At 71.5% G+C, this 56,818-nt stretch carries 47 protein-coding genes and 4 pseudogenes (2 of these 51 cut by a window edge); 22 read left to right on the forward strand and 29 right to left on the reverse strand.

Annotation, left to right across the window (positions count from 1 at the left end; all coding sequences use genetic code 11):
- Window positions 1-1,294, forward strand: partial view of a S8 family serine peptidase gene (locus tag KWI83_RS09015; RefSeq protein ID WP_218513768.1) — the 3' portion only. It extends 503 nt beyond the left edge of the window; only the last 1,294 of its 1,797 coding nucleotides appear in the window; its start codon lies off the left edge, out of view; its stop codon occupies window positions 1,292-1,294.
- Window positions 1,295-1,434: 140 nt separating this feature from the next.
- Here the strand turns inward: KWI83_RS09015 and KWI83_RS09020 are convergent, their stop codons facing one another.
- Window positions 1,435-2,082, reverse strand: coding sequence for a ScbR family autoregulator-binding transcription factor (locus KWI83_RS09020; RefSeq protein WP_218513769.1), 648 nt, complete (start codon window positions 2,080-2,082; stop codon window positions 1,435-1,437).
- Window positions 2,083-2,273: 191 nt separating this feature from the next.
- Here KWI83_RS09020 and KWI83_RS09025 point away from each other — a divergent pair, with 191 nt between their 5' ends.
- From KWI83_RS09025 to KWI83_RS09035, 3 genes are all read left to right on the forward strand, one after another.
- Window positions 2,274-3,176 carry a ScbA/BarX family gamma-butyrolactone biosynthesis protein gene (locus KWI83_RS09025; RefSeq protein WP_218513770.1) on the forward strand — a complete coding sequence of 301 codons (903 nt, stop codon included), beginning with the start codon at window positions 2,274-2,276 and terminating at the stop codon, window positions 3,174-3,176.
- 67 nt (window positions 3,177-3,243) lie between these two features.
- Window positions 3,244-3,900, forward strand: coding sequence for a ScbR family autoregulator-binding transcription factor (locus KWI83_RS09030; protein ID WP_218513771.1), 657 nt, complete (start codon window positions 3,244-3,246; stop codon window positions 3,898-3,900).
- 24 nt (window positions 3,901-3,924) lie between these two features.
- A complete protein-coding gene (locus KWI83_RS09035) occupies window positions 3,925-5,160 on the forward strand; it encodes a damage-control phosphatase ARMT1 family protein (RefSeq protein ID WP_218513772.1) in 1,236 nt (411 codons plus the stop codon).
- A 108-nt stretch (window positions 5,161-5,268) separates the two neighbouring features.
- Here KWI83_RS09035 and KWI83_RS09040 read toward each other — a convergent pair whose 3' ends face one another.
- Window positions 5,269-6,507, reverse strand: a complete 1,239-nt coding sequence (locus tag KWI83_RS09040; protein WP_218513773.1) for an endonuclease/exonuclease/phosphatase family protein — start codon at window positions 6,505-6,507, stop codon at window positions 5,269-5,271.
- Window positions 6,508-6,719: 212 nt separating this feature from the next.
- Between KWI83_RS09040 and cyc2 the strand changes: the two genes are divergently transcribed.
- Window positions 6,720-8,888 carry a germacradienol/geosmin synthase Cyc2 gene (cyc2, locus tag KWI83_RS09045; RefSeq protein ID WP_218513774.1) on the forward strand — a complete coding sequence of 723 codons (2,169 nt, stop codon included), beginning with the start codon at window positions 6,720-6,722 and terminating at the stop codon, window positions 8,886-8,888.
- On the opposite strand, the gene KWI83_RS09050 is transcribed toward cyc2, so the two are convergent.
- On the reverse strand, window positions 8,881-10,413 hold the full coding sequence (locus KWI83_RS09050) for a hypothetical protein (RefSeq protein ID WP_218513775.1): 1,533 nt from the start codon (window positions 10,411-10,413) through the stop codon (window positions 8,881-8,883). The genes cyc2 and KWI83_RS09050 overlap by 8 nt on opposite strands.
- A 162-nt stretch (window positions 10,414-10,575) precedes the next feature.
- Here KWI83_RS09050 and KWI83_RS09055 point away from each other — a divergent pair, with 162 nt between their 5' ends.
- Window positions 10,576-11,181, forward strand: coding sequence for a PDZ domain-containing protein (locus tag KWI83_RS09055; protein ID WP_218513776.1), 606 nt, complete (start codon window positions 10,576-10,578; stop codon window positions 11,179-11,181).
- Here KWI83_RS09055 and KWI83_RS09060 read toward each other — a convergent pair.
- Complete coding sequence (locus tag KWI83_RS09060) at window positions 11,174-11,929, reverse strand: metallophosphoesterase (RefSeq protein ID WP_218513777.1); 756 nt, start codon at window positions 11,927-11,929, stop codon at window positions 11,174-11,176. The genes KWI83_RS09055 and KWI83_RS09060 overlap by 8 nt on opposite strands.
- A 258-nt stretch (window positions 11,930-12,187) precedes the next feature.
- Between KWI83_RS09060 and KWI83_RS09065 the strand changes: the two genes are divergently transcribed.
- Together KWI83_RS09065 and KWI83_RS09070 are read left to right on the forward strand one after the other, a co-directional pair.
- Complete coding sequence (locus KWI83_RS09065) at window positions 12,188-13,315, forward strand: aminopeptidase P family protein (protein ID WP_218513778.1); 1,128 nt, start codon at window positions 12,188-12,190, stop codon at window positions 13,313-13,315.
- 47 nt (window positions 13,316-13,362) lie between these two features.
- Window positions 13,363-14,298, forward strand: a complete 936-nt coding sequence (locus KWI83_RS09070) for a phosphotransferase family protein (protein ID WP_218513779.1) — start codon at window positions 13,363-13,365, stop codon at window positions 14,296-14,298.
- A gap of 497 nt (window positions 14,299-14,795) precedes the next feature.
- Here KWI83_RS09070 and treZ read toward each other — a convergent pair whose 3' ends face one another.
- A complete protein-coding gene (gene treZ / locus KWI83_RS09075; protein WP_218513780.1) occupies window positions 14,796-16,541 on the reverse strand; it encodes a malto-oligosyltrehalose trehalohydrolase in 1,746 nt (581 codons plus the stop codon).
- Between the two features lie 173 nt (window positions 16,542-16,714).
- On the opposite strand from treZ, the gene KWI83_RS09080 reads away from it, so the two are divergent.
- From KWI83_RS09080 to KWI83_RS09090, 3 genes and pseudogenes are all read left to right on the forward strand, one after another.
- Window positions 16,715-17,266: a DUF1707 and FHA domain-containing protein gene (locus KWI83_RS09080; RefSeq protein WP_218513781.1), complete on the forward strand. Its 552-nt coding sequence runs from the start codon at window positions 16,715-16,717 to the stop codon at window positions 17,264-17,266.
- Window positions 17,267-17,439: 173 nt separating this feature from the next.
- Window positions 17,440-17,768: pseudogene (locus KWI83_RS09085) on the forward strand (M14 family zinc carboxypeptidase); the annotation flags it as partial.
- A gap of 145 nt (window positions 17,769-17,913) precedes the next feature.
- Window positions 17,914-18,333 carry an SSI family serine proteinase inhibitor gene (locus tag KWI83_RS09090; RefSeq protein ID WP_218513782.1) on the forward strand — a complete coding sequence of 140 codons (420 nt, stop codon included), beginning with the start codon at window positions 17,914-17,916 and terminating at the stop codon, window positions 18,331-18,333.
- A 119-nt stretch (window positions 18,334-18,452) separates the two neighbouring features.
- Here KWI83_RS09090 and KWI83_RS09095 read toward each other — a convergent pair whose 3' ends face one another.
- The 3 genes from KWI83_RS09095 to glgX all read right to left on the reverse strand — a co-directional run bounded on the left by KWI83_RS09095 (window position 18,453) and on the right by glgX (window position 24,805).
- On the reverse strand, window positions 18,453-19,706 hold the full coding sequence (locus tag KWI83_RS09095) for a M14 family zinc carboxypeptidase (protein WP_218513783.1): 1,254 nt from the start codon (window positions 19,704-19,706) through the stop codon (window positions 18,453-18,455).
- 435 nt (window positions 19,707-20,141) lie between these two features.
- Entirely contained in the window at window positions 20,142-22,493 is a 2,352-nt protein-coding gene (gene treY / locus KWI83_RS09100; protein ID WP_218513784.1) for a malto-oligosyltrehalose synthase, read from the reverse strand.
- Between the two features lie 203 nt (window positions 22,494-22,696).
- The gene (gene glgX / locus KWI83_RS09105) at window positions 22,697-24,805 is read right to left on the reverse strand and encodes a glycogen debranching protein GlgX (RefSeq protein ID WP_218513785.1); all 2,109 of its coding nucleotides are present in this window, start codon (window positions 24,803-24,805) and stop codon (window positions 22,697-22,699) included.
- 182 nt (window positions 24,806-24,987) lie between these two features.
- On the opposite strand from glgX, the gene KWI83_RS09110 reads away from it, so the two are divergent.
- The 4 genes from KWI83_RS09110 (at window position 24,988) to KWI83_RS09125 (ending at window position 29,469) form a co-directional block, all read left to right on the forward strand.
- Window positions 24,988-25,809 (forward strand): Tat pathway signal sequence domain protein, encoded by an 822-nt coding sequence (locus tag KWI83_RS09110; protein WP_218513786.1) that lies wholly within the window; start codon window positions 24,988-24,990, stop codon window positions 25,807-25,809.
- A gap of 131 nt (window positions 25,810-25,940) precedes the next feature.
- Window positions 25,941-27,251 carry a copper amine oxidase gene (locus KWI83_RS09115; protein WP_218513897.1) on the forward strand — a complete coding sequence of 437 codons (1,311 nt, stop codon included), beginning with the start codon at window positions 25,941-25,943 and terminating at the stop codon, window positions 27,249-27,251.
- Window positions 27,252-27,362: 111 nt separating this feature from the next.
- Entirely contained in the window at window positions 27,363-28,601 is a 1,239-nt protein-coding gene (locus KWI83_RS09120) for an SAV2148 family HEPN domain-containing protein (protein ID WP_218513898.1), read from the forward strand.
- A gap of 145 nt (window positions 28,602-28,746) precedes the next feature.
- The gene (locus KWI83_RS09125) at window positions 28,747-29,469 is read left to right on the forward strand and encodes a 3'-5' exonuclease (protein ID WP_218513787.1); all 723 of its coding nucleotides are present in this window, start codon (window positions 28,747-28,749) and stop codon (window positions 29,467-29,469) included.
- A 27-nt stretch (window positions 29,470-29,496) separates the two neighbouring features.
- On the opposite strand, the gene KWI83_RS09130 is transcribed toward KWI83_RS09125, so the two are convergent.
- On the reverse strand, window positions 29,497-30,360 hold the full coding sequence (locus tag KWI83_RS09130; protein WP_218513788.1) for a phosphotransferase enzyme family protein: 864 nt from the start codon (window positions 30,358-30,360) through the stop codon (window positions 29,497-29,499).
- A gap of 263 nt (window positions 30,361-30,623) precedes the next feature.
- On the opposite strand from KWI83_RS09130, the gene KWI83_RS09135 reads away from it, so the two are divergent.
- Entirely contained in the window at window positions 30,624-30,803 is a 180-nt protein-coding gene (locus KWI83_RS09135) for a hypothetical protein (protein ID WP_218513904.1), read from the forward strand.
- Here KWI83_RS09135 and KWI83_RS09140 read toward each other — a convergent pair.
- A pseudogene (locus KWI83_RS09140) lies at window positions 30,754-30,998 on the reverse strand (transposase); the annotation flags it as partial. The gene KWI83_RS09135 and the pseudogene KWI83_RS09140 sit on opposite strands and share 50 nt — an antisense overlap.
- Window positions 30,999-31,073: 75 nt before the next feature.
- On the opposite strand from KWI83_RS09140, the pseudogene mgt reads away from it, so the two are divergent.
- Window positions 31,074-32,358 (forward strand): annotated as a pseudogene (mgt, locus tag KWI83_RS09145) (macrolide-inactivating glycosyltransferase).
- Between the two features lie 107 nt (window positions 32,359-32,465).
- Here mgt and KWI83_RS09150 read toward each other — a convergent pair.
- Window positions 32,466-34,718: an MMPL family transporter gene (locus KWI83_RS09150; RefSeq protein ID WP_218513790.1), complete on the reverse strand. Its 2,253-nt coding sequence runs from the start codon at window positions 34,716-34,718 to the stop codon at window positions 32,466-32,468.
- 318 nt (window positions 34,719-35,036) lie between these two features.
- Between KWI83_RS09150 and KWI83_RS09155 the strand changes: the two genes are divergently transcribed.
- Window positions 35,037-35,591 (forward strand): DUF1697 domain-containing protein, encoded by a 555-nt coding sequence (locus tag KWI83_RS09155; RefSeq protein WP_218513791.1) that lies wholly within the window; start codon window positions 35,037-35,039, stop codon window positions 35,589-35,591.
- 42 nt (window positions 35,592-35,633) lie between these two features.
- Here the strand turns inward: KWI83_RS09155 and KWI83_RS09160 are convergent.
- Window positions 35,634-36,481 (reverse strand): annotated as a pseudogene (locus KWI83_RS09160) (aldo/keto reductase).
- A 102-nt stretch (window positions 36,482-36,583) separates the two neighbouring features.
- On the opposite strand from KWI83_RS09160, the gene KWI83_RS09165 reads away from it, so the two are divergent.
- On the forward strand, window positions 36,584-37,819 hold the full coding sequence (locus KWI83_RS09165) for a SpoIIE family protein phosphatase (RefSeq protein ID WP_218513792.1): 1,236 nt from the start codon (window positions 36,584-36,586) through the stop codon (window positions 37,817-37,819).
- Between the two features lie 79 nt (window positions 37,820-37,898).
- Here KWI83_RS09165 and KWI83_RS09170 read toward each other — a convergent pair whose 3' ends face one another.
- From KWI83_RS09170 to KWI83_RS09240, 15 genes are all read right to left on the reverse strand, one after another.
- Entirely contained in the window at window positions 37,899-38,639 is a 741-nt protein-coding gene (locus tag KWI83_RS09170) for a sirohydrochlorin chelatase (RefSeq protein WP_218513793.1), read from the reverse strand.
- 5 nt (window positions 38,640-38,644) lie between these two features.
- Window positions 38,645-39,556, reverse strand: a complete 912-nt coding sequence (locus KWI83_RS09175; protein ID WP_218513794.1) for an ABC transporter permease — start codon at window positions 39,554-39,556, stop codon at window positions 38,645-38,647.
- A complete protein-coding gene (locus tag KWI83_RS09180) occupies window positions 39,543-40,331 on the reverse strand; it encodes an ABC transporter ATP-binding protein (protein WP_218513795.1) in 789 nt (262 codons plus the stop codon). The genes KWI83_RS09175 and KWI83_RS09180 overlap by 14 nt, the downstream gene beginning before the upstream one ends.
- Window positions 40,332-40,368: 37 nt before the next feature.
- On the reverse strand, window positions 40,369-41,469 hold the full coding sequence (locus tag KWI83_RS09185; protein WP_218513796.1) for an aliphatic sulfonate ABC transporter substrate-binding protein: 1,101 nt from the start codon (window positions 41,467-41,469) through the stop codon (window positions 40,369-40,371).
- Between the two features lie 209 nt (window positions 41,470-41,678).
- Complete coding sequence (locus tag KWI83_RS09195; protein WP_218513798.1) at window positions 41,679-43,013, reverse strand: sulfate adenylyltransferase subunit 1; 1,335 nt, start codon at window positions 43,011-43,013, stop codon at window positions 41,679-41,681.
- A 2-nt stretch (window positions 43,014-43,015) separates the two neighbouring features.
- The gene (cysD, locus tag KWI83_RS09200) at window positions 43,016-43,951 is read right to left on the reverse strand and encodes a sulfate adenylyltransferase subunit CysD (RefSeq protein ID WP_218513799.1); all 936 of its coding nucleotides are present in this window, start codon (window positions 43,949-43,951) and stop codon (window positions 43,016-43,018) included.
- Window positions 43,948-44,520: an adenylyl-sulfate kinase gene (cysC, locus tag KWI83_RS09205; RefSeq protein ID WP_218513800.1), complete on the reverse strand. Its 573-nt coding sequence runs from the start codon at window positions 44,518-44,520 to the stop codon at window positions 43,948-43,950. The genes cysD and cysC overlap by 4 nt, the downstream gene beginning before the upstream one ends.
- Entirely contained in the window at window positions 44,517-45,227 is a 711-nt protein-coding gene (locus KWI83_RS09210) for a phosphoadenylyl-sulfate reductase (RefSeq protein ID WP_218513801.1), read from the reverse strand. Before KWI83_RS09210 ends, cysC begins: the two co-directional genes overlap by 4 nt.
- On the reverse strand, window positions 45,224-45,403 hold the full coding sequence (locus KWI83_RS09215) for a hypothetical protein (protein ID WP_218513802.1): 180 nt from the start codon (window positions 45,401-45,403) through the stop codon (window positions 45,224-45,226). The genes KWI83_RS09210 and KWI83_RS09215 overlap by 4 nt, the downstream gene beginning before the upstream one ends.
- 28 nt (window positions 45,404-45,431) lie before the next feature.
- A complete protein-coding gene (locus KWI83_RS09220; protein WP_218513803.1) occupies window positions 45,432-47,129 on the reverse strand; it encodes a nitrite/sulfite reductase in 1,698 nt (565 codons plus the stop codon).
- A 125-nt stretch (window positions 47,130-47,254) separates the two neighbouring features.
- On the reverse strand, window positions 47,255-47,338 hold the full coding sequence (locus KWI83_RS40220) for a putative leader peptide (protein WP_309486338.1): 84 nt from the start codon (window positions 47,336-47,338) through the stop codon (window positions 47,255-47,257).
- Window positions 47,339-47,464: 126 nt separating this feature from the next.
- The gene (locus tag KWI83_RS09225) at window positions 47,465-48,037 is read right to left on the reverse strand and encodes a GNAT family N-acetyltransferase (protein ID WP_218513804.1); all 573 of its coding nucleotides are present in this window, start codon (window positions 48,035-48,037) and stop codon (window positions 47,465-47,467) included.
- Between the two features lie 17 nt (window positions 48,038-48,054).
- Window positions 48,055-49,266 carry a hypothetical protein gene (locus tag KWI83_RS09230; protein ID WP_218513805.1) on the reverse strand — a complete coding sequence of 404 codons (1,212 nt, stop codon included), beginning with the start codon at window positions 49,264-49,266 and terminating at the stop codon, window positions 48,055-48,057.
- 176 nt (window positions 49,267-49,442) lie between these two features.
- The gene (locus KWI83_RS09235; RefSeq protein ID WP_218513806.1) at window positions 49,443-50,732 is read right to left on the reverse strand and encodes a GAF domain-containing protein; all 1,290 of its coding nucleotides are present in this window, start codon (window positions 50,730-50,732) and stop codon (window positions 49,443-49,445) included.
- Between the two features lie 366 nt (window positions 50,733-51,098).
- A complete protein-coding gene (locus KWI83_RS09240; RefSeq protein WP_218513807.1) occupies window positions 51,099-52,733 on the reverse strand; it encodes an acyl-CoA dehydrogenase family protein in 1,635 nt (544 codons plus the stop codon).
- Window positions 52,734-52,843: 110 nt separating this feature from the next.
- Between KWI83_RS09240 and KWI83_RS09245 the strand changes: the two genes are divergently transcribed.
- The gene (locus tag KWI83_RS09245) at window positions 52,844-53,998 is read left to right on the forward strand and encodes a YihY/virulence factor BrkB family protein (RefSeq protein ID WP_218513808.1); all 1,155 of its coding nucleotides are present in this window, start codon (window positions 52,844-52,846) and stop codon (window positions 53,996-53,998) included.
- Window positions 53,999-54,183: 185 nt separating this feature from the next.
- Here KWI83_RS09245 and KWI83_RS39895 read toward each other — a convergent pair whose 3' ends face one another.
- Window positions 54,184-54,408, reverse strand: a complete 225-nt coding sequence (locus tag KWI83_RS39895; RefSeq protein ID WP_218513809.1) for a hypothetical protein — start codon at window positions 54,406-54,408, stop codon at window positions 54,184-54,186.
- Between the two features lie 242 nt (window positions 54,409-54,650).
- The gene (locus KWI83_RS09255) at window positions 54,651-55,046 is read right to left on the reverse strand and encodes a RidA family protein (RefSeq protein ID WP_218513810.1); all 396 of its coding nucleotides are present in this window, start codon (window positions 55,044-55,046) and stop codon (window positions 54,651-54,653) included.
- A gap of 135 nt (window positions 55,047-55,181) precedes the next feature.
- Between KWI83_RS09255 and KWI83_RS09260 the strand changes: the two genes are divergently transcribed.
- Together KWI83_RS09260 and KWI83_RS09265 are read left to right on the forward strand one after the other, a co-directional pair.
- Window positions 55,182-56,156 (forward strand): YafY family protein, encoded by a 975-nt coding sequence (locus KWI83_RS09260; RefSeq protein ID WP_218513811.1) that lies wholly within the window; start codon window positions 55,182-55,184, stop codon window positions 56,154-56,156.
- A 178-nt stretch (window positions 56,157-56,334) separates the two neighbouring features.
- Window positions 56,335-56,818: the 5' portion of a helix-turn-helix domain-containing protein gene (locus KWI83_RS09265; RefSeq protein WP_218513812.1), read on the forward strand. 200 nt of this gene lie beyond the right edge of the window; only the first 484 of its 684 coding nucleotides appear in the window; the start codon lies at window positions 56,335-56,337; the stop codon falls past the right edge of the window.

Genomic DNA, 56,818 nt, shown 5'->3' on the forward strand with positions numbered 1-56,818 from the left:
CACCGGCAGCGGTGTGACGGTCGCCGTCATCGACACCGGCTACGTCGCCCACTCCGACCTCGCCGCGAACATCGTCGGCGGCTACGACTTCATCTCCGACACTTTCGTCTCGGTCGACGGCAACGGCCGCGACAGCAACCCGGCCGACCCGGGCGACTGGTACAACGCCAACGAATGCGGCCCCGGCATCCCGGCCAGCAACTCCTCCTGGCACGGCACCCACGTCGCCGGCACCATCGCCGCGGTCACCAACAACAGCAAGGGCATGGTCGGCATCGCGTACGGCGCCAAGATCTCCCCGGTGCGGGTGCTCGGCAAGTGCGGCGGCTACGACTCCGACATCATCGACGCCATCACCTGGGCGTCCGGCGGCACCGTCTCCGGCGTGCCCGCCAACTCCAACGTCGCCAAGGTCATCAACATGAGCCTCGGCGGCGCCGGCGCCTGCACCAGCGCCACGCAGAGCGCCATCAACGCGGCCGTGAACCGGGGCACGACGATCGTCGTGGCCGCGGGCAACGACAACGACAACGTGGCGAACCACTCGCCGGGCAACTGCAACAACGTCATCTCGGTCGCCGCGACCAACCGCTCCGGCGCCAAGGCCTCGTACTCCAACTACGGCTCGCTGATCGACATCTCCGCCCCCGGCGGCCAGACCAGCACCGGCATCGCCAACGGCATCTACTCCACGGTGAACTCCGGCACCCGGACGCCGTCCACGGAGTCGTACGCCTTCTACCAGGGCACCAGCATGGCCGCCCCGCACATCGCGGGTCTCGCCGCGCTGATGAAGTCGGCCAAGTCCTCGCTGACCCCGGCCCAGATCGAGTCGGCGATCAAGGCCAACGCCCGTGCGCTGCCCGGCTCCTGCTCCGGCGGCTGCGGCGCGGGCCTGGCCGACGCCGCGAAGACGGTCCAGGCCGTGGCGGGCGGTACGTCCACCGGTACGACCTTCTCCAGCACCTCGGCCGTGTCCATCCCGGACGCCGGGTCGGCCGTCGAGTCGCCGATCACCGTCAGCGGCCTCACCGGCAACGCGCCCTCGGACCTGCAGGTCGCGGTGGACATCACCCACACCTGGCGCGGTGACCTCGTCATCGACCTGGTCGCACCGGACGGCTCGACGTACCGCCTGAAGTCCTCCAGCGGCTCGGACTCCGCGAACGACGTCAGGACCACCTACACGGTGAACGCGTCCGGCGAGACCGCCAACGGCACCTGGAAGCTGCGGGTGCAGGATGTCGCCGCGCAGGACACGGGCAGGATCAACAGCTGGAGCCTGACGTTCTGACATAGCTGACAGGCGTTCAGAGGACACGCCTCACGAGCGGGCGGGCCGACCGGTGCGGATGGGTGCCGGTCGGCCCGCCCCTTTGTCGTGCGCGGACGCGTTGGAGCCGTCGTCGGTTCAGTGAAACGCCCGGCGAATCGCTACGCCACACGGCTCTCCAGCGACGCCAGCACCCGCGCCCCCCGGTCGGCCCGGCTGTCCAGTCCGAGCAGTAACCCGGGCACCGCGATGCTCGGCAGCATGTGGGACCACAGCACCGACAGCCGTCGCCCGAGATCGTCCCGCCCGGTCAGGGCCCGTGACATCAGCTGTATGCCGGTGAACGCACCGACCAGCAGCTCCACCGTCTCCCGCGGATCCACGGTCGGCAGCAACTCCCCCTGGGCACGCGCCTTTTCCAGCAGCGGCGTCAGATGGTCGGTCCACTGCCGGAACGGCCCGGTGTGATCCACCCCCGGCGGCGCGCACTGGTCCACCGCCAGCCGCACACTGCCCCGGAGCAGGGCGTTGTTCAGCAGCCGCTGGCCGACGACGAAGGTGATGTCGATGACCTCCTGCAACTTGCACGGCTGGGAGGGAATCGCCCCGAAGGGCACCTGCTCGTCGAGGACCGCCTGGGCGAGGGACTCCTTGGAAGGGAAGTGGAAGTACAGCGCGCCTTTGGTGACTTCGGCGCGTTCCAGCACCATGGCGATGGTGGTGGAGGTGTAACCGTGTTCGTCGAAGACCGCGCCGGCGGCTTCCAGGATCGCCCTGCGTGTCCTGATGGCGCGCTCCTGTTTCGCCATGAGAGACCCCCTCCGGCGCCCAGTTGGCCGGTTCATGCCGTTGGCGCCACGATCGTGCCGGAACTGCCCTGATCATAGGGTGTTACAGAGCGATCGGATTGAAAACAAACCGGTCGCCTCGTACTCTGACGCCCACCCGCAGCGGATGTCCCACCGTCCGCGGAGTTCTTCGGGGGACCGTAGGGAGAAACATGCCACCATCGCGGCAACGTGCCGAAACCCCGACCCTGACGGCGACTGTTCCCCGGCAGCTCGTGCATCGCGCGGCCGTTGCCGAAACCTTTCTCACCGCCTGGAGGCGGACGGAAACCGACCGCTTCGCCGTTTCCGCCCAATGGCCCCGGGCTCACGGGTTACACGTGTCGCCCGACCGCTCGGCGTACGAGCCGCTCCTCGTCGTGGAAACCGTGCGCCAGAGCGGCACTCTCATCGCGCACACCGAGTACGACGTGCCCCTGGGGCACCACTTCGTGCTCCAGGAGTTCGACGTCGACACGATTCCTGAGCACTTGGCCGTCGGCCCGGTACCGGCCGAGCCGGTCGTCGACGTCCACTTCGTCGAGGTGCGCCACCGGGCCGGCCGCCCCGCCGGTGCCCGTTACACCGCCGAAGTGCTGCTCGACGGCGCCCTCGTGGCGACCGCCCGGGTCGCCTTCACCTGCGTCGCCGAGTCCGTCTACCGCAGACTGCGCGGCGGCCGCACCCCGGCCACCGTGTCCGCACCGCCGGCGCCGCCCGGCCTGCCACCCGAGGCCGTGGGCCGTGCGCTGCCGGCGGACGTCGTCCTGGCGCCGGCCGACCGTAAGGACCGTTGGCGCCTGAGAGTTGATACCGCACATCCCGTTTTCTTTGACCACCCACTCGATCACGCCCCCGGCATGCTCCTGCTGGAGTGCGCCCGCCAGGCGGCCCGGGCCCGGGCGCCCGAGGCAGGTACGCCCGCCTCCTTCCGATCGGTCTTCCATCGCTACGCCGAGCTGGACGAACCCGTATGGATCGAGGCCTCGGACGAGGGCGGCACGGAGATGCGGATCCTGGCCACGCAGGGGGAGTCGGCGGTCTTCGAGTGCATGGTCGGCCTGGCGAAGGAGTGAGATATCGTGTGCGTGGGGTAAGAAACAAACGGCATAACCCGTTTTCATTCCCAGGAGAGTTCAGCCGATGGCGAGGCAGTTACGAGCCGAGCAGACCCGCGCCACGATCATCAGGGCCGCCGCCGACCTGTTCGACCGTCACGGCTACGAGTCGACCAGCCTGAGCGACATCGTCGAGCACGCCCAAGTCACCAAGGGCGCCCTGTACTTCCACTTCGCGGCCAAGGAGGACCTGGCGCACGCCATCATGGAGATCCAGTCCCATGCCTCCCGCCGACTGGCCCGTGAGGTGGACGACCGGGAGTGCTCGTCGCTCGAAGGCCTGATGCGCATCACGTTCGGCCTCGTGCGGCTCACCGTGGAGGGGCCGGTCGCCCGCGCCGGACTCCGGCTCGCCACCGGCGGCGTCGGGGTGCGGCCGCCGCTGCCGCACCCCTTCACGGAGTGGCTCGACATCGTCTCCAGAAAACTCCTCGGCGCCGTCAAGGAGTCCGACATCCACCCGGACATCGACATCGACGCCGTCGCCCACTCCCTGCTCAGCTTCTTCGTGGGGATACGCGTGACGGGCCGCAGCCTCGAACCCGTCCCGCGGCTGCCCCGCCGCCTCACCGAGATGTGGTACGTCCTCATCCGCGGCCTGGTCCCGGTGACCAGACGCCCGCGGTACGTCGGCCTCGCCGCGCAGCTGGAACGGGAGATACGGGAGACCAGAGCCGTCTGAGCGGTGCGCGGTACGGTGAGCCGCATGCCCGACACCGCGCCCGTGATCCTCGGCAACGAGACCGGTTCGTTCCCGCACAGCGTGCTGGCCGAACGCCACCCCGCGATCATCCGGCAGGTGCGCGGGTCCCTGCCGTACGGCCCCGACCGGCAGCGCGCCCTCGACGCCCTGCTCACCAACTGCACCACAGGCGTGATCGAACCGCTCCCGTCCGACGCGCACGACCGGGACCGGTGGGCCGCGTGGGGACTCGACACCTACGCCGGGCAGTCCTGGTTCGACGTGCCCTGGCTGTGGTCGGAAAGCTACTTCTACCGCCGACTCCTCGAAGCCGTCGGCTACTTCGGCCCCGGACCCGAGCAGGCCATCGACCCGTTCCGTCCGGTCAAGCTCGCCGAGCTCGACGCACCCCGGACCGACGAGGAACTGGCCGCCCTCGACCACCTGGAATCCCGCCCGGCCGACGAGCGCGCCCAGGCCCTGCTGCACGGCTCGCTCTGGGACAACCGCGCCGACCTCGGCTTCCGGCTGTCGGCCGGCGGCGACACCCCGGCCGCCGCCCCCGGCCTGGTCGCCGACGACAGCGAGACCCTGTGGTCACTGCTGCCGCCCTCCGGCGCCGGCACCCTCTGCCTGATCGCCGACAACGCCGGCCGGGAGCTCATCCCCGACCTGCTCCTCATCGCCCACCTCCTCGCCGAGGGCCGCGTCGAGCAGACGGTGCTGCACGTCAAGCCGTACCCGTACTACGTCTCCGACGCCACCCCGGCCGACGTGCTCGACGCACTGCGCCGGCTGACGGCGGCGCCGGGCGCGGCCTCCGCGTACGGCAGGCGCCTGTGGTCGGCGACGACCGAGGGCCGGCTGACGGTACGGGCCCACCCCTTCTCCTGCGCACCTCTGCCGTACGCCGAGATGCCCGACGATCTGCGCGCCGAGTTCGCCGCGGCGACGCTCACCGTCGTGAAGGGCGACCTCAACTACCGTCGCCTCGTGGGCGACCGCCGCCGGCCCCCGACCACCCCTTTCACCGACGTGACCGACTACTTCCCCGGTCCGGTCGCCGCCCTGCGCACCCTGAAGTCCGAGGTGGTCTGCGGCCTCGACGCCGACACCGAGGCGGCACTGGTCGCCGCGGAGGGACAGCGCTGGCGGACCGGCGGCACGCACGCGCTGATCCAGGTCAACGCGGGTGCGGGCGGAGGCCGGGGTGCGGATGCCGTGCCGAGCGTCACCGGCAGGGCTCCTGGCGCCTCCTGACACAGCACCCGCTGGTGCAGCCGGGCGAAGGGCGCGCCCGGGCCGGTGACCGTGCGTCGAGGGGTCGACCCGCCGCGATCGCGCTCCAACAGTTCCTCGGCAAGGGGCTCAGGCGACCCGTACGTCCTGCCAGACGAGCCGGTGGTCCGAGGTCGGGACCGGCCAGCCGCTGCCGACCAGCCGGTACAGCGGGTCGTCGGACGTCGGCCAGAACACGCCGTTCGCGACCGGCGTCAGCCCCTTGCTCGGTATGACGTAGTCCACCCGCAGGTTGCCGGGCGCGGTGTCGCCGAAATCGGCGGTGTCGTACGCCGGGTTGCCGGTGTGCGTGGTGTTCGCTCCGCCCTGACGGCTCGCGGCCTCCACTGCGCCCGCGGCGGCCGGAGGGGTGGCCGGGAGATTGACCGCCGGGTGGTCGAGCAGCTGACGTATCGCGTTGGCGTAGCTGTCGCCGTCGTGCGGGTCGGCGTTCTGGTCGCCCGCGATCACGAAGCGTGCGCCGGGGCGCAGTCCGCCGCGTCGGCCCTTGTCGTCGTAGAGGTAATAGCTGCGCTTGCGGCCGCCGATGTAGTCGGCCCAGAGGCGGATCTCGTCGTGGTTGCGGCGGCCGTTGCGGTCCTCGGGGCCGTCGAAGGTGGGCGGTGTCGGATGCGAGACGAGGAAGTGGACGGTGTCGTGGCCGATGCGGACCGGCACGTCCCAGTGGCTCTTCGAGGAGAGCCGGAAGACCGCGCGGGCCTCGTCGCTGTAGTAGTCCGCCGGGAGGAGGTTGCCCGGCATGTCCTTCCACAGGAAGCGCTGGAAGGTGCGCACCGCGCGGGTGTCGATGGGGTACTTGGAGAGCACGAGCATGCCGTACTGCCCGGGGAACCAGCCGTAGCCGAAGGCGTCCTGCCCGTACGCGTCGGAGCCGGGCGTCGTGACGGCGCCGCCCCGGCCGTCGAAGTCGATCCCGGAGGCCACGCCCGTGTTGACGGGGCCGGTGAAGTGGTGCCGGTAGCGCACCGGGCGCGCGCCGTTCTGGCTCACGGCCAGGTAGTTGCGCTGGAACAGGCGGGCCGCGGTGCCGTCGCTGTCGTAGTCGAACTCGTTGATCAGCAGGACGTCCGGGTCGACCCGCTGGACGGTCTCGGCGACGTTGCGCGCCTGGACGTTGTCCGGGGTGGACAGGTCGGTGGCGAGGGCGCCCTGGGCGGAGCGGTTCAGCGAGGCGTTGAACGTGGCGAACCGCACCGTCCGCCGGTGGTGGCCGGTGGCCGACGCCGGGAACGCCGCGGTACCGGCGAGCGCCGCACCGGCGAGCGAGGCGAGGGCGGCCCGGCGGGAGAGAGCTCTGGGGTCGTTCATGGGGACTCCGAAGGTCGGGGCACGTGAAGTGCCGTGGTCGGCGGTTCGCTTCGTCCGAGGTTGCTTGGTCTGCGATTGCCGTAGTCTGCGCGCGTAGAGATGAACGCCACAAGGTCCGGCGAGAACTCCCGGATTCACCCTCGATTCACGCGATGGTGTGATCATGTCCCGGCCCGCGGGTGTCCCCGGCGGGCCGCGGGTAGGGCCCGGCCATGACGCAGCAGCCGTTCGAACTCCCGCACTTCTACATGCCGTACCCCGCGCGGCTGAACCCACATGTCGACGAGGCCCGGGCCCATTCGACCGTGTGGGCACGCGAGATGGGCATGCTGGAGGGGTCCGGGATCTGGGAGCAGGCCGATCTCGACGCGCACGACTACGGCCTGCTCTGCGCCTATACGCACCCCGACTGCGACGCCGAAGCCCTCTCGCTCATCACCGACTGGTATGTGTGGGTCTTCTTCTTCGACGACCACTTTCTGGAGACGTTCAAACGCAGCCAGGACCGCGCCGGCGGCAAGGCCTATCTGGACCGGCTGCCGCTGTTCATGCCGCTCGACATGTCGACGCCCGTACCGGAGCCGGAGAATCCGGTCGAGGCGGGCCTCGCCGACCTGTGGGCGCGCACGGTGCCCTCGATGTCCATGGACTGGCGCCGCCGCTTCGCCGTGGCGACCGAGCATCTGCTGAACGAGTCCCTGTGGGAGCTGTCCAACATCAACGAGGGGCGGATCGCCAACCCCGTCGAGTACATCGAGATGCGCCGCAAGGTCGGCGGCGCGCCCTGGTCCGCCGGGCTCGTGGAGTACGCGACCGCCGAGGTGCCCGCGTCCGTCGCCGGATCCCGGCCGCTCAGGGTGCTGATGGAGACGTTCTCCGACGGCGTCCACCTGCGCAACGACCTGTTCTCCTACCAGCGGGAGGTGGAGGACGAGGGCGAGCTCAGCAACGGAGTGCTCGTCCTGGAGACCTTCTTCGGCTGCACCACCCAGGAGGCCGCCGAGGCCGTCAACGACATCCTCACCTCCCGGCTCCACCAGTTCGAGCACACCGCGTTCACCGAGGTGCCCGCGCTGGCCCTGGAGAAGGGCCTCACCCCGGACGAACTGGCCGCGATCGCCGCCTACACCAAGGGCCTGCAGGACTGGCAGTCCGGCGGCCACGAGTGGCACATGCGCTCCAGCCGTTACATGAACGAGAACGCCACGGCCACCGCCCCGCCGTGGAGTGCCGGCGCCACCGGACTCGGCACCTCGGGCACCGACATCCGGTCGCTGCTCGCCTCGGCGGGCGCCGAGCGGCTGCGCGCGTACACGCACGTGCCGTTCCAGAAGGTGGGGCCGTCCCGCATTCCCGAGATCCACATGCCGTTCCAGGTGCGCCTCAACCCCGACCTGGAAGGCGCCCGCGCCCGTCTCCTGCCCTGGGTGCGGAGCCTCGGCATGCTCAGTGAGGGCGTCTGGGACGAGGACAAACTCGCCGCGGTCGACCTGCCGTTGTGCTCCGCGGGCCTCGACCCGGACGGGACGCCGGAGGCCCTCGATCTCAGCGCGCGGTGGCTGGCCTGGGGCACGTACGGCGACGACTACTACCCGCTCGTCTTCGGCCACCGCCGTGACCTCGCCGCCGCCAGGCTGTGCACGGAACGTCTCTCGGCCTGCATGCCCGTCGACGGCGCGGAACCGCTCGTCCCGGCGAACGCCATGGAGCGTGGCCTCATCGACCTGTGGCGGCGCACCACGGCAGGCATGAACGAGGACGGCCGCCGCCGACTGAAGGCCTCGATCGACGTGATGACGGAGAGCTGGGTGTGGGAGCTGGCCAACCAGCTCCAGAACCGCATCCCCGACCCCGTCGACTACCTGGAGATGCGCCGCGCCACCTTCGGCGCCGACCTCACCCTCAGCCTCTGCCGGATGGGCCACGGCCCCAACATCCCGCCGGAGGTCTACCGCAGCGGATCCGTCCGTTCGCTGGAGAACGCCGCCGTCGACTACGCGTGCCTCCTGAACGACGTGTTCTCCTACCAGAAGGAGATCGAGTACGAGGGGGAGATCCACAACGCCGTCCTCGTGGTCCAGAACTTCTTCGGCACCGACTACCCGACCGCCCTCGGCATCGTCAACGACCTGATGACGCAGCGCATGCAGCAGTTCGAGCATGTGGCGGCGACCGAGCTGCCGGTCGTGTACGAGGACTTCGGGCTGTCGGAAGAGGACCGCGAGAGCATGGCGGGGTATGTGACGGCACTGCAGAACTGGATGGCGGGCATCCTGAACTGGCACCGCACGGTTCCCCGCTACCAGGCGGACTACCTGGAGCGACGAGCCCACGGCTTCCTGCCGGACCGCGCGCCGGCCGCGCCCCTGCCGGTCAGCTGATGCCGCGCAGCCCTGCGGCTGTCTCCTCGGCGAGCTCTCGTATGCCCTTCGCGGCGGTTTCCGAGAGCTCGCCGAGTATCGCGTCGCCGGACGCGAGGACCGCGCGGGCCTGCTCCAGCAGGTTCGCGTCGGCCAGCGCGCGGGCCAGGGCGTAGTGCTCCGCGGCTGTGAAACGGCCGAGGTTCACCTGCGGCCAGTGGCGCAGGGAGTCGTCGCCGGGGTCGTCGAGGGTGGCTCTGAGGGATGCCAAGGTGTGTGCCGCTTCGCGCGGTTGCCCCACCTCCCGCTCCAGTCGCGCCTGCGTGAGTCGGGCCGAGACGCGGTCCCACGCCGTGTCCTGGAGGGCGGCGTACAGGCGCTGGGCGCGCAGCGCCTGAGGCAGGTCGCCCAGGCGCTCGAACGCGTCGGCGAGTGAGCGCAGGGGGCTGGTGTTCAGTCGTGTCGGGTCGTCGGGGCGGCGCAGTGCGCTCTGGTCCATGACGCATCCGTCCAGCCTGCGGATCAGCGCGGCCCGGGCGAGTTCCGTCATGCCCTGGTCCATGGCCAGGTCGGTCCATGTGCACGGCGGTTCGTCGGCGGGGTCGGTGCCGAACAGGGCGTCGTCCAGCTCCCGCGCCCAGCGCCGCAGCTCCGCCGCGTCGGCGCCGAGCTCGGGCAGGTCGCTCAGTCCGCACGCGGTGTCGAAGTCCGTCTCCCGAACCTCGTGCAGCAGCGGCAGATCGTCGGTGTGTCCGTGCAGGCCCACCAGTACGGCGGCCAGCCGCAGTTCGTCCGTCATGGACGAGCGCGCCTCGTGCCGCAGCAGATGCCGCAGCAGGCCCAGATCGCTGTCCGCGCGGTCGAACTGCGCGGCCCGCAGGGCGAGTCGGCGCCGTACGGCGTCTTCCGCGAGCGCGTCCCACACCGCGCGGTCGCCGGAGCGCAGCAGCGCCAGGTCGGCGTGGCCGCGCGCGAGGACCGGCTCCCAGAGCGGTGGCCGCGGATGGTCGTCGAGCAAGTCGTATCCGCACAACTCGTCCGCGTCGAGCAGCAGGAAGTCGGGCTCGGTGCGCAGCAGCGCGGAGTGCAGCCGGGCCACGAGCTCGACGGGGGAGCGGTCCGGGAAGCCCAGGGCGGCGCGCAGCTCGGCTCGCTCCTCGTCGATCCCGTAGTACTCGCGCAGCTCGTCCTCGGCCTCCGTGACCCGCGCCAAGATCGCTTCCTCGCCGTCGGCAGCTGGGGACAGGTTCGTACAACGTGCCCACCCGGGCAGACCGATCAGCATCTCCAGTGCCTCGTCGACGGTCGAGCCGATGATCCCGGCCGAGCCCTCTGAACTGGCGTACAGCATCGATCCGTCCGCGCACACGAAGTACGTACCGCCCGTGTCGTCGCCCGCCACCACCTCCAGCGGGCCGCCCGACGCGAGGCGGACCGGCTCGACCTGGCCGGTCGCCGCGCGGTCCAGGCCGAAGGTGAACGGGAACGCGGCGAGGGCGGCCAGGCGAGGGTTCCGCCGGAGCAGGCGCAGGGCGTGATCAGTCATGTCACAGAACGTAACAGGGCCCACTGACAACGCGGTCGGCCGCTGCGGCCCGCGCCGAACGGTGCGCCGGAGCGTCTTCCATCCCTGACCGTGCGTCAGTCTCACTCGTTCGTGGCTCGTTGTGCGCCGGTGCGCCGGGTAGTGCACCAGGGGAGGCGAACCATGGAAAAGACTGTGCTGCGTCCCAAGCCGATGCCCGGTCAGGAGCCCGGCGGCTCCGGCTCCGGTCCCGTCCGGCGCCCGCATGCCGCCCGGCGGCGCGGCCGACGGCTCACGACCCTGTTGCTCGGCCTGCTCGTCGGGACGGTGCTGGTGCTGTCCGGCGTCGGACTGGGCACGGTCGCCGCCACGGTGATCGGCATGAGCAAACTCGCCGAACTCCAGAGCACACCCGGCCGAACAGGCCACCCCGGACCGTCGGCGTCGGCATCGTCGGCGCACCCGTCCGCCTCGCCCGGCCCGAGCGCTCCCGGGCCTTCGGCTGCCGGATCGGCCCCTCCGGCGGACATGATCCTGGGCGTCGAGGTCGTGGACGCCGAGAAGTCCGGTGCCCTGGTCGTCGGCGTGCATGTCCCCGGACCCGGCCATGCGGCGGGCCTGGAGCGCGGTGACGTACTGCTCACCTTCGACGGCACACCTGTCGAGTCCGCGGCGGACCTCGTCCGCGCGGTCGACCGGGCGCGTCCCGGAGCGAGCGTCACAGTGACGGTACGGCACGTGAGCGGCGGCTACCAGCAGTTGGCGGTGGCCCCGGCGATCGTCACGTGACCACCCGGAAGTGGCTGGTGAGCCGCCCCTCGTCGGCCAGCACATGGAAGGCCAGCCCGACCGGTGCCTCCCGGTCGGCGGGCCCTTCGCCCTCCCAGGGCAGCCGCAGCGTCCACGTCACACCGGGGCCGACGACCAGCGGCCGCCCGGCGAAGGTGGTGGCGGTGGCCGTGTGCGCGTGCCCGGTGATGAGCCCGGCGATCTCGGGGCGCCGCTCCATGAGGGCGGCCAGCCGGTGGGGTGCGCGCAGCCGGTAGGAGTCGGGCAGCGGGTGGTGCAGTGCGACCGGCGGGTGGTGCAGGGCGAGCAGCACCGGAAGGCTCCCGTCGAGCTCGTCGAGCGTCGCCTCGATCCAGTCGTACGTCTCGTCGTCCAGGGCCCCTTCGTCGCTTCGCGGGATGCTGGAGTCGCACATCAGTACGGCGGAGTCGTCGAAGACATGCGCCCCGTTGACCGGCCCCTCGGTCGCGGGCAGGCCCAGCAGGGCTTTGCGGAAAGGCGCGCGGCTGTCGTGGTTGCCCGGACAGGTCAGCACCGGGAACGGCGCGTCGCCGGACCGCAGGCCGAGGATGCGGGCCGCCTCCTCGTACTCCGCCTCGTCGCCGTGGTCGGCGATGTCGCCGGTCACCAACAGTGCGTCCACGTGCCCCGGCAGCTCCCACAGCCGGTCGCGCACCCGCTCGGCGCGTTCAGTCGCCCGCGTGCTCCCGTCCAGATGCAGATCGCTGATGTGTGCGAGTACGAGCACGCCGGGCCCTCCCCATGGGCATCGCTTAATGGATAGAATGCATCTAAGCATTAGAATCGATGCTCGGGCCAGCCCCGTTGCCCGATTCAGGTCCGGCCGGCCGCGCGACCGCCGACGTGCGGAGCCACCCGCACCGGGACTTCCGCCCGAATCCCCGGTTCACTTCCGCCCGAATCCCCGTTCACCGGCTCGCGTCGCCCCCTCCGGGCGGGCAGGATGCTGCCCGTGGTGTTCCCGGACCGGCTCAAGGAGGCTCGGATGACCGGCAGTACGGCCGCGCTCTTCACCGCCGACGACTACCGCGCCCGCATGGAGCGCGCCGCGCGGGCGGCCGCCGACGCGGGGCTGGCCGGGCTGCTGGTGGCGCCGGGCCCGGACCTGGTGTGGCTCACCGGCTACGCGCCCACCGCCGTCACCGAACGGCTCACCCTGCTGGTCCTCACCGCCGACCGGGATCCGGTCCTCGTCGTCCCCACCCTGGAGGCCCCCGACGCCGCGCACGCGGCGGGAGCGGCCGCCCTGACACTGCGGGACTGGACCGACGGCAAGGACCCCTACGCCCTGACCGCGGGCCTGCTCGCCGCCTCGGGACGCTTCGGCATCAGTGACAACGCCTGGGCGATGCACCTGCTGGGCCTGCAGAAGGCGCTGCCCGGCACGTTTTACGCCTCCCTGACGGAGGCACTGCCGATGCTGCGCGCCGTCAAGGACGCGGCGGAGCTGGAGTTCCTGGCGGCCGCGGGGGCGGCCGCAGACGCAACGTTCGAGGAGATCCGGAAGGTTCCCTTCGGCGGCCGACGGGAGTCGGACGTCGCGGGCGACCTCGCCGACCTGCTGCGCCGCTTCGGGCACTCCCAGGTCGACTTCACCATCGTCGCCTCCGGCCCGAACGGGGCCAACCCGCACCACGAGGCCGGCGACCGTGTCATCGAGCACGGCGACATGGTCGTCCTCGACTTCGGCGGCCTCAAGGACGGCTACGGCTCCGACACCTCCCGCACGGTCCATGTCGGCGAACCGACCGACGAGGAGCGCCGGGTGCACGACCTCGTGCGCGAGGCCCAGGAGGCGGGTTTCCGGGCGGTCCGGCCGGGCGTGCCCTGCCAGGAGGTCGACCGGGCCGCCCGCGCGGTCATCGCCGACGCCGGGTACGGCGAGCACTTCATCCACCGCACCGGGCACGGCATCGGCGTCACCACGCACGAGCCGCCCTACATGATCGAGGGGGAGGAGCAGCCCTTGGTCCCCGGCATGTGCTTCTCCGTCGAGCCAGGGATCTACCTGCCGGGCCGGTTCGGGGTGCGCATCGAGGACATCGTGACCGTGACCGAGGACGGCGGCCGTCGCCTCAACGACACCACCCGGGGGATGCTCATAGTGGAGTGACCCGACCCAGGAGTCCCTGTACGCACCCGAGTGACAACGGTCCGACCATGACCCAGGCACCGCCACCGACCGAGGACACCGTCCGCCGACTGGTCCGTTCCCTGCTCAAGGAGGGCGCGGCAGGCGCCGACGTCCGGCCGGTCGCCGAGGGCGGCGGGCAGGCCACGTGGTGGATCGGCACCCGGCACGTGTTGCGCCTCGCCCCCGACCGGGAGGCCGCCGCGCGTCAGCGCCGCGAACTGCGCCTGCGCGACCTCGTCCGCCCGCACGTCCCGGTCGCCGTGCCGACCAGCGTGGCGCACGGCGAGTGGGCGCCCGGCCTCACGTACACGCTGGACGCCAAGGTCCCCGGCGGCTCGGCGCCCGAGCCCGACGTCTCCGCCCTCGGCGAGGCCGACCTGGCCGGGTTCCTCACGGGGCTGCGCGAGGTGCCCGTACGGCAGGCGGAGGCGCTCGGCGTGCCGCGTGCCGCCCCGCGCTCCCTGGAGGCGCTGCGCAGGGCCGCCGTGCGCGCCGCCGAACGCCTCGCCGCGGCCGACGAGTTCGACGCCGCCCGTCTGTACCAGTTCACCCCGCCCGCGGCGGTCCAGCTCGCCGCCCAGCCCGGCGGCGCGGTCCTCGTCCACCACGGCCTCACCGGCGCGCACCTGGTGGTCAGCGCCGACGGCCGGGTCCGTGGCGTGCTGGGCTGGGACGACGCGGTCGTCGGTGATCCGGCCGAGGACATCGCCGGGCTCGCCCGCGCCGTCGGCGCCCCCGCCGCCGTCCGCGCCGCCACCCTGGCCGGTTACAGCGCCCGCCCCTGCCTGCGCGGCCTGTGGCTGGCCCGCTGCGACAGCGTCATCCACCTGGCCGACCGCCTCGCCGGCCGGGGCGACGCGCCGCTGCCCCACCTCAGGACGCAGCTCCGCCACGCGTGGGAGGCGATCCTGCTGGAACGCGTGACGGAACTCCGGGGGGACGACACGGACGACGCGCTCTAGGGACGAGCGGCCTCCGTCCGCACTGAGCGGGCACCGCACGCCTGCGTGCCACTGCCGAGGGCCCGCCCAAGTTCGGTGCGTGTCCCACCGAGCTTGGGCGTGCACGTGTGCGTGTGGCGCCCACCCAGCGGGCAGTGCGCGCCTGCCTGCCCGCGGGCAGGCACCCACCGCGTGCCTGCCCCACCGAAGGGAGCGGACACCGTGCGCGTGCCTGCCCCACCCAGCCGACACCTGCACGGGGCGCCTGCCCCACCGAGCGGGAACCCTCGCGCGTGCTCTCCGAGCGAGCCCCCGCCACGCGCGTGCCCACCGCACGGAGTGAACACCGTGCGCGTGCCTGCCCCACCGAGCGGCACCGCGCGCGTGCTCCCCGAGCGAGCCCCCACTACGCGCGTGCCACACCGAACGGAGTGGACACCGTGCGCGTGCCCGCCCCACCGAGCGGGAACCCGCGCGCGTGGTCCCCGAGCAGGCCCCCACCCGCGCGCGTGCCGCCCCTACGGCTGTGTCACCACCACACAGCACTCCCCGGGCACCCGCAGCACCCCCTCCTCGTCCGGCGGTCCGACCGGCTCCCACGCGGCGAGGATCTCGGCCGGGCGGGAGCCCAGGGGGATCTCCGCGGGGGTCTTCGCGAGGTTCACGGCCACGCAGATGTCCCCGCGCCGGAAGGCGAGCCAGCGTGCCTCCTCGTCGTGGGCCACTTTGATGTCGGCGAGGTCGGGGTCGGTGAGGTCCGGCTGTTCGTGGCGCAGGGCGATGAGCCGGCGGTACCAGGCCAGCACGCGCGCGTGGGGCTCGCTGTCGGGCTCGGACCAGCCGAGGCAGGAGCGGTCCCGGGTCGCCGGGTCCTGCGGGTCGGGTACGTCCTCCTCGGCCCAGCCGTGCGCCGCGAACTCGCGCCGCCTGCCCCGCCGTACCGCCGCCGCGAGGTCGGGATCGGTGTGGTCGGTGAAGAACTGCCAGGGTGTGCCGGCCGCCCACTCCTCGCCCATGAACAGCATCGGCGTGAACGGCCCGGTCAGCACCAGCGCGGCCGCGCAGGCCAGCAGGCCGGGGGAGAGGTGGGCCGAAAGGCGGTCTCCCTCGGCACGGTTGCCCACCTGGTCGTGGGTCTGGCTGTAGCCCAGGAGCCGGTGCGCGGCGACCCGCGTACGGTCCAGCGGCCGCCCGTGGCGCCGGCCCCGGAAGCTGGAGTAGGTGCCGTCGTGGAAGAAACCGCCGGTGAGCGTCTTGGCGAGCGCGCTGATGGGGGCGCGCGCGAAGTCCGCGTAGTAGCCCTGCGACTCGCCCGTCAGCGCCGCGTGCAGGGCGTGGTGGAAGTCGTCGTTCCACTGCGCGTGCACCCCCAGCCCGCCCTCCTCGCGGGCGGTGATGAGCCGCGGGTCGTTCCGGTCGGACTCGGCGATCAGGAACAGCGGGCGGCCCGATTCCGCGGCGAGGGCGTCCACCGCGGCCGACAGCTCCTCCAGGAAGTGCACCGCGCGCGTGTCCGCCAGCGCGTGCACGGCGTCCAGCCGCAGCCCGTCGATCCGGTAGTCGCGCAGCCACGCCAGCGAGCTGCCGATCAGGAACTCCCGCACCTCGTCCGACCCGGGTGCGTCCAGGTTGACGGCCGCGCCCCACGGGGTGTGGTGCTGGTCGGTGAAGTACGGGCCGAACTCGGGCAGGTAGTTGCCGGACGGGCCGAGGTGGTTGTGCACGACGTCGAGGACCACGCCGAGACCGAGTTCGTGGGCCCGGTCGACGAAGCGTTTCAGCGCCGCGGGCCCGCCGTACGGCTCGTGCACCGCCCACAGCGAGACCCCCTCGTAACCCCAGCCGTGCCGCCCGGGAAAGGGACACAAGGGCATCAACTCGACATGGGTGACGCCCAGTTCTGCGAGGTGCCCGAGCCGCTCCGCCGCCGCGTCCAGGGTGCCTTCGCGCGTGTACGTGCCGACGTGCAGCTCGTACAGGACCGCGCCCTGCAGCGGACGGCCGGACCACTCGGCGCGCCACGTGTGCAGCCCCTGGTCGACGACCGCGCTCAGCCCGTCGGGGCCGTCCGGCTGCCGCCGCGAGCGCGGATCGGGCCGCACCGGGCCGTCGTCCACCGCGAAGCCGTAGCGCGTGCCGTCACGCGCCTCCGCCTCGACGCTCCACCACCCCGCTCGCTCCGGATCGCGCTCCATCGCGCGCGTGGCTCCGTCGCAATGGAGCGTCACACGGCCGGCCTGTGGTGCCCACACCTCGAACTGCACGGACGGTTCCCCTTCGTCTGCTCACCGTGATGTAGCCCGATCATCGTGCTTCAAACGAGATCAATCCGCTTGTGCATACCCCCTTTTGCGGCGGGTGTCGTCGGTTACGCGCGCGTGGTGGCCGTTTCCCCGATTTCTGGACACCCTGGGTTCACTGCCCGACAATCACCCATGTGACGTCGTCCTTCGAGTTCTCGACCTACCCCGCGCGGCTGTCCGACGCGGAGCGCGACAAGGCGCTGAAGGTACTGCGTGACGGCGTCGCCATGGGCCGTCTGTCGCACGACACGTTCATCCGGCGCATGGAACTGGCGCTCGCCGCCCGCCGGTCCGACGAGCTCGCCGCCCTCACCGCCGACCTGCCCTCCGAGGGCCGGGTCGCACGCCTGGTGTTCGGCACGGTCGAGGCGGTGTCGGGCTTCCCCGAGCGGCTGCGCAGGGCCTGGCGGGCCGAACGGCTGCCGAAGCTGCTGCTGCCCCACCCGGCGACCGGCCGTCCGCTGCGCATAGGGCGCGACCCCGCCAACGGGCTCCGGCTGAGTCACGAGACGGTCTCCCGCGTGCACGCCGAACTCACCCGCCAGGGCGGCATGTGGGTCCTGCGGGACCTCGGCTCCACCAACGGCACCACCGTGAACGGTCGGCGCGTCATCGGCGCGGCCGCGGTCCGCGAGGGCGACCAGGTCGGCTTCGGGCAGATGGCGTTCCGGCTCGCGGCCAACTGACACGGAACACCCCGAGGACCCCGCGCACCGGTGCCCGGAGACCGCCTCCCGACCAAAGTCCCGGCACCTCAATTTCCCCTGGTCGTGGCGGTGTTGACGTACACCTGAACTCGTGACTGACTGTGCGTACATCACCCACATCAGGTGAACCGACGGCACCACGGAGGTGTGCCCTGCCGTCACTCCTCCGCTATCCGACCGTCGACGAGCTGGGCGCGCGAGCCGCCCTCGTCGCCCGCCACCCCCGTTCCGCACGGCTGCGCCGCATCGGCACCTCGCGCGCGGGCACGCCCCTGTGGCTGCTGTCCATCGGCCATGGCAGTCGCCAGGCCCTGGTCGTCGCCGGGCCGCACGCCAACGAGCCCGTCGGTGGCGCCACCGTCCTGCTGCTGGCCGAGCGGGCCCTCGCCGACCCACACCTGACCGAGGTCGCCGACGCCACCTGGACCTGCGAACTGGTCGATCAGTGGTGCGCCGAATACCGGGATGGCTGCGGGGCCCGCTGGATCCCCGTCCCCCGCCAGGCCGAGTACCAGGCCCAGGTGGTCCTCGCCGCGTGCGAACTGGCCTGGCGGAACGTGCCCAGGGCCCTCCCGTTCGGGTGAGTCGGGCTGGGGTCGGGAGCCCGTCGTGCCGATGCATCGGGAATGACGTACACCCTCTCGACGAAAGCCGTACGGGGCGGTCTGCTGGCGGCGGCCGCCCTCCTCGCCATCGGTGCCGCACCAGCGCGGGCGACGGTCCAGGAGTCCCGCACGAGCGACTGGCTCTACCTCTCGGTCACCCGGGGCGACGCCCGGTCCAGCGACACGCGGGACGCCCTGCTGCTGTGCGACCCGCCCTTGGGGCACTGGCGGGCCGCCGAGGCCTGCGCCCAGCTCGACGCCGTGGGCGGCGACATTCGTCGCATGCCGCTGGAGCACGCTTACTGCCCGATGGTCTATGCGCCGGTGACCGTCCACGCGCGCGGGCAGTGGCGTGGGCAGCCGGTCGACTACCGGCAGACGTTCTCGAACGACTGTGAGATGGGGGCGCGGACGGGGGCGGTGTTCGCGTTGGACGGCTGAGGGCTGAGGGCTGAGGGCTGAGGGCTGACGGCTGTTGGTTGGTGGCTGTTGGTTGGCGGTTTCTTTGCGGGTGGCGGCACGCGCGCGTGGAGGGTGGCTCCATGCGCGGGTCGCTGGAGTCACGCCGACTGGTCGCGCGCGTGGAGGGCTGCCGCGAAGACGGTGCGGGCCTGGTGCTCGACCTGGTGTTCCAGGGGCACCCAGCGGGCGCGGAAGCGGTCGGCGAAGGCCTCGCTCCAGGTCGCGACGAGCCGTTCGAGGCGCGGGGCCGCCCGGTCGTCGGTCTCATGAAGGACCCGCAACAGCATCGCCGCCGCCCGCAGGGGCAGGCGGCGGGCGAAGGCGTCGACGCTCCCGACGTACGCCATCGTGTGCCCGGCGGGCGGCGTGTACGTCCAGTCGGCGGCCAGCCCCGGCACCAGCTCCAGCGCCCATCTGGCGGCCCGCAGCAGGGGGCCGTCGACGCCGTCCAGGCGCGGTGACGCGTCGGACAGCACCCGCTCCACCTGGAGCGTGTCCCGCAGCAGCCGACCCGCCAGGCGCCGCATCGCCGCGGCCGGCGCCGGATGCGGGGCCGGGTCGTCGACCAGGTCGCTCGCCCACATCGGCACTTCCACGACCGCCGTCAGGCCGCCGTACCGGTGCACGTGGTACCAGGTGCTGTGCCGGGCGTCGTCCGCGGGCAGGCTCGGGTACGCCAGACCCGCACCGGCGGCCGGCATCACATGCACCCCGGGGCCGGTCGTGGGCCAGCCCGCGGCGTCCGACGCCCCGGTCTCCACGGGTATGTGCAGCTCCGCCGCGGACTTGGCGAACGGCTCGGCCAGGCCGGGTATCTCCTTGGTCAACTGCACCCAGCTGCCGCCCAGGTCGGTTCCGTGCAGGGTCACCTGGAGGTAGGGGCGCAGCTCGTCGATGACCCCGGTCAGGGCCAGCGTCTCGGGCGGCAGCCGGTCCGGCGGCAGCACGGCGGGCGACCACTCCGGCTGCTCCGGGCCGGCGGGCCGGAAGAACCCGAGGTGGTAGTCGAGCAGGCTGCGCGGCGCCGGGGTGACGTGCAGGCTCGCGCCGTCCGGGTCGGCGCACAGCAGGAAGTGCCACGATATGCCGGACCGCAACTGCCGCTCGTGCACCACCCGTTCGGCGACCGTGAGCAGCGTCGAACCCCCGGTCGGTTCGTTCGCGTGGGCGCCCGCGACGACCAGGACGGCGCGCCGGGCGCGCCCCACGGACAGCAGATGCAGCGGCCGGCCCGCGCGGGAGACGCCGATCTGCCGGAGGGCACACAAGCCGGGATGCTGCGCGGCCAACGCCCGGGCGGACGCCACGATTTCGGTCACGGTGGGGTAGCGCAGCTCCGGCAGGAGACTCACCCCCGACTCGTTCCGCCCGGCTTCGCACCCGCAGTACCGCACGGTCTCCGTGCGGTGTCAAGGAGATGGCGGGGGAGCCTCCAGGGGGCGCCCGGATGCACGCACCGCCGCGCGGAAGCGTGTTCACGCCAGGCGGTGGCGTACGCGCCCCGCCCCCGGGGCCTGCTCCGGACCGGACTCCGCCCTCGGCGACCGACCCGCCGCCACTGACACCGGCCTGGCGGCCACCCTGGGGGTGACCGCACCGGGCCGACTCCCCCTCGGCACTGGTCCGGCGGCCCGCGCGCGACGGCTCTTGCCGTCGGCCGCGACTCGGGCAGCCCCGCCCCCGGCCATCAGCCCCCAACGCCCACCCCTGCCACCCACCGCACCTGAGCCGCCCGCCCCCGCCCGCCCCGGGCAGCCCCACTCGCGACCGCCCGCGCGCTCCGCCCCTCAGCCCACCCGCTCCAGCAACCCCACCGGCAGCGGCCCGAAAAGCTCCCCCACGCGCGCGTGGCCGTTGAACTCGCGCCCCGGAGCCAGCACATCGGTCCACCGCCCGGGCGGCAGTGGCAGGGTCGTGTCACGCCAGCCGCCCGCCTGCGCCAGCCGCAGCGACAGCCGGGTGACGGCGGCGACGACCTCGCCGGAGCGCGCGTACGCCAGGCAGTGCGCGGCCGCCGGGCCCTCGGCCGCCAGTGGCGTGTATGTCGCCGCGTCCCCGAACACCTCGGGTCGGCGCGCCCGCAGCCGCAGCGCCGCCGCGGTCACCGCCCCCTTGGCGCCGGGATCCTCGGAGGGCGGGAGACCGACGGGTCGGCGGTTGTCCGGGTCGACCAGCGCTCGGTACTCGCCCTCCGTTCCCTGGTACAGATCCGGCACCCCGGGCATGGTCAGATGGACCAGCGCCGTGCCGAGCACATTGGCCCGGATGTGGGGCTCCAGCTCGGCGCGCAGGGCGGCCACCGGCTCCCCCGGGGCACCGCACGGGCCCGCCGTGACGAACGCCGTCACCGCCTCCTCGTACGGCGGCTCCTGCTCCGTCCAGCTGGTGTAGAGCCCGGCCTCACGCACATGCTTCAGCAGCGCCTGCCGCACCCGGTCCGGGTCGGCCGGGCCGAGGCCGAACACCGTCTGCCAGGCCGCCCACGCCAGCTGCGCGTCCGGTACGCCCTCGCCCGTGCGGGTCACCTCGGTCAGCACGTCCGCCCAGCGCTGCGGGCACTCGGTGAGCACGGCCAACGCCGCCCGCACGTCCGCGCTGCGCTTGGTGTCGTGCGTCGACACGACGGTCCCGGTGAGCGGCCAGTCGCGCTGCACGCGCGCGCAGTACGCGTGGAACTCTGCCGCGGACAGCGCGGGGATCCCCGGGTTCCCGCCCACCTCGGTCGCCGACAGCAGCGGCACATAGCGGTAGAACGCCGTGTCCTCCACGGACTTCGCCCGCAGCGCCGACGCGGTCTGCGCGAACCGCGCCCGGAACTGAAGATGGTCCGGCGCGTCACCGTGCCGCCCCAGCACCAGCCCGCGCACGACGTCGACCGCACCGGCCTCCTCGGGGACCACGAAGGCCGCCCTGGCCTCCGCCGCGGCCTCCTCCGTGACGATCGCCGCCGCGTCCCCGGAGGCGTACGGCCGGTAGACCTCCAGCCGCACCAGCAGCTCCCGCAGCGCCGTGTGCAGCGCCCAGGGCGCGCGGTCGCGCAGCACCGGATCGGGTGACGCCGCGCACAGGCGGCTCGCCGACCGGGTCAGCCGGTCCACCTCGGCGGCCAGCTCGTGCTCCAGCACGTGGTACGCGGCCCGCCGTACCGTCGCCTCCCAGTGGCCGCCCCGGTCCGTCTGCGGGGCCGCGAACCGCCGGTACTGGCCGAGGAGTTCCCCGGCACCCGCGAGGTCCGTGAACACGCCGTCGACGTGCCGCAGGGCGTCGTAGCCCGTGGTGCCCGCGACGGGCCAGGAGACCGGCAGCTGCTCCCCGTCGGACAGGATCTTCTCCACGACCGTCCAGCGGCCGCCGGTCGCCTCGTGCAGCCGCCTGAGGTAGGCGTCGGGGTCGGCGAGTCCGTCGGGGTGGTCGATGCGCAGCCCGTCGATCACGCCGTCGTGCAGCAGCTGCAAAATCTTGGCGTGTGTCGACTCGAACACCTCGGGATCCTCCACGCGCACCCCGATGAGCTCGGAGATGCTGAAGAAACGCCGGTAGTTGAGTTCGGTGCGGGCCAGCCGCCACCACACCGGGCGGTACCACTGCGCGTCCAGCAGCTGCGGCAGGGGCAGGTCTTCGGTGCCCTCGCGCAGCGGGAACGCGTGGTCGTGGTAGCGCAGGACGTCTCCGTCGACCTCCAGGTGCCCGATCTCGGTGCCGAGCGGGTGCCCGAGCACCGGCAGCAGCATCTGGCCGCCCTGTGTCTCCCAGTCGATGTCGAACCAGCGCGCGTACGGCGACTTGGGGCCCTCCCGCAGCACCTCCCACAGGGCGCGGTTGTGGCGCGGCACCATCGCCATGTGGTTCGGCACGATGTCCAGCACCAGGCCCAGACCGTGCTCCCGCGCGGTGTTCGCGAGCGCCCGCAGCCCGTCCTCGCCGCCCAGTTCCGCACGCACACGCGCGTGGTCCACGACGTCGTAGCCGTGCAGCGAGCCCGGCACGGCCTCCAGGACGGGGGACAGATGCAGATGCGAGACGCCGAGCGAGGCCAGATACGGCACGGCCGCCGCCGCGGCCCCGAACGGGAACTCGGGCTGCAACTGCAGCCGGTACGTGGCCGTGGGCACCACCGGGTCAGGACGCTGAGGTGTCATGGAAAGCTACGTACCCGCCCCGCCGGGTTTCGTGTCATCGTCCCCCGCAGGCGGGGCCGGTGTACGCCGCCATGGGAGTGATGAGCGCCGCGGGGGCCTCTCCATGGGCTGCCGCCGTCGCCTGGACGGTGCGCCCGGCGGCGTACCACCGGACGCACCGAGAACACCTCCCACGCGCGCGTGCCCGACAGCGGCACCCGCGGCTAGTCGGGCCGCTGCAACACCGTCAGGCTCCGGTCCACCAGCGTCAGCCGGTCCCCGGCCGCCACCTTCGTACCCGTGCCCGGCGGGACGCCCTCGGGCCGGGCGGTGTCGACGACGAGCTGCCACTGCCGTCCGTGGTCGACCGGCACCACGAAGTCCAGTGCCTTGGGCGAGGCGTTGAACATCAGCAGGAACGAGTCGTCGGTGATCCGCTCCCCGCGCGGCCCCGGCTCGGAGATGGCGTTGCCGTTGAGGAACACCGTCAGCGCCGATGCCTGCGCCGACTCCCAGTCCCGTTGGGTCATCTCCTTGCCCTCGGGGGTGAACCAGGCGATGTCGGACAGCTCGTCGTGCGTGCCCTCCACCGGCCGCCCGTGGAAGAAGCGCCGCCTGCGCAGCACGGGATGGTCCTTGCGCAGCCACACCATCGCGCGCGTGAAGTCCAGCAGATCGCTGCCGTCCTGCGGCCACTGCACCCAGGACAGCTCACTGTCCTGGCAGTAGGCGTTGTTGTTGCCGCGCTGGGTGCGCGCGAACTCGTCGCCGTGGCTGATCATCGGCACGCCCTGGGACAGCATCAGCGTGGCGATGAAGTTCCGCATCTGCCGGGCCCGCAGCTCCAGCACGGCCGGGTCGTCGGTCTCGCCCTCCGCGCCGCAGTTCCAGGACCGGTTGTGACTCTCGCCGTCGCGGTTGTCCTCTCCGTTGGCCTCGTTGTGCTTGTGGTTGTACGACACCAGATCGTGCAGCGTGAAGCCGTCGTGGCAGGTCACGAAGTTGATGGAGGCGAGCGGCCGGCGCCCGTCGTCCTGGTACAGGTCGGACGAGCCGGTCAGCCGGGAGGCGAACTCCGCCAGCGTGCGCGGTTCGCCCCGCCACAGGTCCCGTACCGTGTCCCGGTACTTGCCATTCCACTCGGTCCACAGCGGCGGGAAGTTGCCCACCTGGTAGCCGCCCTCGCCCACGTCCCAGGGCTCGGCGATCAGCTTCACCTGGGACACCACCGGGTCCTGCTGCACCAGGTCGAAGAACGACGACAGCCGGTCCACCTCGTGGAACTGCCGCGCCAGCGTGGCCGCGAGGTCGAAGCGGAAGCCGTCGACATGCATCTCGGTGACCCAGTACCGCAGCGAGTCCATGATCAGCTGAAGGACGTGCGGGGACCGCATGAGCAGGGAGTTCCCGGTCCCGGTCGTGTCCATGTAGTACCGGGGGTCGTCCGCCAGGCGGTAGTACGACGGGTTGTCCAGGCCCCGGAAGGACAGCGTCGGGCCCAGATGGTTGCCCTCGGCGGTGTGGTTGTAGACGACGTCCAGGATCACCTCGATCCCGGCCTCGTGCAGCGCCCGCACCGCCGACTTGAACTCCAGGACCTGCTGGCCGCGGTCGCCCCAGGACGCGTAGGTGTTGTGCGGGGCGAAGAAGCCGATGGTGTTGTAGCCCCAGTAGTTGCTCAGGCCCATGTCCACCAGACGGTGGTCATTGACGAACTGGTGTACGGGCATGAGTTCCAGGGCGGTGACCCCGAGCCCGGTGAGGTGCTCGATGACCGCCGGATGGGCGAGCGCCGCGTAGGTGCCGCGCAGTTCCTCCGGCAGCCCCGGGTGGCGCATGGTCAGGCCCTTCACATGGGCCTCGTAGATCACCGTCTCGTGGTACTCGGTGCGGGGCGGCCGGTCGTCACCCCAGTCGAAGTACGGGTTCACCACGACGGACGTCATCGTGTGCGGCGCGGAGTCCAGGTCGTTGCGCTGGTCCGGTGAGCCGAACGGATAGCCGTACACCTCCTCGCCCCACGAGACCGAACCGCTGATCGCACGCGCGTACGGGTCGAGCAGCAGCTTCGCGGAGTTGCAGCGCAGCCCGCGCTCCGGGGCGTACGGGCCGTGCACGCGGTAGCCGTACCGCTGTCCCGGCATGACGCCCGGCAGGTACGCGTGCCGGACGAACGCGTCGCTCTCCCGCAGTTCCACCGCCGTCTCCGAGCCGTCGTCGTGCAGCAGACACAGCTCTACTCGGTCCGCGGCCTCCGTGAAGACCGCGAAGTTGGTGCCGGCGCCGTCGTACGTGGCGCCGAGCGGATATGCCTCTCCAGGCCAGACCTGCATGGATACGACTCTTCCAGGTGTGTCGCGCCGGTGGGGCCGCCTTGACCCCGAGTCTCCCCGAAAGTGAGGGAACCACCCATGACTTACTCCCCTCTTACCGGTCGACCAGTGCATACGAGGTATGCCGAACCAGTGGGGCAGACACGTACTCCCATGGAGATCAGGGGGAGTAGGGGGAGATTGTGCGCACCATAGTGCACCGCCATCTGGGCAAGGTGGTGGCCGGTACCGCCATCGCGGTCGCCGGGACGGCCGTGATGGTGGGAATCACCCTGCCGGGCACGGCAGGAGCGGACGACACGGCCGGGGGAACGGCCGGTGGACGCGGAGCCCAGCAGGCGGCTCGGAGCGCGGGAGAGGACCAGGCAGCCGTTCCGCCGGGTGTCGTCGAGCAGGTCCCGGCCCAGGGCGAGAAAGGCACCGGCCGCGACCCGCTCACCGAGGACGAGATGAAACGGGTCGAGCGGATCGCCCTCAACCGGCAGCTGCGCAGCTCCGGCGAGGACGTCGACGGCGACCGCGGGCCGCAGCGCCTCGGCGTCGACCTCGCGGAGCCGGAGGCCGGTGAGCTGGGCGACCCGACGGCGCCCCGGCGCGCCGAGGTGTCGTTCTACGACTACCGGGACGACACCCTCGTCACCCGGACCGTCAACCTCGACACCGGGAAGGTCGAGCGGACCGCCAGCCAGCAGGGCGTCCAGCCGCCGCTGAGCCGCGACGAGGCCACCGAGGCCGCCCGGCTGCTGATCGCCGACCCGCTGGGCGCGGGCCTCAAGGCCGACTACGAGGACGCCACCGGCAAGGAGCTCACCTCGCCGGACCAGCTGCTGCTCAACAGCATGGTGTACCGGGCCACGCCGGGCGCCCAGCCCGCCGTACTCGACCAGTGCGGTGAGCATCGCTGCGTGCGGCTGTTCCCCAAGGTGAAGAACGGGCCGTGGATCGACGCCCGTTCCCTGGTGGTCGACCTGAGCGCCCGCACGGTGGGAGCACTCGCGGGCTGAGCCGCCCGCGCGCGGGAGCAGCCCGACACCACGCGACTTGGTCCACTTTTCCAACCCGATCCTCCAGAAGGCTCTGCTGAGCCTTCCGCAAGGGAGTCGTTTTCGCCATGCCCGTGATCATGCCCGTGAGCATGCCCGTGATCGGCAACAGCCGTGCCCGCAAGCGGACGGCCCTGGCCCTCGCCCTGGCCGGGCTGGCCGCCGGCGCCACCACCGGCGCGGCTCCGGCCGCCGCCCACCCCAAGGCCGCGCCCGCTCCGGCGGCCGCCTGCAGCGCGGCGTACCGCATCGAGCAGAAGCTCTCCACCGGTACCATCTGGCGGATGTGCTGGCGCTACCACAAGGAGGCCGGTCTCGTCCTGGAGCACATCACCTACCAGCCACCGGGTGAGGCCCGCCCCATCAAGGTGCTGGCCTCCGCCAAGCTCGGCCAGATCCATGTGCCCTACGACGACGGCCAGAACGAGTACCACGACCTCACCCAGGCCGGTTTCGGCCAGGGCCTGAAGGACCTGGCGCCCGGCGAGTGCCCCGGCGGCACCATCAAGACCGTCCGGGTCCCCGAGGCGTGGGACCCGTCCCACCAGAACGTCAAGGGCCTGTGCACCACCACCCGTTCGCGTGGCCACGCCTACCGCATGCAGGGCGACACCGCGAACAAGGTCTTCCAGAAGCAGGGCAAGGACCTGCTCGTCTACACCGTCAACCAGGTCGGCTGGTACGAGTACATCACCGAGTGGCGCTTCCAGGACGACGGCACGATCACCATGAACGTCGGCGCCACCGGCTCCCTCTCGCCCATGGACTACGACGCCGGAGACGGCCGCGGCTGGCCGATCGGCAAGGGCGCCAAGGCCTACGCCACCAGCCACAGCCACAACGTCTTCTGGCGGCTCAACTTCAACCTCGACGGCTCCACCAAGGGCAGGATCGAGCAGTACGACTCCAAGGTCAGCGCCCCCGCGAACGGCCGCCCGGCCCCCACCAACAAGACCACCCGCACCCGGATCACCAAGGAACTCGCCGGCGACGCCAAGAACATGCGCTGGTGGCGCGTGGTCAGCGCGACCGGCAAGAACAAGGACGGGCACGCACGTTCGTACGAAATCGTGCCCGGTGCCAGCGCCAAGTACCCCGGCCGCAGCTACACCCGGCACGACGTGTACTTCACCGAGTACAACAAGTGCGAGCAGTTCGCCAGCGACAACCTGCCCAACTGCGGCGCCGGGCACGGCAAGTCCGTCGACAAGTGGGTGAACGGCCAGGCCCTGAAGAACGCCGTGGTCTGGGTGAACGTCGGCTTCCACCACGTGGCGCGCGACGAGGACCAGCAGCCCATGCCGGTCCACTGGCAGGGCCTGTCCGTCGCCCCGCGCGACGTCACCGCTATGAATCCGCTCACGCCGTCGGAGCTGGCTGATCAGAATGGACGTCCCGAATAAGGAAGTTGGGAAACGAGCCTGCCCATCCGGCTGCACCGCCGACCGCTCCCGGAGTACCCTTCCTTGATCGTTGAGACGGGAGTGCTCGGGGGAGCGGAAGGCGGTGCGCGGGTGGGCTCGGGAGGGCTGGAGCTGCCCCCTGGTGACGAGGGTCACGAGGGGAACTCCACAGACGTCCCGCCCGGCACGGTGTCCCTGGCCAGACCGATGGAGACCCACTCGATCGGCCCGGAACTGGACTGGGACGCCGACGCCTGGCACGAGGTGCGCACCCGCGCCCAGCGGGCCGGCCGTGCCTACATCTGGCTGAACCTCGTAGAGCAGCGGCTGCGCGCGGTCGTGGCCGCCGTGCTGCGGCCCATCTACGAACCCGTCCACGGCGACGACTGGGTGGTCGCCGCGGCCGGCCCGGCCGGCCAGGAGTGGGTCCAGCGCGCGGTCGCCGTACGCGAGGTCAGCCGCCGCAAGGGCTATCTGCTCGACCCCGCCGACGACAACGTCCTCAGCTTCCTCACCCTGCCGCAACTGCGCGAGCTGATGGTGCAGCACTGGCCGTGCTTCGAACCGTACGTCGACGAGCGGCGGGACGTCGAACTCGCGCTCGACGAGCTGGAGGTCACCCGGAACGTCGTCTCCCGCAACCGGGCCCTGTCCGAGGCCGTGCTGAACCAGGCCGAGCGGGCCTCGGCACGGCTGCTGGAGATCCTCGGCGCGGGCGGGGACGTTCCCTCGGCGCGCCGACTGCCGGTCGACGCGGTCGAGGACCTGGTCGGCGACCGCTACTCGGACGTGGTCGCCGTGCACCCCGACCGGGTGCGGCTGATGCGCCAGTTCCCCGCCGAGGACATCTTCGGCGGCGCCCGCCGCCTCGACGCCATCGGCATCGGCCTCAACCTGCTCGTGCAGAACTTCTCCGGGCGCCGCCTGCTGCGCCTGGCCGAGGGCGGCTGCCGGGTACGGCTGCTGTTCCTCAACCCGGCCTCCAGCGCGGTGAAGCGGCGGGAGCGCGAACTCGGTATCAAACGGGGCGAACTGAGCCGGGCCGTGGAGATGAACATCCTGCACATGCGCCGCGTGCGCTCCCGGCTGCGGGACCCGGGCGCCTTCGAGATCCAGGTCTACGACGAGACGCCCCGCTTCACCGCCTACCTCGTGGACGGCGACGGCTCCGACGGCATCGCGGTCGTGCAGTCCTATCTGCGCCGCACGCGGGGGATGGAGGCGCCGGTGCTGGTACTGCGGAACGGCAACCGGGTGGTCAAGTCGGGCGAGGTGGACGAGGGTGGACTCTTCGGTACGTACCGGGAGGAGTTCGAGGCGGCATGGGTGGATTCACGCCCTGTGTCCTGAATCGGCGTCACCTTTCCCGCCGTCCCGCCCGCGCATCAAGCCGTCGCGCCCGCGCCCGAAGCGGAATGCTGTCCTCTGATTGTCAGTGCCGCATGCGATCGTGGAGACCACTGGGGGAAAGCACCACCAAGAAGGGGGGCCGCCCATGGGCTGGCACCGGGAGCTGCTGATCGGCTTCGACCTGGAGACGACCGGGACCGATCCGCGTGAGGCGCGCATTGTCACGGGGGCCGTGATCGAGGTCAGGGGCGGGCAGCCCATGGGACGGCGGGAGTGGCTGGCGGACCCGGGAGTGGAGATCCCGGCGGACGCGGTGGCGGTGCACGGGATCAGCAACGAACGCGCGGCCGCCGAGGGCCGTCCCGCCGACCGGGTCGCGGACGCCATCGCGGACGTGCTCGTGGCGTACTGGAAGACGGGCGTCCCGGTCGTCGCCTACAACGCGGCCTTCGACCTGACCCTGCTCTCCGCCGAACTGCGGCGGTACGGCCTGCCGTCCCTGCGCGACCGCCTCGGCGGCCTGAATCCGGCGCCGGTCATCGACCCGTACACCATCGACCGCCAGGTCGACCGCTACCGGCGCGGCAAGCGCAACCTCGAAGCGGTCTGCACGGAGTACGGCATCGCCCTCGACGCCGCCCACGACGCCTCCGCCGACGCCCTCGCCGCGGCCCTGCTGGCCTGTGCGATAGCCGGCCGCCACCCCAAGATCGCGGCCCTCGGCCCGGCGGAACTGCACCGCCGTCAGGTCGAGTGGTACGCCGAGTGGGCGGCGGACTTCCAGAACTTCCTGCGCCGCAAGGGCGACGCCACCGCCGTGGTGGACGGGCTGTGGCCCCTGCGGGAGCCTGCCGACGAGCGGGTCTGAGGTCCCCCGCCCGGCAGCGGCGGCGGCTCAGAACGGATACCAGCGCACCGTCTCGTCCCCGTCCCGCAGGGACGCCACCCGGCGCGCGAACTCGGCCAGCGCCTTGGGGCTGCTCGGCGCGTGCTGGGCCACCCAGGCACAACTGGCCGTCTCGCGCGCCCCGCGCAGCACCGCACATCCCTCCCACGCGCGTACGTCCCAGCCGTAGGCCTCGGTGAAGGAGTCGTAGGCCTCGGCGGGAAGCCCGTAGCGGTCGCGGGCGAGGGCCATCACCACCAGGTCGTGCTCGCGCAGGTCGGCGGAGAAGGTCTCCAGGTCGACCAGGACCGGCCCGTCGGGGCCGACGTGCACATTGCGGGGCAGCGCGTCGCCGTGGATCGGGCCGGGCGGCAGATGCGGGGTGAGGGCTGCCGCGGCGGCCGCGAACCCGTCGCGCCGCTCCCGCAGATACGCCGCGTCCGCCGGGTCGATCGCGTCACCGGCGAGCCGCAGCCAGCGTTCCACACCGCCCAGCAGATCGCGGGGCGGCAGCTCGAAGGAAGGGGAGGGCAGTGCGTGGACAACCCGTAGCAGTCCGGCCACATCCCGGGGATCGGCGGGCCGTACGGGCTCGGGCAGCCGGTGCCACACGGTCACCGGGTGCCCCTCGACGAGCAGGGCCGTGTCCTCGGCCGCCCGGACCGCGGGGACACCGGCGTCCGCCAGCCACAGCGCGATGGCCAGCTCCCGGCGCGCCCGGTCGAGGAGTTCGGCATCGCGGCCCACCTTGACGACCAGGTCACCTGCGGCGAACACCGCGTTCTCGCCGAGGGCGAGGAGCCGCGCGTCCCGCGCCGGACCGGGCAGCACCCCTGCCGCGGCCAGTACGTTCCGCGCCCGTGCCTCGTCCATCGCCCGCCTCCGTGATCCGGCGTCCCGGGGTCCATGACCCCGACCCGCGGTGTCGCGTTCCCGCCGTCCGCCGGCCAGTGTCGCATTCGCACAGGTCGGACGGTGTGCGCGGTGCCTGACGACCCCTACCGCCTGCACGGCCACGACGGGGGCCCGCCGGGCTCCAGCACGTCACGAGCCGCGCAAGGGGCCGATGTTCGTGACATCGGCGACCGAGGTGAGGCGCCCCGCGAAACGCCCGCCGAGCCGGAGCCGTGAGCGGCGTGGCCGCGACCACGGCGCGTGGTTCCTGGTGCTGCGGCAAGTACGCGATGGTCCCGCTCGGGTTCTCGTACCGCCAGCAGATCGTGCAGCAGGCGCCGAAGGGTTTCGACCGGCAGGTGCTGCCCGAGTTCAAGGAGTCGTCGCAACACGTCCTGTCAGCGAGTGCAGATGCTGGGTGAATGCTTCGGCCGGTGTTCGCCATCCGAGGGTCTTCCGGGGGCGGCCGTTGAGGGCGACGGCGTCGAGAGCGCTCGGCTGTGTCTGCTGAGGTCGGTGCCCTTGGGGAAGTACTGACGCAGCAGGCCGTTGGTGTTTTCGTTGGTGCCGCGCTGCCAGGGACTGTGCGGATCGCAGAAGCAGATGTCCAGGCCGGTGTCGAAGCGGCGCGATCGACGTCGACGAGCTGCGAAGGCGGCTGGAGGAGGACGGGAATCCGGTGCTGGTGCGCTATCAGCGGTGAGCGGCGACGCGGAGGTGGTGCCGGAGCGGGGCGGCAATGGTTGCACGAGACGTATCGTCTCGCTTATGGTCGGGGACATGACCCACATCGCCATGCTCTCCATCGCCGCCCACGGCCACGTGAACCCGAGCCTGGAGGTGATCCGCGAGCTTGTCGCGCGGGGGCACCGGGTGACGTATGCGATCCCCCCGGTGTTCGCGGAGAAGGTCGCCGAGACCGGCGCCGAGGTGAAGCTCTGGAACTCGACGCTGCCCTCGCCCGACGACGACCCTGAGGCGTGGGGCACCACCCTGCTGGACAACGTCGAGCCGTTCCTCGACGACGCCATCCAGGCCCTGCCGCAGCTGATCGCGGCGTACGAGGGCGACGAGCCGGACCTCGTGCTGCACGACATCACCTCGTACGCGGCGCGGGTGCTGGCCCACCGCTGGGGCGTCCCGGCCATCTCCCTCTCGCCGAACCTCGTCGCCTGGAACGGCTACGAGGAGGAGGTCGCCGAGCCGATGTGGTCGGAGCCCAAGAAGACCGAGCGGGGCCGGGCCTACTACGCGCGCTTCCAGGCCTGGCTGGCGGAGAACGGCATCTCCCAGCACCCCGACCCCTTCGTCGGCCGCCCGGCCCGCTCGATCGTCCTGATCCCCAAGGCACTCCAGCCGAACGCCGACCGGGTCGACGAGACCGTGCACACCTTCGTCGGCGCCTGCCAGGGCGACCGCGGCGCGGAGGGCGGCTGGCGGCGGCCCGCCGACGCCCAGAAGGTCGTGCTCGTCTCGCTCGGGTCGGCCTTCACCAGGCAGCCGGCGTTCTACCGGGAGTGCGTGAAGGCGTTCGCCGGGCTGCCGGGTTGGCACCTGGTGCTCCAGATCGGCAAGCATGTCGACCCCGCCGAGCTGGGGGAGGTGCCGGGGAACGTGGAGGTACGGTCCTGGGTCCCCCAGCTCGCGATCCTCAAGCAGGCCGACCTGTTCGTCACGCACGCGGGCGCGGGCGGCAGCCAGGAGGGCATGGCCACGGCCACCCCGATGATCGCCGTACCGCAGGCGGTCGACCAGTTCGGCAACGCGGACATGCTGCAGGGCCTCGGCGTCGCCCGCCATGTCCCGGCGGAGGAGGCCACCGCCGAGACACTCCGCGAGGCGGCCCTCGCCCTCATCGACGACCCGGAGGTCGCCCGCCGACTGGCGGACCTCCAGGCGGAGATGGCGAAGAAGGGCGGTACGCGGCGCGCGGCCGACCTGATCGAGGCGGAACTGGCCGCCGCGACGCACGCATGAGCGCATGAGCGAGGGCCCGTCGGTTCACTGGAGCCGACAGGCCCTCGTTTGACGCGTGGTCAGCCCCTGCCTGCGCGCGGGGCTTGACCGGCCGGGGGCCTCGGAGATCAGACCCGCACCCGCTCCCCTTCCTCCACCACCGGCGTCCGTGTCCCGGCCACCGCGTCGGCGGCCTCGTCGTGCGTCAGGTCCGGCAGGCGGTTCAGCCACTTCGGCAGGTACCAGTTCCGCTCCCCGAGCAGCGCCATCACCGCAGGCAGCAGCACCCCCCGGATGATCGTGGCGTCGATGAGGACCGCCGCCGCGAGGCCGACGCCCATCTGCTTCATGGACTGCATGGACAGGGTTCCGAAGATCGCGAAGACGGCGACCATGATGACCGCGGCGCTGGTCACGACCCCCGCCGTGGTGACCACGCCGTGCGTGATGGCGTCCTTCGTCGTACGGCCGCGCAGCCGCGCCTCCCGGATCCGCGAGACCACGAACACGTGGTAGTCCATCGACAGCCCGAACAGGATCACGAACAGGAACAGCGGCAGCCAGCTGACGATGGCGCCCACGCCCTGAGCGCCCACCAGGGACGCGCCCCAGCCGTGCTGGAAGACGGCGACCAGGATGCCGTAGGTCGCGCCCACCGACAGCAGGTTCAGCACGATCGAGGTGATCGCGACGGTCAGCGAGCGGAACGACAGCAGCATCAGCAGGAAGGCGAACACCACGACGAACGCGAAGACCGGGGCGACCGACCCGACGAGCTGGTCGTTGAAGTCCTTCGACATGGCGACCCCGCCGGTGATCGGCGCCTCGACGCCGTCGACCGTGCCGAGCGTCGCCGGCCGCACCTCGTCGCGGAGTTTGTCCAGGCTGGCGCCCGCCTGGTCCAGGTCGGAACCGCCGACCAGCGGGACGTATACGAAGGCGACGTTCTTCGCGTCGTCCAGCTTGATGTCGACCGGGCCGCGCGAGGCGCCCGAACTGATCGCCCGCTCACGGAAGTCGGCGAGCGCCGACTGCACCTCGGTCGCGTTGATGTCATCCGCCTTGACCACCACCTCGGCGGGCTCGGAGCCGCCCGGGAAGGCCTCGTTGACCCGGTTGTACGTCTGCACGATGGGCAGCGAGTCGCCGAACTCCTGGTCCAGCGTCAGGTTCTGCGTCTTCATGCCGAGCGCGGGAGCCGCGATGGCCAGCAGCGCGCCGGCCGCCACGACGACGGAGACGACGGGCTTGGCGAGGACGCCCTTCAGTACGGCGGTCCAGAACCGGCTCTCCCGGTTGCCGTTCCGCTTCCGCCTGCGCAGGAACGGGATCCGGCCCTTCTCGACCCGCTCGCCCAGCAGTGACAGCAGCGCGGGCAGTACGGTCACCGATCCGACCATGGCGACCGCGACGACCATCAGGGAGGCCAGCCCCATCGCCTCGAACTCGGCGAGCCCGGTGAACAGCATGCCCGCCATCGCCACGCACACCGTGACGCCGGAGACGATGATCGCGTGGCCACTGGTCGCGGCGGCGATCCGCAGTGCCGTCTGCGCGTCCCGGCCGGCCTCGCGCTCCTCGCGCTCACGGCGCAGATAGAACAGGCAGTAGTCGACGCCGACGGCCAGACCGACCAGCAGCATCACCGAGTTCGCCGTCTCGCTCATCGGCATCACATGGCTGACGACGCCCATCAGCCCCATCGTCGCCATGATCGCGGTGATCGCCAACGCCACCGGCAGCAGCGCCGCCACCAGCGCGCCGAACGCGATGAGCAGAATGCCGAGCGCCACCGGTACGGCCGAGTACTCGGCCTTCTGGAAATCGTCGCCGAAGGCGTCGTCGAACGTCTTCATCATGCTGGCGCCGCCGATCTCCTCGATCCGCAGCGTCTCGTGCTCCTGCTGGACCCGCTCGACGGCCCTCAGCACCGGCTCCACCCGCTCACCCGCGGTGTCCGACTCCCCCTTCATGTCGAACTGCACCAGGGCGCTGCGCCCGTCCTGGGAAATCGTCTTCGTGTCATACGGCGTGCTGACGTCCGTGACCTCACCGGTCGCGTCGACGGCCCTCACCACATCGGCGACGGCGGCCCGGAACGCGGGATCCGTGGCCTTGAGGCTGCCGTCCTTCGACTGGATCAGGACGGTCTCACCGGCCGGTTCCTCGATGCCGGCGTCCTCGATGATCTTCGCGGCGGTGTGTGTCTCCCCCTTGAGCTGGTCGCTGGCCTTGACGTCGACCCGGCCGGCCGCCGAACCGAGCCCCATCGCCAGGACGACGAACAGCACCCAGATCCCCACGGCCGCCCATCGGTGCCGGGCGCTCCAGCCGCCGGCCCGGGCGGCGAGTCCCCGCACGCGTGTGTCTCCGCTCCCCATGACGGGCTGCCCCCTCGTGTGCGGTGGCGGCCCCCTGCCGCCACCTTTCGTTTCGAAGGTATGGGCCGGATAAAGCCATCTCGTCGTGCTGCCCGGTGAAGCGCCGGGGCCCCGGATCCTCCGGACGGCCACCCCGTCCTCAGCACTGGGGAGGACATCGGCCCCCTACATCTATCGGCGCATGTCCGGGTCGATGATCAGCGATCCGCTCATGGCGCCGGTCGTGCCGACACGCGATGACGAAGCGTTGCTGAACAAGTCACAGGTGCGTGCAGGCCCGCCCCCCGCGGGGGCACGACGGCCGCTTAGGGTGGACGGATGACGACGTATGCGGCGCTGCTGCGCGGAATCAACGTGGGCGGCAGCAAGAAGGTCCCGATGGCCGACCTGCGCGCCGTGCTGGAGAGCCTCGGTTACGACGCCGTGCGCACGTATCTGCAGAGCGGCCAGGCCGTGTTCACGAGCGAGCACGGCGACGAGGAGTCCCTGGCCGCGGAGCTCACGCAGGCGATCGGGAAACGGTTCGGCTTCGGGGTGGACGTCATCGTGCGAGACCACGCCTGTCTGAGGGCGGTTGCCGACAACTGCCCGTTCCCGGCCGCCGAGCTGGAGGCCAGGCAGCTGCACGCCACGTACTTCTCCGCGCCGGTCGACGGGGAGCGTTTCGCCGAGATCGACCAGGCGGCTTTCCGCCCCGAGGAGTTCCGGCTCGGTGACCGCGTCCTGTACCTGTACGCGCCGAACGGCCTGGGCCGCTCCAAGCTCGCCGAGTACCTGGCCAAACCCCGGCTGAACAAGGGCGTGATCGCCACGACCAGGAACTGGAACACCGTCGTCAAACTCGTGGAACTCACCGAACCGACGGCAGGGTGACTCTCCGCAGGCCCAGCAGCGCGCTCTGACCCAGCGGCAAGGTCAAGCCAGGGCGTCCAGCCGGGCCCGGTCGGCCGGGGAGAGCCGTACGGCACCGGCGTCCAGGTTCTCCTCCAGATGTGCGAGCGAACCGGTTCCAGGCGTCGGGCAGAGCACCGGGGAGTGATGGAGCAGCCAGGCCAGGGCGACCTGACCGGGCGTCGCCCCGTGCGCGGCGGCGATGTCGGCGCACTCCGGGTAGGCGGTCAACGTCCCGTTTCCCAGCGGAAACCAGGGCAGAAACGCGATTCCCCGGGTTTCGCACAGCCGCAGCAGCGGCTCCGAGGAGCGGTCGAGCAGGTTGTAGCGGTTCTGCACGGACGCCACGGAGGTCACCTCCATTGCTGCTTCGAGCTGTTCGGCCGTCACCGTGTCCAGACCGATGTGCCGGACCTTCCCCTCGGCGCGCAACGCGCCCAGCACACCGAGCTGTTCGGCCATGGGCACCTTCGGGTCGATCCGATGCAGCTGGTACAGGTCGATGGTGTCCAGCCGCAGCCGCCGAGGCTGGCCTCGCACATCGCCCGCAGCCGCTCGGGCTGCCCGTCCACGTGCCATGCGCTGTCACTGGTCCGTACGACGCCGCCCTTGGTGGCGATCACCAGCCCCGCGGGATAGGGGTGCAGGGCCTGGGCCACCAGCTCCTCGGCGAGGGACGGGCCGTAGTTGTCCGCGGTGTCGATCAGCGTGACTCCCCGCTCGACGGCCCGCCGCAGCACGGCCACCGCGTCACGGGCATGCCCGCGCGGCCCCCAGTACCCGGGGCCGGTCAGCTGCGCGGTGCCGTAGCCGAGCCGGCGGACGCGCAGTTCGCCGCCGAGCAGGAAGGTTTCCGGGATCTCCTGGGCCATTCGGTGGATGTTACACGCATCCGCGCCGGGCAAGCCCGGGCGCTGGATCGCTCGTAGATTGGAAGTGCCAGCAGTCGCGCTCACGGCCATGGAGAGCGCGTAATGACAGCGGACATCGCTTTCACGGCGTTCTTCGACGCCACACCAAGCCCGTACCTGGTGCTGGACACGGACCTGGTGATCCACTACGCCAATCCGGCATACCTGCAGAGCACCGGCCGGACCAGGGACGAGCTGATCGGGAAGTACTTCTTCGACGCCCTGCCGGAAAACCCCGGCACCGTCGACGACGCACAACGCAATCTGGAGACGTCACTGCGCCGGGTCCTGGAGACCGGGAAACCGGACAGCCTGGTGCTGCAGCGGTACGACATCCCCGCCCCCGACCAGCCGGGCGGGTTCGAGGAGCGTTGGTGGTCCGAGATCCACACCCCGATTCCCGGGCCTGACGGCAAGGTGAAGTGGATCGTCCAACGGGCCGAGGACGTCACCGCCTTCGCCCACTCACGCCGGGCACGCCGACTGACCGGGGAGTACACCGAGCGGGAGAAGGGCATGGCAGCCGAGCTGTACTTGCGGGCCCGCGAGCTGCACCGGCTGAACCAGGAACTGCGTCAGGCCCACGCCCGTGAACGGCAGGTCGCCGTCACCCTGCAGGAAGCCATGCTCTACGTCCCCGACCTGGACCGGCACAACAACATCGCCGTGCGCTACCTCCCGGCGACGACATCACTCAACGTGTGCGGCGACTGGTACGACGTCGTCGACCTGCCACCCGACCGCTACGCCGCGGCGGTCGGAGACGTCGTCGGCCACGGCCTGGACGCCGCGGCCGTCATGGGCATGCTTCGCAGCGCCCTGAGCGCGGTCATCCGCGCCATTCCCAGCCCCGCCCAGGCCCTGGAAGTCCTCGGTCTGTACGCCCGCTCCCTGGAAGGCGCCACAGCCGCAACCGCGGTCAAGGCACTCATCGACACCCGCAGCAGGCTGATCATCTACAGCAACGCCGGGCACCCACCGCCCGTCCTGCTCCACACCGACGGGACCTGGGAACTACTGGACCAGGCGACCGATCCCCCGCTCGGCGCCCGCCTGCACCATGTCCCCCGCCCCCAGGCCAGCCTGTCCTACGCCCCGGGTGACACCCTCGTTCTCTACACCGACGGCCTCATCGAACGTCGCGACGAAGACATCGACGTCGGCCTGGCACGCCTCACCACAGCCCTGGCCCAGGACAGCACCCTCGCCCACGACCAGCTCGCCGACGCGCTGCTGACCCGCCTCGGCGTCGCCGACGGCGCCCCCGACGACATCGCCCTCGTCGTCATCCGTCTATGACCCTGCGTGGCCACTCGACGGTCCGCACCACAGACACGCGCCCGCCTGGCGCAGGCCGAAGCCGAGCAACCGAACGGGTTCAGGCCCCTACTGCCAGCGGCATCGGCGCCCGCGCCCGGTCATACCGCTCCAGCAGCACCCGGGCCACCTCCGGCGCCGGTCCCAGCACATCGGCGAGTACGTCCGCCTCGGCCGCCCCCCGTGCGATGCGGTCCGGCAGGAAGCCCGGGGCCAGGACGTACGGGGCGACCGCCACCCGTTCGCACCCCAACGCCCGAAGCTCCCGTACCGCGTCCTCCGTGCGGGGCAGGGATGCGGAGGCGAACGCAGGTCGCACGGCGCACCAACCGGTGTGCCGCCACTCCCGCGCGATGTCTGCGATCACTGCGATCGCCTCCGGGTCGGTGGACCCCGCCGAGGCCAGCACGACCCCGGTCGAGGCCTTGTCGGCGGGCGTCAGCCCCGCCTCGTACAGCCGCCGCTCCAGGGCGGCGAGCAGCAGCGGTGAGGGGCCGAGCACCTCCGCCTGGCGGATCCGCAGCCGCCGTGGCGCCTCCCGCAGCACCGCCGGGATGTCCGCCTTCGCATGGAAAGCACGCGTCAGCAGCAGCGGCAACGCCACGACATCGCGGACGCCCTCCGCCGCCAGGGACTCCAGCACGCCCCGCACGGACGGGATGTTGAAGTCCAGGAAACCGGTTTCGACACGCAGGCCCGGCCGCAGCGACCGTACCCGCCGCACCAGGGCGTGCACGGTCGCGGCGTGCCGCGGGTCGCGGCTGCCGTGGGCGATGACCAGGAGGACCGGTTCGTGGCGCATGGGGATCAGCTCTTCACCAGCAGGCCGCGGCTGCGCAGCACCCGCCGCTCCAGCGGGCTGAAGATCAGCAGGTCGATGGCGATACCGACGATCAGGATGAGCAGGATGGCGAGGAACACCATGGACATGGAGCTGGTGTTGCGGCCGTTCTCCAGCAACTGGCCGAGCCCCACGCCCAGGTCGGGAGAGGAAGCGATGATCTCGGCGGCCATCAGTGACCGCCACGAGAACGCCCAGCCCTGCTTCAGACCGGCCAGGTAGCCGGGCAGCGCGGCCGGCATCACGATGTGCCAGGTGCCCTTCAGACCGGTGGCCCCCAGCGTGCGGCCCGCCCGCAGGAACAGCGGCGGCACCTGGTCCACGCCCGAGACGATGCCGTTGGCGATGGACGGGACGGCGCCCAGCAGGATCACCGCGAACATCATCTGGTTGTTCAGGCCGAGCCAGATGACGGCCGGCGGCACCCAGGCCACCGACGGCAGCGACTGCAGACCGGACAGGATCGGCCCGATCGCCGCCCGCACGAACCGCACCCGCGCCACCAGCAGCCCCAGCGGGGTGCCGATGGCCAGCGCCAGCAGGAAGCCCAGCAGGCCACGGGAGACGCTGGTCCAGATGTAGTCGAACAACGTGCCCTGCAGCCAGGCCGTCCGCACCTCGCCCCACACATCGGCGGGGGAGGGCAGCTTGCTCGGATCGTCGACGACGTTGAAGCTGATCAGCGCCTGCCACACCGCCAGCACCAGCACGATGGCGGTGACCGGCGGCACGATCTTCTGCGTGAACGTCGTGCGGAACGGCGTACGACCGGTCTGCACCGTCTCCAGCGCGTCCAGGCCCGCCTCCAGCCCGGCCAGATCGTTGCCGTCCTTGCCGTCCTTGACGTCCTTGACGGCGTGCGTGTCAGTTCTGGCCATGGCGGCGGATCTCCCCACGCAGTTCTTCGGTGATCTCCCGGGACAGCTCCGCCACCGCGGCGTCCTCGATGCGGCGCGGCTGCGGGATGTCGACCGTCCACTGGCGCGCGATCCGTCCCGGACGCGACGACAGCAGCACGACGCGCTGCGCGAGCCGTACCGCCTCACGCACGTTGTGCGTCACGAACAGCACGGAAAGCCGTGTCTCGCTCCAGATCCGGGTCAGCTCGTCGTGCAGCACGTCGCGGGTGATCGCGTCCAGCGCCGCGAACGGCTCGTCCATCAGCAGCAGGTTGCTGTCCTGCGCGAGCGCGCGGGCCATCGCGACCCGCTGCCGCATACCGCCGGACAGTTCGTGGACGCGCTTTCCGTACGCCCCCTGCAGCCGGACCAGTTCCAGCAGATCCTCCGCGCGGCCGCGCCGGTCGGGCTTGGGCACGCCGCGCAGCTTCAGGGCGAGCTCGATGTTCTTGCCCGCGGTCAGCCACGGGAAGAGGGCGTGCTCCTGGAACATCAGCGCCGGCCGGCCGTCCGTGGTGATCGCGCCGGACGACGGCTTGTCGAGCCCCGCCACCAGGTTCAGCAGCGTGGACTTGCCGCAGCCCGAGGCGCCCAGGAGGGTGACGAACTCGCCGGGCGCGACATCGAGCGTGATGTCGTCGAGGACGAGTTGCTGCCCGGCGGGGCCGGCGAAGGACTTCGAGACGTGGTCGATGCGCGCGGCGTGCTCCACGGACACATCCGTGTCGGCGGCCTTGGCGAGGGCGGTTGCCATGGTCGTCACCTCCTGGGTACTCATCGGGTTCCGTGCCTTACTCGACGCCGAGACCGGCGTCGTCGACCTCGGGTTCGCCCTCGGCCATGAGGATCTTGTTCAGCGGTGTCACGTCGTAGATGCCGGTGAGGTCCGGCTTCTGCAGCAGCCCTGCCTTCACAGCGTGTTCGGCCTGGGTGGCGAGCGTGGCCGCCAGCGGATCGTCGGTGAACCGGATGGAGGGCCATGCCGGGTCGATGACGTCGGCGGGCAGCGCCTTGCCGGTGTCGGCCCTCAGCTGCGCGTTCGCCGCGGCCTTCGCCTGCTCCGGTTGCTCGTTGATCCACTTGTTGGTCCGCACCGAGGCGCGCAGTACGGCCTCGACAGCCCTCGGGTGTTCCTTCAGGAAGCTCTGCGACACGATGACGTTCGTGATCACGAACTTCTTGCCGGGCCACAGATCGGCCTCGTCCAGCAGCACCTTCGCACCCTCGGCGACCAGCATGGACGCGGTCGGCTCCGGCACCCACGCGCCGTCGACGGAGTCCGACCTGTAGAGGTCGGGGGTGACCTTGTTGTCGGAGCGGACCACGGAGACGTCGCCCTTTCCGCTCGCCGCGTCGACCTTCCAGCCCTGCTCGGCGATCCAGTTGAGGAAGGCCACGTCCTGGGTGTTGCCGAGCTGCGGGGTGGCGATCCTCTTGCCCTTGACGTCCTTCAGGGACTTGATCTTCTCCGGGTCGACCACCAGCTTCACGCCGCCGGAGGCCGAACCGGAGATGATGCGCAGGTTCTTGCCGCCCGTCTTGAGATAGCCGTTGACGGCGGGGGAGGGGCCGATCCAGCCGATGTCGACGGAGCCCGAGTTCAGCGCCTCGATCTCCGAGGGACCGGCGTTGAACACGGCGTACTCCGCCTTGGTGCCGCCCAGCTCCTGCTGGAAGAAGCCCTTCTCACGGCCGACCAGCGCGGTGGCGTGGGTGAGGTTCCCGAAGTAGCCGATCCGCACGGAGTCGAGACCGTCCACCTTCGCCGCCCCGGCGATCGGCTGCTCGGTGTTCTCCACGGCCTGGGAGCCGTAGCCGCAGGCCGCGAGGGCGAGCAGCGGCAGTACGGCCAGGACCGCGAGGCCGCGGCGCAGGGCGGGTGTGGCAGGCACGGGAGGTGTTCCTCTCGGTGGCCCGGTTCGCACGCCCTTACCAGGTCGTGGCCGGGAGGTCGGCAGGTCTGTCCGGAGCGGCGCGCATGCGGTGCGCGTACGTCATCGCACACATCGCGTCACTCCGCCCTGCCCGCTGCCGAGGGCGCCGCTGCCGACGCGGCCGCCCTCCTTCGCGAAGGACGAGTAGAAGTCGGTCGAGGTCATGGTCAGAAGTCCCACCCGTCGTCCTCGGCCTCGTCCCGGACCGGCTCCGGGGAGGCGAACGACTCGCCGACCATGCCCGCGGTGAGCGTGGTGCCGTCGCTGGGGTCGATCAGGATGAAGGAGCCGGTGCGCCGGGAGTCGGCGTAGGAGTCGACCGGCAGCGGCTCGGCGGTGCGGATCTTCACCCGGCCGATGTCGTTGGCGACGAGCTGTCCCGGATGCGGGTGCAGGGACAGGTCGTCGAGGGTGAGCCGGGACGGGATGTCCTTGACGATCGCCTTGACCGTGCGGGCGCCGTGCTTGAGCAGCACCCGGTGGCCGACGGTCAGCGGCTGGTCGGCCACATGGCAGACGGTCGCCTCGATGTCCTGGGTGGTCGGCGGCGCGTCCTTGCTGGGCACGATGAGGTCGCCGCGCGAGATGTCGAGGTCGTCCTGAAGCAGGAGGGTGACCGACTGCGTGGTCCAGGCGACGTCGACCGGCTTGCCCAGCAGGTCGATGCCGGAGATCTTCGTCGAACGGCCGGACGGCAGGACGGTGATCTGCTCACCGACGCGGAAGGTTCCCGCGGCGATCTGGCCCGCGTAGCCCCGGTAGTCGGGGTGTTCGGCGGTCTGCGGCCGGATCACGTACTGCACGGGCAGCCGCGCGTGGCAGTGCGCCAGGTCGTGGCTGACGGGAACGGTCTCCAGGTGTTCCAGGACGGTGGGGCCGCCGTACCAGTCCATGTGCGCGGACGGTTCCACGACGTTGTCGCCGTTGAGCGCGGAGATCGGGATCGCGGTGACCTCGGGGACGCCGAGTTCGGTGGCGTACGCCGTGAACTCCTCGGCGATCGCGCTGAAAACGGTCTCCTCGTACCCGACGAGGTCCATCTTGTTGACGGCGAGCACCACGTGCGGGACGCGCAGCAGCGCGGCGATCGCGGCGTGCCGGCGGGTCTGCTCGACCACGCCGTTGCGGGCGTCGACGAGGATCACGGTCAGCTCGGCCGTCGAGGCGCCGGTGACCATGTTGCGCGTGTACTGCACATGGCCCGGCGTGTCCGCCAGGATGAACCGGCGCCGGGCCGTGGCGAAGTAGCGGTACGCCACGTCAATGGTGATGCCCTGCTCCCGCTCGGCCCGCAGACCGTCGGTCAGCAGCGCGAGGTCGGGGGCGTCCTGGCCACGGCTCAGCGACGCGCGCTCCACCGCCTCCAGCTGGTCGGCGAGGACCGACTTGGAGTCGTGCAGCAGCCGGCCGACGAGCGTGGACTTGCCGTCGTCGACGGAGCCGGCGGTGGCGAACCGCAGCAGGGTGGTGGCCGAGAGTTCCTCGGTCGTGGTCGTGCTCATGCTTAGAAGTACCCCTCGCGCTTGCGGTCTTCCATCGCGGCCTCGGACAGCTTGTCGTCGGCACGCGTGGCGCCCCGTTCGGTCAGCCGGGACGCGGCGATCTCGGTGATGACCTGCTCCAGCGTCTGCGCGTCGGAGTCGACGGCACCGGTGCAGGACATGTCGCCGACGGTCCGGTAGCGGATCAGCCGCTTCTCGACGGTCTCGCCGTCCTTGGGGCCGCCCCACTCGCCGGCGGTCAGCCACATGCCGTTGCGCTGGAACACCTCACGCTCGTGCGCGAAGTAGATCGACGGCAGCTCGATGCCCTCACGGGCGATGTACTGCCAGACGTCCAGCTCGGTCCAGTTGCTGAGCGGGAACACGCGGACGTGCTCACCGGGCGCGTGCCGCCCGTTGTACAGGTTCCACAGCTCGGGCCGCTGCCTGCGCGGGTCCCACTGGGAGAACTCGTCGCGCAGCGAGAACACCCGCTCCTTCGCCCGCGCCTTCTCCTCGTCCCGGCGTCCGCCGCCGAACACGGCGTCGAAACGCTCGGCCTGGATCTTCTCGGTCAGCGGAAGCGTCTGCAGCGGGTTACGGGTCCCGTCCGGGCGCTCCTTGAGCACACCGCGGTCGATGTAGTCCTGCACGGACGCCACATGCAGCCGCAGGCCGTGCTGGGCCACCACACGATCCCGGTAGTCGAGGACCTCGGGGAAGTTGTGCCCGGTGTCCACATGCAGCAGCGAGAAGGGCACCGGCGCGGGCGCGAACGCCTTCAACGCCAGATGCAGCATGACGATCGAGTCCTTGCCGCCGGAGAAGAGAAGCACCGGCCGCTCGAACTCGCCCGCCACCTCGCGGAAGATGTGCACCGCCTCGGACTCCAGCGCGTCCAGATGCGACAAGGCGTACGGGGTGTCCGTCTCCTCGTTCACGCGTGCGACGGTCGTCATGCCAGTCCCCTTTCGGTGAGCAGGGCGTACACCGACGCCGCGGACTCCTGCACGGTCTGGTGCTGCGACTCGATGCGCAGGTCGGGCGAGTCGGGCTCCTCGTACGGGTCGTCCACGCCGGTCAGCCCCGACAGCTCGCCCGCGGCCTGCTTGGCGTAGAGCCCCTTCACATCGCGCACGGAGCACACCTCGACCGGAGTCGCCACGTGCACCTCCAGGTACGGCGTGCCGTTCGTCGCGTGCCGTTTGCGCACCGCGTCACGGCTGTCGGTGTACGGCGCGATCACCGGGACCAGCGCCTTCACACCGTTACGGGCGAGCAGCTCGGCGACGTAACCGATGCGCTGCACATTGGTGTGCCGGTCCTCGCGGCTGAAGCCGAGGCCCGCCGAGATGAACTCGCGGATCTCGTCGCCGTCGAGCACCTCGACGAGGTGGCCCTCCTCGCGCAGCCGGCCGGCCAGCTCGTACGCGATCGTGGTCTTGCCGGCGCTCGGCAGGCCCGTGAGCCAGACGGTGGCTCCGCTCGTCACGTGCTTCTCCTGAGGGGTCGGTGGGGTGGTCGTCATCCGTGCAGCCCGCACTCGGTCTTGGCCCGCCCGGCCCAGCGGCCGGCGCGCGCGTCCTCGCCCGCGAGGACCCGACGGGTGCAGGGGGCGCAGCCGATGGAGGCGTAGCCGTCCATCAGCAGCGGGTTGGTCAGGACGCCGTGCTCGGCGACGTAGGCGTCCACGTCGTCCTGGGTCCAGCGGGCGATCGGCGAGATCTTGACCTTCTGGCGCTTGTCGTCCCAGGCGACGACCGGGGTGTTCGCCCGGCTCGGGGACTCGTCGCGGCGCAGTCCGGTCGCCCATGCGTCGTAGTTCCCGAGGCCCCGCTCCAGGGGCTTGACCTTGCGCAGGAAGCAGCACAGGTCGGGGTCCCGGTCGTGCAGCTTGGGGCCGTACTCCGCGTCCTGCTCGGCGACCGTCCGGTCCGGGGTGAGGGTGATGACGTTGACGTCCATCACGGCCTCGACGGCGTCCCGGGTGCCGATGGTCTCCTCGAAGTGGTAACCGGTGTCGAGGAAGACGACGTCGACGCCGGGCATCGCGCGGGACGCGAGGTGGGCGACCACCGCGTCCTCCATGGAGGACGTCACGCAGAACCGCTTGCCGAAGGTTTCCGCCGCCCACCGGAGGATCTCCAGCGCGGAGGCCTCCTCCAGATCGCGGCCCGCCTGCTCGGCGAGCGCCTTCAGCTGCTCCGCCTTCCGCGTTTCCTGAGCGGTCGTCATATCCCGTCCCCTCCCGTGGTGTCGTGCTGGAGTCCACGGGCCAGCAGCCCGAGGAACTTCAGCTGGAATGCGCGGTTGCACGCCGCGCATTCCCAGGCGCCGTGGCCCTGCTCACTCGGACGCAGGTCCTCGTCGCCGCAGTAGGGGCAGTAGAACGGTGCGGCACGCTCACTCATACGGCATCCTTCGTTTCGCTCGCTGCGCTCACGAAAGTGCCTCCTCGGAGGCACGGGCCGCCCAGGTCGCGAACCGCTCGCCCTCCTCGCGCTCCGCCTGGAAGCGCTTCAGCACGCGTTCCACGTAGTCGGGCAGCTCCTGCGAGGTGACCTTCAGGCCGCGCACCTTGCGACCGAACCCGGCCTCCAGGCCGAGCGCGCCGCCCAGGTGCACCTGGTAGCCCTCGACCTGCTCGCCCTGGTCGTTCAGGACCAGCTGGCCCTTGAGACCGATGTCCGCGACCTGGATACGGGCGCAGGCGTTCGGGCAGCCGTTGATGTTGATGGTGATCGGCTCGTCGAAGTCCGGGATCCGGCGCTCCAGTTCGTCGATCAGGGAGGCGCCGCGCGCCTTGGTCTCGACGATGGCGAGCTTGCAGAACTCGATGCCGGTGCAGGCCATCGTGCCGCGCCGGAACGCGGACGGCCTGACCGTGAGGTCTAGCGCCTGAAGACCCTCGACGAGGGAGTCGACCTGCGACTCGTCGACGTCCAGCACGATCATCTTCTGCTCGACCGTGGTGCGGACCCGGCCCGAGCCGTGCGCCTCCGCCAGGTCGGCGATCTTGGTCAGGGTGGCGCCGTCGACGCGGCCGACCCGCGGTGCGAAACCGACGTAGAAACGGCCGTCCTTCTGCCGGTGCACGCCGACGTGGTCGCGCCAGCGCTCCACGGGCTGGGCGGGCGCGGGGCCGTCGGTCAGCTTGCGCTTGAGGTACTCGTCCTCCAGTACCTGCCGGAACTTCTCCGGGCCCCAGTCGGCGACCAGGAACTTCAGGCGAGCCCTCGTACGGAGCCGCCGGTAACCGTAGTCACGGAAGATCGAGATGACGCCCTCGTAGACGTCGGGTACCTCGTCCAGCGGGACCCAGGCGCCGAGCCGGACGCCGATCTTCGGGTTGGTGGACAGGCCGCCGCCGACCCACAGGTCGAAGCCCGGGCCGTGCTCGGGGTGGACGACACCGACGAAGGCGACGTCGTTGATCTCGTGCGCCACGTCCAGCAGCGGCGAGCCGGAGACCGCGGACTTGAACTTGCGGGGCAGGTTCGAGAACGCCTTGTTGCCGACGATCCGGCGGTGGATCTCCTCGATCGCCGGGGTGCCGTCGATGATCTCGTCCGCGGCGATACCGGCGACGGGCGAGCCGAGGATCACACGGGGCGTGTCACCGCAGGCCTCGGTGGTGGACAGGCCGACCGCCTCCAGGCGGTTCCAGATCTCGGGCACGTCCTCGATCCGGATCCAGTGGTACTGGACGTTCTGCCGGTCGGTGATGTCGGCGGTGCCGCGGGCGAACTCCTGCGAGATCTCGCCGATCACGCGCAGCTGCCGGGTGGTGAGCCGGCCGCCGTCGATACGGACGCGCAGCATGAAGTACTCGTCGTCCAGCTCCTCCGGCTCCAGGATCGCCGTCTTGCCGCCGTCGATCCCGGGCTTGCGCTGGGTGTACAGACCCCACCAGCGCATCCGGCCCCGCAGGTCGTTGGGGTCGATGGAGTGAAAGCCGCGCTTGGAGTAGATCGTCTCAATGCGTGTCCGCACATTGAGACCGTCGTCGTCCTTCTTGAACTGTTCGTTGCCGTTGAGCGGGGTGAAGTGACCCACGGCCCACTGACCCTCACCGCGGTGACGGCTCACCTTGCGGCGGGAAGTCGCGGCGGCAGGGTTCTGCGGGGTGGCGGCCATGGTTCTACGTCCTTCGGGACAGGCGGAAAGCGGCTCTGACCTGCGCGTACGCGCATGGGGGCATACGTGCGCAGCATTGCGCGGGGACAGACAAAGCGGGGGAGGACGGCGTTGCTGGAGAGGTCTCAGCTCGCCGGACAGATGGCGCTGGACATGCGGCCGAGGTCGACGTGCCGCCGACTCACCAAGGCAATTCCAGTTCCAGACATGACGGAAGCGTGTCACGGCGATCTGGACAGAGTCCAGCTTTGTCCAAGATGCGGACATCCCTGTCTCGGAATGCGAAACGGGGGTGTCGTGGGTCACATGGCGTGAACGCCGTCTTGTCGGGCCAGTCAGACAGCGTATGCACCGGGCCACGGCCCCGGCGTCGGGACCTGGGGCTCCTCCTCGACCTTGGTGTCGAACAGCTGGAAACCGCGTCGCAGGTAGTTGTCCATCGCGTGCTCGCCGTCCTTGCTGCAGGTATGCAGCCACACCCGCTTCGTCGGCGCAAGCCCCGGCCAGCGGTCCGCGAGGTCCCACGCGCGGGCAGCGCCGTACGACAGCAGGTGCCCGCCGATCCGCCGCCCCCGGAAGGCCGGGATCAGCCCGAAGTAGACGATCTCCACCACCGAGTCGTCCTGCGGCTCCAGCTCCACATAGCCCGCGGGCGTGCCCCGGTCGTAGGCGACCCAGGTCTCCACCCCGGGCCGCTGCAGGTACTCCTGCCACCGCGCGTACGTCCAGCCCAGCCGGTCGGTCCAGCGGATGTCCCCGCCCACGGACGCGTACAGGAAGCGGCTGAACTCGGGCGAGGGCACCTCGGCGCGGACGATCCGCACGTCGCCCTCCGGCGCGGCGGCCGGGAGCAGGTCGGTCGGGGCGGTCTGCTCCAGGGACCAGGTGGTCACGGGGATGTTCGTCATGCAGGTCAGGGAATCATCTAGCGCAGCGCCCTGTCGATCGCGTCCAGCGGCAGTGAGAACAGCATCCGCCCCGACTGCGACCAGACCTCACCGCTCTCCTCCCAGTAGGAGAGGGACTGCGCGGGGTCGCTCCAGCACAGATACGTCTCGTCCGTCCCGCACTGCGCCGCCCGCGCGCCACCGCTGTCCTGCCGCCACAGCGTCCCGTGCCCGCCCGCCGCGCGGGCCAGGTACCACTGGGACCGGTGGGCGAGCACACCCCGGACGTCGGCCGCCTTCGTCTCGTACGCCTCCTGCGGCCTCGTGCCGAGCAGTCCGGCGCCGGAGGGGTCGTCGTCGAGGGCGTAGCGCCACAGGCGGGTGGGCCGGTCGGCGTCCGCCGGGACCGACTCGCTCGCGACCAGGCTGTCGGGCGTGGTGCTGCGGTCGAGGGAGAGCGCGCCGATCCGGGCGCCGGTCAGACGGTACGAGCGGACGGCGGGCAGCGTGTACCGGTCGCCGCGCGCCGGGGGCGCGGTCGCGGCGGTCTCGGCGGGGGTTGCGGAGGCGCGCCGGATGCGGTCCAGGTCGTAGACGTACAGGGCGCGCCCCTCGTCGGCGGTGACGAGCAGCTTGTCCTGGTACCAGACCATTCCGGACAGCGTGGACACGAGCGGCCGGCCGGTGGGGTCGCCGCTCGCCGGGACAGTGAGGGCCACCCAGGTGTAGGTGAGCCGGTCCGGGTCGCCCGCGTCGACGAACGCGACCCGGGAGCGGCCCTGCTGGTCGCTCCAGCCGGAGAGGACCACACGGTTGGCGCCCCACCGGCCGTCGTCGTCGGCGTCCCCCGACGTGGTCACCGCGCCGGTGCGCCAGCCCTCGGTGCCCGTTTCGTCCCAGCAGTGCGCCCGGGTGGCCGCGGGCGCTATGGGCAGCGCGGAACGGTCGGCTCCGGTGCAGTCGGCCGCGGCGCGAAGGGTGCGGTCGGCGTCCGCGAGGACGGCGGCGACGCCGACGGGCCGGGCCGGGCCGTCGGGCACGGGCTGCGGGATCCGCTCCTCGCGCAGCCGCAGATCCGCCAGGGAGACAGCGGAGGTGACCGGCTTCAAGGCGCCCGGATCGGTGCCGACCGTGGCCTGGGAGGCACTGATCAGGGTGGCGGCGCCGGTGAGCGCGAGCGCGGTCCCGGCCAGGAACGCCCGCAGCGCCTGGCCCCGCCTGCGTCGTCGGTGTCTGCCGCGATGCTTCATCTGGTCCTCCCGAGGCGGGCCAACTGCGCCTGACGATCCGTGCGTTGACCTGGGAGCAGGTGGGGTGGCCCGATAGGCGATGCTACGTCAGGTACGGCGGACTGTGGACGCAGACCCAGCAAATATGCGGAAGAAGCCCGGATATGCTGTTCCCGCGAACCGCTCCTGTCCGGCTCTCACGGCACCATCGAGGCCGCCCGCGCCTTGATCACCGCCGGTGCGCTGGAGTGCGGCAGCAGGTCGGACGGCTCGGGCGGGAGGACCACTTCGATCTCGGCGCCATCGCGGAAACGATACGGCCGATGCTCCAGAAAGCTCCCCAGGTACCGCCGTACCCGCGACATCTCGGCCCGCACCGTCACCGTCCGCCGCGGGTCGCCGAACACGTCCGCGGCGAGCTGCGCGGCGGTGCGGCCGGTCCGGTGCTGGGCCAGCAGGAACAGCAACTCGCTGTGCCGCGGACTCAGTTCATGGGTCCAGGCCCCCGCGCCGCCCGACACCGTCACCGACCAGCGGCGCGGCTGCGCCAGATCCAGCACGATCCGGGTGGCGCCGGACGGCAGCGGCTCGTCGGCGGGCCGCACCAGCCAGCCCCCGGCCAGCGGTTCCACCACGCACAGGCCCAGCACGGGCAGCCAACGGCGGCCCGGCGACAGCGCCTTGGGCAGCGCGATCCGGTTCGTGTACGGCATCCCCGTCACGGCCGCCGTCCAGCCCTCCCGGTCCACCACCAGCGCGCGGCCGGTGAGCCGGGCCAGCACCGGAGCGGCCACCGCGCGCAGCCGCTCCAGCGCGGTCAGATGCAACTCCCGCAGCCGGGCCTCGGCGAGCTTGGCCACCGAGTCGACCCAGGCGAGGGTGGCGGGATGCATCGTCTCCAGCGGCCCGCTCACGTCCACCACGCCGATCAGCCGCCCGTCGCGCGGATCCGTGATGGGGGCGCCGGCGCAGGTCCACGAGGCGTGCGAGCGGACGAAGTGCTCCGCGGCGAACACCTGCACGGGCCGCCGTACCACCGCCGGGGTGCCCACACCGTTGGTGCCGACGATGTTCTCCCGCCAGTCCGCGCCGAGCAGGAAGCCCAGCCCGTCCGCCTTGCGCAGCACCGCGGAACTGCCCTCGCGCCACAGCACCCGGCCGTCCGCGTCGGCGATCACCATGATGTGCCGGGCGGTGTCCGCGACCGAGACCAGGCCTTCCCTGAGCACCGGCAGCACATGCCGCAGCGGCGAGTGCTCGCGCCGCCGCAGGATCTCCTCCCGCGTCAGCAGGCCGGTCCTGAAGTCGTGGTCCGGGTCCACCCCGCTGCGCAGCATGCGTCCCCACGACTCCTCGATGACCGGGCGGGGCGCGAGGTGGGGGCGCTTGCCGGAGAGAGCGGCGTCGCGTACCGCGCTGAGCATCCGCGCGGCCCGTGGCGCGTCGACGGCGGCCAGGTCCGTCACATTCATCGGCGACCGCGGCACTGAGGTCCTCCCCCGGGTTCACACTGACGTGCGACCGGCTGTCAAGCTCTGGCGGCGTCGTTTTCCGGTCGCGTCCTGATGGTGCGTCCCATACTGCCGCCCGCCGATGACGGAGGGGTCCAGTCCGGTCACAGACACCGGAAAGTTGCAACCCCCTGCAACCCTGGTGAACCGCCCTACGCTGATTGAAACTTGAGCGACGTCGCCCGTGCGGCGCGCATGGCCTGAACGGGCCGGCAAGGGCAGGGGTGGTGCCGTGTCGGCGCAGCACCACCCCTGTCGGCGTGCGGTTTTCCGGGAGGGGGAACCATACGGACTCAAGGTGACGTACGCGCGTCAGCGCCCCGCAGCCGCCGCGCCCCCGGGTCAGGAGACCGGCCGCGCCCGCTCCACGATCGACGCCAGGTCCAGCGTGTGCGGCAGCGTTCCGAAAGCGGTTCCCCAGTCGCCGCCCAGCCGTGAGCCGCAGAACGCGTCGGCGACCTCCGGGGGCGCGTACCGGACGAGCAGCGCACCCTGCAGCACCAGCGCGAGCCGCTCGACCAGGCGCCGGGCGCGGGCCTCGATGCCCTCCAGATCGGCCAGTTCGGTCAGCAGGTTCTTGATCGCGGCGTCCAGCCGGTGGTCGGCGCCGCGCGCTCGGCCGACCTCCTGGAGATAGGCGTTCAGGGCCTCCGGCTCCCGTTGCAGCGCGCGCAGCACGTCCAGCGCCTGAACGTTGCCCGCGCCCTCCCAGATCGAGTTCAGCGGCGACTCGCGCACCAGCCGGGGCAGCCCCGACTCCTCCACGTAGCCGTTCCCGCCCAGGCACTCGGCCGCCTCCACCGTCACCGGCGTACAGCGTTTGGTCACCCAGTACTTGGCGGCGGGCACCGCCAGCCGCAGAAGAGCCCGCTCCTGTTCGCTGCCGTCGTCGTAGGCGGCGGCCAGGCGCAGCCCGAGCGTGGTCGCCGCCTCCGACTCGATTGCGAGATCGGCCAGCACGTTGCGCATCAACGGCTTGTCGATCAAACGCCCGCCGAACGCCTCCCGGTAGGCGCAGTGGTGGACCGCCTGCGCGACGGCCTGCCGCATCAGCCCCGCCGAGCCGAGCACACAGTCGAGCCGGGTGGCGGCGACCATCCCGATGATGGTCCGCACCCCGCGCCCCTCCTCGCCGACCCGGCGGGCCCAGGTGCCGTCGAACTCGACCTCGCTGGAGGCGTTGGAACGGTTTCCCAGCTTCTCCTTCAGCCGCTGCAGCAGGAACACGTTTCTGCTGCCGTCCGCGAGCACCCGCGGCACCAGGAAGCAGGTCAGCCCGCCCGGTGCCTGGGCCAGCACCAGGAAACCGTCCGACATCGGTGCCGAGCAGAACCACTTGTGCCCCGTCAGCTCATACGTCCCGTCCTGAGCCAGCGGCCGGGCGACGGTGGTGTTGGCGCGGACATCGCTGCCCCCCTGTTTCTCCGTCATGCCCATCCCGAACAGCACCCCCGCCTTCTGCTCGGCGGGCCGCAGATCACGGTCGTAGATCACGGACGTCAGCCGCGGCTCCCACTCCGCGGCGAGGTCCGGGTCCGTGCGCAGGGCGGGCACCGCGGCGTGGGTCATGGACAACGGGCAGCCGTTGCCGGCCTCGGCCTGCGTCCACATCAGGAACCCGGCCGCCCGCCGCACATGCCCCGCGGGCCGCGTCCAGGCCGCGGTCAGCCCGGCGGCAACGCCCTTGCCGAGCAGCCGGTGCCAGGCCGGATGGAACTCCACCTCGTCGACGCGGTGGCCGTACCGGTCGTGGGTGTGCAGCCGGGGCGGGTTCTCGTTGGCCAGCACCCCCCACTCCTGCACCTGAGCCGACCCGGCGGTGCGGCCGAGCCCCGACAGCTCGTCCAGGACCCAGTCGAGCAGGTCCGGGGCGACGTGCCGCTCGACGGCCGCCACGAGGGCGCGGTCGGCGCCGAAGACGTCGTATCCGACGAGCGGCGGGACCTGGTTGGTCACGGTGTGGGTGCTGCGTGCCATGTCTCGGAACCTACCCCGTGGTACGGGGGTGGTCACCCCGCGGACCCGGGCACCGTGCCCGGCGTCCCACCAGGATGAACCGTGCCCGGTGCGGCGGATACCTTTGAGTCGTGCAGCCAGCAAGTGACACCCCCGAACGACCCTCCGGTCGCCTCCACCGAGCGCGGGCCCTGTACCGGAACGTCTCCAAGCGCAGGACCGCCTGGCTGCTGCTCAAGGACACCGTCAACTCCTGCATCGAGTACCGCATCCTCGGGCTCGCCGCCGAAGCCGCGTTCTTCACGTTGCTGTCGGTGCCGCCACTGCTGCTCAGCCTGATCGGCCTGCTCGGCTACGTCGACGACTGGACCGGCACCGACACCATCTCCAGCCTGGAGACCAACCTCCTGGAGGCCTCCCGCACGGTCCTGTCCGACCAGGGCGTCAACCAGATCGCGCGGCCGATCCTGGACGACGTGATGCAGGGCGGGCGACCGGACGTCATCTCCATCGGTTTCCTGTTCGCGCTGTGGTCGGGATCCCGGGCGGTGAACGTCTTCATAGACACGATCACCGTGATGTACGGCCTCGACGGCGTCCGCGGCATCGTCAAGACCCGGCTGGTGGCGTTCCTGCTGTTCATCGCGGCCCTGCTGATCGGCTCGGTGGCGCTGCCGCTGATGGTGGCGGGCCCGGACGCGGTGGTGCGGATCGTGCCGTGGTCGACGACGGTGGTGCAGGTCCTGTACTGGCCCGTGGTGATCGTCCTGTCGATCGTCTTCCTGACCACGCTCTACCACGTGTCCGTCCCGGTCCGCTCCCCGTGGGTGGAGGACGTGCTCGGCGCCCTGGTGGCCCTCGGCATGTGGGTGCTGGGCAGCTTTTTGCTCCGCATCTACCTGCAGAACACCATCGAGGGCGCGACGATCTACGGCTCCCTGGCCGCCGCCGTCGCCGTACTGCTGTGGATCGGCGTGTCCGCCTTCGCCGTGCTGGTCGGCGCCGCCGTCAACGCGGCGATCGACCGCGTCTGGCCGGCCGCCGCGACGGCCGCCGCCCGCGCCGCCAACGAACGGATGCGCGAGGCGCAGGTCGCCGAGTACGTCGCCCGGGCCGCCGCGGCCCGCGAGACCGACCCCGACGACCCCGACATGCCGTCCGAGTTCCCCGAGCGCTGGTCCCGCTTCCTGCCCCCGGAGGACGTGACGGCACGGCTGCGCACCCAGGTGAAGAGCTCGCAGAACGCACAGAAGGGGGGCGGGGAGGAGCCGTCGGGAGACAAGTGAGGCAGGCGGGTCCGGTCAGGGCGTCCAGGCCCCCGCCGCCGCGGCACACTTCCACGAGCAGATCGACCACCTCGGGCGGCTCCCCGAAAGCGGCCGGCCGCGCCCCGTACTCCACCGCCTGCACCGGCCGGTACGTCAGCACCCGCCTCTCTCCTTCGCGATCTCCGCCACCGCCTCCCCGAAGGTCAGCAGCCGCGGCCCCGACACGTCGACGCCCTGCCCGACGTACCGTCACCCGCCGTCAGCACGGCCACCACCACATCCGCCACATCCCGCAGATCGACGAACGGCTCCTTCACCTCACCGCCGGCGAAGACCAGCTCCCCGCCCAGCCGCAGCCCCTCCGACTCCCGCAGCGCCTCCTCGGTCGGCCGCGCCTGCACCTCGCCGCGCGCCGACAGCGGCACCACCAGGCGGTCTCCCTCGGCGTACGGTCCTGCGGCGAGCCGACGCCCCGGGGGTGATGCGCGTCGTCGGCGCCCTGCAACGTCCGCGCCCAGGTCGAGCGGTCCGTCCAGTCGAAGCCCTGGGCGCGCGAGGCCGCCCGCACCGTCAGTCCGGCCGCCTGCGCGGCCCGCGCCACCCGGCTGCCCGTACGACTGGACTCTCCGGCCGGATGCCCGGCAGCCCTGCCGGAGGCGGCGAGGTCACCTCACGCGACCGCGGTCCCTTCCAGCTCGACCATCAGGTCGGGGACCGCCAGGCGTGTCACCCCGAGCATCGTGGTGGTCGGTGACACACCGGCGGCGCCCAACCGCGACGCCAGCACGCCGTAGTGCTCGAAGAGCCGATCGACGTCGGTGGTGTAGACGTTGAGCCGGACCAGGTTCGCGAGGGACATGTCGGCCTCGCCGAGCACGGCCTCCAGGTTGTCGATGGTCAGCGCCAACTGCGCCGCCATGTCACCGGCATGCTGGGGCTTGCCGTCGCCACTCATCGCCGTCTGCCCGGAGCAGTACAGGGTCCGGGTGTGCCCGGAGACGACCTCACCCTGGCTGTAACCCAGCTCCACCGACCACGTCCACGGGTTGACCGTCGATCGCTCCATCGCCACATCAGCTCCATTCGCTTCCTCGGCAGTACGTACGTCCAAAGGCTCGGTAGCCACCGCCTTTGGCGTCAGTTGGTAAGCCTCCCCGCGAATCACGACATCCTTGGTCATGTATTCCGCTAGCGTTCTCGCATGCGTGCCGACCGGCTGATCTCGTTGGTGCTGCTGCTGCGTCAGCGCGGTCGGCTGACCGCGGCCACGCTGGCCCGCGAGCTGGAGGTGTCCACCCGCACCGTGCTGCGCGACATCGAGGCGCTGTCCGCGGCCGGCGTCCCGGTCTACGCCGAACGCGGCCGGCACGGCGGTTTCGCGTTGTTGCCCGATTTCCAGACCGATCTCAGCGGACTGAACCACGACGAGGCCCTTGCCCTGCTGGTCGCCGGATCGGGGCGCGGCGAGCAGGTGTTCGGCCTCGGCTCGGCGCTCGCTTCGGCCATGCGCAAGGTGGTTGACGCGCTGCCCGAAAGCCATCGGGCCGCCGCGAGCGACGCCGCCCGGCGATTGCTCATCGACCCGGAGACCGACCTGCTCTCACACCGCTTGGTCACCGAGGAGTTGCCCGACACCACGATGATCGAGATCCGGCGCGCGGTGCTCGCCGGCCACAAGGTGCGCATCCACTACGCGGCCGCGGACCAGACGCCACAGTGGCGCACCGTGGCCCCGATCGGCCTGGTCACCGTACGCGACCGGGGATACTTGCTGGCCACACGATCTGGCGCGGACCGCACCTACCGGCTGTCACGGGTGCTGGCCGCCGAGGAACTCCCCGAACCGGCACAGCGACCGAACCGGGTCGATCTGGACCGGATCTGGCGGGAACGCTGCGCGCGGTTTCTGTCCGACGGCGACCAAGTCACCGTGCTGGTACGGGTGAACCCGGCACGGCGCGAGGACCTGGTGAGCACCGCACTGGCCGTCCGCGCCGAGGATCCCGGCGCAGACGGCTGGCTGCGGCTGGAGGTGACCTTCCAGGATTCACGACACGCCGAATGGGCGCTGTGGCAGCTCACCACGGACGTGGAAGCCCTGGCCCCGCAGTGGTTGCGCACCTCCCTGCGCAACCGCGCCGCCGCGCTGGTCTCCTGCTACGGAGCGTCACCCTGAGAGTGGTCGCCTTCTGCGAGCCGCCCCCGACGCGGTCCGGGCCGCTCCGTACTGGCAGGTGCCGCTGCTCGTCCGCGGTCTCGGCTACGGGCGGACGATCACCCCCGTCACGAGCGGACTTGGCAGTGGTCCAGGCCGACCTCGCTCTTCGCGGCCTGCACGACGTAGCCTGGCGTACGTGTACGCGGAGCGGGCGTCCCGGCTGACCGGCGCGGTGGTGTGGACGAACACGCCGACCGGGCCCGGTGCGGGGCGGGTGCTGCCCGACGGCTGCATGGACCTGCTGTGGAACGAGGACCGGCTGCTGGTGGCCGGCCCGGACACGCGCGCGTACGTGAGTGCGGACGGGGCCGGTGCGTGGGCGGGCGTCCGCTTCCACCCGGGGACGGCGCCGACGCTGCTCGGCGTACCGGCGCACGAGGTACGCGACCGGCGCGTCGCCCTGACCGACCTGTGGCCGACGGAGCGGGTACGCCGCCTGACGGCACGCGTGAACGCGGCCGCGGATCCGGCGAGCGGCCTGGAGGAGGTGGCCCTGGGCCTGGCGGCCGACGCCGACCCGCCGGACCCGCTGCTGCGGCGGATGGTACTGGCCCTGGACGCGGGCCGGACGGTCGCCTCGACGGCCGACGAACTCGGCCTCGGTACCCGCCGGTTGCATC

Origin of the sequence: Streptomyces sp. TRM70350 (assembly GCF_019219825.1) — a bacterium.
Taxonomy (GTDB): Bacteria; Actinomycetota; Actinomycetes; order Streptomycetales; family Streptomycetaceae; genus Streptomyces.

What these genes read in the sequence shown, in the direction of transcription:
- KWI83_RS09020 (WP_218513769.1), bottom strand. Translation starts at nt 2,082, where the DNA reads ATGGCGAAACAGGAGCGCGCCATCAGGACACGCAGGGCGATCCTGGAA.
- KWI83_RS09025 (WP_218513770.1), top strand. Translation starts at nt 2,274, where the DNA reads ATGCCACCATCGCGGCAACGTGCCGAAACCCCGACCCTGACGGCGACT.
- KWI83_RS09030 (WP_218513771.1), top strand. Translation starts at nt 3,244, where the DNA reads ATGGCGAGGCAGTTACGAGCCGAGCAGACCCGCGCCACGATCATCAGG.
- KWI83_RS09035 (WP_218513772.1), top strand. Translation starts at nt 3,925, where the DNA reads ATGCCCGACACCGCGCCCGTGATCCTCGGCAACGAGACCGGTTCGTTC.
- KWI83_RS09040 (WP_218513773.1), bottom strand. Translation starts at nt 6,507, where the DNA reads ATGAACGACCCCAGAGCTCTCTCCCGCCGGGCCGCCCTCGCCTCGCTC.
- cyc2 (WP_218513774.1), top strand. Translation starts at nt 6,720, where the DNA reads ATGACGCAGCAGCCGTTCGAACTCCCGCACTTCTACATGCCGTACCCC.
- KWI83_RS09050 (WP_218513775.1), bottom strand. Translation starts at nt 10,413, where the DNA reads ATGACTGATCACGCCCTGCGCCTGCTCCGGCGGAACCCTCGCCTGGCC.
- KWI83_RS09055 (WP_218513776.1), top strand. Translation starts at nt 10,576, where the DNA reads ATGGAAAAGACTGTGCTGCGTCCCAAGCCGATGCCCGGTCAGGAGCCC.
- KWI83_RS09065 (WP_218513778.1), top strand. Translation starts at nt 12,188, where the DNA reads ATGACCGGCAGTACGGCCGCGCTCTTCACCGCCGACGACTACCGCGCC.
- KWI83_RS09070 (WP_218513779.1), top strand. Translation starts at nt 13,363, where the DNA reads ATGACCCAGGCACCGCCACCGACCGAGGACACCGTCCGCCGACTGGTC.
- KWI83_RS09090 (WP_218513782.1), top strand. Translation starts at nt 17,914, where the DNA reads ATGACGTACACCCTCTCGACGAAAGCCGTACGGGGCGGTCTGCTGGCG.
- treY (WP_218513784.1), bottom strand. Translation starts at nt 22,493, where the DNA reads ATGACACCTCAGCGTCCTGACCCGGTGGTGCCCACGGCCACGTACCGG.
- glgX (WP_218513785.1), bottom strand. Translation starts at nt 24,805, where the DNA reads ATGCAGGTCTGGCCTGGAGAGGCATATCCGCTCGGCGCCACGTACGAC.
- KWI83_RS09115 (WP_218513897.1), top strand. Translation starts at nt 25,941, where the DNA reads ATGCCCGTGATCGGCAACAGCCGTGCCCGCAAGCGGACGGCCCTGGCC.
- KWI83_RS09125 (WP_218513787.1), top strand. Translation starts at nt 28,747, where the DNA reads ATGGGCTGGCACCGGGAGCTGCTGATCGGCTTCGACCTGGAGACGACC.
- KWI83_RS09130 (WP_218513788.1), bottom strand. Translation starts at nt 30,360, where the DNA reads ATGGACGAGGCACGGGCGCGGAACGTACTGGCCGCGGCAGGGGTGCTG.
- KWI83_RS09150 (WP_218513790.1), bottom strand. Translation starts at nt 34,718, where the DNA reads ATGGGGAGCGGAGACACACGCGTGCGGGGACTCGCCGCCCGGGCCGGC.
- KWI83_RS09155 (WP_218513791.1), top strand. Translation starts at nt 35,037, where the DNA reads ATGACGACGTATGCGGCGCTGCTGCGCGGAATCAACGTGGGCGGCAGC.
- KWI83_RS09165 (WP_218513792.1), top strand. Translation starts at nt 36,584, where the DNA reads ATGACAGCGGACATCGCTTTCACGGCGTTCTTCGACGCCACACCAAGC.
- KWI83_RS09170 (WP_218513793.1), bottom strand. Translation starts at nt 38,639, where the DNA reads ATGCGCCACGAACCGGTCCTCCTGGTCATCGCCCACGGCAGCCGCGAC.
- KWI83_RS09175 (WP_218513794.1), bottom strand. Translation starts at nt 39,556, where the DNA reads ATGGCCAGAACTGACACGCACGCCGTCAAGGACGTCAAGGACGGCAAG.
- KWI83_RS09180 (WP_218513795.1), bottom strand. Translation starts at nt 40,331, where the DNA reads ATGGCAACCGCCCTCGCCAAGGCCGCCGACACGGATGTGTCCGTGGAG.
- KWI83_RS09195 (WP_218513798.1), bottom strand. Translation starts at nt 43,013, where the DNA reads ATGAGCACGACCACGACCGAGGAACTCTCGGCCACCACCCTGCTGCGG.
- cysD (WP_218513799.1), bottom strand. Translation starts at nt 43,951, where the DNA reads ATGACGACCGTCGCACGCGTGAACGAGGAGACGGACACCCCGTACGCC.
- cysC (WP_218513800.1), bottom strand. Translation starts at nt 44,520, where the DNA reads ATGACGACCACCCCACCGACCCCTCAGGAGAAGCACGTGACGAGCGGA.
- KWI83_RS09210 (WP_218513801.1), bottom strand. Translation starts at nt 45,227, where the DNA reads ATGACGACCGCTCAGGAAACGCGGAAGGCGGAGCAGCTGAAGGCGCTC.
- KWI83_RS09215 (WP_218513802.1), bottom strand. Translation starts at nt 45,403, where the DNA reads ATGAGTGAGCGTGCCGCACCGTTCTACTGCCCCTACTGCGGCGACGAG.
- KWI83_RS09220 (WP_218513803.1), bottom strand. Translation starts at nt 47,129, where the DNA reads ATGGCCGCCACCCCGCAGAACCCTGCCGCCGCGACTTCCCGCCGCAAG.
- KWI83_RS40220 (WP_309486338.1), bottom strand. Translation starts at nt 47,338, where the DNA reads ATGTCTGGAACTGGAATTGCCTTGGTGAGTCGGCGGCACGTCGACCTC.
- KWI83_RS09225 (WP_218513804.1), bottom strand. Translation starts at nt 48,037, where the DNA reads ATGACGAACATCCCCGTGACCACCTGGTCCCTGGAGCAGACCGCCCCG.
- KWI83_RS09230 (WP_218513805.1), bottom strand. Translation starts at nt 49,266, where the DNA reads ATGAAGCATCGCGGCAGACACCGACGACGCAGGCGGGGCCAGGCGCTG.
- KWI83_RS09240 (WP_218513807.1), bottom strand. Translation starts at nt 52,733, where the DNA reads ATGGCACGCAGCACCCACACCGTGACCAACCAGGTCCCGCCGCTCGTC.
- KWI83_RS09255 (WP_218513810.1), bottom strand. Translation starts at nt 55,046, where the DNA reads ATGGAGCGATCGACGGTCAACCCGTGGACGTGGTCGGTGGAGCTGGGT.
- KWI83_RS09260 (WP_218513811.1), top strand. Translation starts at nt 55,182, where the DNA reads ATGCGTGCCGACCGGCTGATCTCGTTGGTGCTGCTGCTGCGTCAGCGC.